The organism is Brevibacterium sp. CT2-23B, assembly GCF_013168765.1.
Taxonomy (GTDB): Bacteria; Actinomycetota; Actinomycetes; order Actinomycetales; family Brevibacteriaceae; genus Brevibacterium; species Brevibacterium sediminis.
In genome coordinates this window covers 114,248-171,918 of record NZ_JABBYK010000007.1, presented here as the reverse complement: position 1 = coordinate 171,918, position 57,671 = coordinate 114,248, and the positions used below count along the sequence as shown (strand labels likewise).

At 61.5% G+C, this 57,671-nt stretch carries 51 protein-coding genes (2 of these 51 running past the window's edge); 24 read left to right on the top strand and 27 right to left on the bottom strand.

The window, feature by feature from the left end:
• Positions 1-110 carry the 5' portion of a YccF domain-containing protein gene (locus tag HIM68_RS17480; protein WP_092012873.1) on the bottom strand. 292 nt of this gene lie to the left of the window's left edge, so the window shows 110 of its 402 coding nt (coding positions 1-110); its start codon is at positions 108-110; its stop codon lies beyond the left edge, outside the window.
• 314 nt (positions 111-424) lie between these two features.
• On the bottom strand, positions 425-1,711 hold the full coding sequence (tyrS, locus tag HIM68_RS17475; protein WP_172174683.1) for a tyrosine--tRNA ligase: 1,287 nt from the start codon (positions 1,709-1,711) through the stop codon (positions 425-427).
• A 255-nt stretch (positions 1,712-1,966) separates the two neighbouring features.
• Between tyrS and HIM68_RS17470 the strand changes: the two genes are divergently transcribed.
• A complete protein-coding gene (locus HIM68_RS17470) occupies positions 1,967-2,359 on the top strand; it encodes a YciI family protein (RefSeq protein ID WP_172174681.1) in 393 nt (130 codons plus the stop codon).
• A 2-nt stretch (positions 2,360-2,361) separates the two neighbouring features.
• Complete coding sequence (locus HIM68_RS17465) at positions 2,362-3,603, top strand: RNA polymerase sigma factor (protein ID WP_216657241.1); 1,242 nt, start codon at positions 2,362-2,364, stop codon at positions 3,601-3,603.
• Between the two features lie 55 nt (positions 3,604-3,658).
• Here the strand turns inward: HIM68_RS17465 and HIM68_RS17460 are convergent, their stop codons facing one another.
• The 8 genes from HIM68_RS17460 to argC form a co-directional block, all read right to left on the bottom strand.
• Entirely contained in the window at positions 3,659-4,498 is an 840-nt protein-coding gene (locus HIM68_RS17460; protein WP_172174675.1) for a GIY-YIG nuclease family protein, read from the bottom strand.
• A gap of 17 nt (positions 4,499-4,515) precedes the next feature.
• The gene (gene argH, locus HIM68_RS17455) at positions 4,516-5,937 is read right to left on the bottom strand and encodes an argininosuccinate lyase (RefSeq protein ID WP_172174672.1); all 1,422 of its coding nucleotides are present in this window, start codon (positions 5,935-5,937) and stop codon (positions 4,516-4,518) included.
• Positions 5,938-6,096: 159 nt separating this feature from the next.
• Entirely contained in the window at positions 6,097-6,618 is a 522-nt protein-coding gene (locus HIM68_RS17450; protein WP_172174669.1) for an arginine repressor, read from the bottom strand.
• Positions 6,618-7,538 carry an ornithine carbamoyltransferase gene (gene argF / locus HIM68_RS17445; RefSeq protein WP_172174666.1) on the bottom strand — a complete coding sequence of 307 codons (921 nt, stop codon included), beginning with the start codon at positions 7,536-7,538 and terminating at the stop codon, positions 6,618-6,620. The genes HIM68_RS17450 and argF overlap by 1 nt, the downstream gene beginning before the upstream one ends.
• Positions 7,539-7,568: 30 nt before the next feature.
• Positions 7,569-8,819: an acetylornithine transaminase gene (locus tag HIM68_RS17440; protein ID WP_172174663.1), complete on the bottom strand. Its 1,251-nt coding sequence runs from the start codon at positions 8,817-8,819 to the stop codon at positions 7,569-7,571.
• Positions 8,816-9,844, bottom strand: coding sequence for an acetylglutamate kinase (gene argB / locus HIM68_RS17435; protein ID WP_253904034.1), 1,029 nt, complete (start codon positions 9,842-9,844; stop codon positions 8,816-8,818). The genes HIM68_RS17440 and argB overlap by 4 nt, the downstream gene beginning before the upstream one ends.
• Positions 9,841-11,019, bottom strand: coding sequence for a bifunctional glutamate N-acetyltransferase/amino-acid acetyltransferase ArgJ (argJ, locus tag HIM68_RS17430; RefSeq protein ID WP_172174660.1), 1,179 nt, complete (start codon positions 11,017-11,019; stop codon positions 9,841-9,843). Before argJ ends, argB begins: the two co-directional genes overlap by 4 nt.
• The gene (argC, locus tag HIM68_RS17425; RefSeq protein WP_172174657.1) at positions 11,016-12,125 is read right to left on the bottom strand and encodes an N-acetyl-gamma-glutamyl-phosphate reductase; all 1,110 of its coding nucleotides are present in this window, start codon (positions 12,123-12,125) and stop codon (positions 11,016-11,018) included. The genes argJ and argC overlap by 4 nt, the downstream gene beginning before the upstream one ends.
• Positions 12,126-12,169: 44 nt before the next feature.
• Here argC and HIM68_RS17420 point away from each other — a divergent pair, with 44 nt between their 5' ends.
• From HIM68_RS17420 to HIM68_RS17405, 4 genes are all read left to right on the top strand, one after another.
• A complete protein-coding gene (locus HIM68_RS17420; protein WP_172174654.1) occupies positions 12,170-13,144 on the top strand; it encodes a quinone oxidoreductase in 975 nt (324 codons plus the stop codon).
• Between the two features lie 175 nt (positions 13,145-13,319).
• The gene (locus tag HIM68_RS17415) at positions 13,320-13,637 is read left to right on the top strand and encodes a nucleotide pyrophosphohydrolase (protein WP_172174651.1); all 318 of its coding nucleotides are present in this window, start codon (positions 13,320-13,322) and stop codon (positions 13,635-13,637) included.
• The gene (locus HIM68_RS17410) at positions 13,624-15,342 is read left to right on the top strand and encodes a DUF2075 domain-containing protein (protein WP_172174648.1); all 1,719 of its coding nucleotides are present in this window, start codon (positions 13,624-13,626) and stop codon (positions 15,340-15,342) included. Before HIM68_RS17415 ends, HIM68_RS17410 begins: the two co-directional genes overlap by 14 nt.
• Positions 15,343-15,665: 323 nt before the next feature.
• On the top strand, positions 15,666-16,844 hold the full coding sequence (locus tag HIM68_RS17405; protein WP_172174645.1) for a toll/interleukin-1 receptor domain-containing protein: 1,179 nt from the start codon (positions 15,666-15,668) through the stop codon (positions 16,842-16,844).
• Between the two features lie 335 nt (positions 16,845-17,179).
• Here HIM68_RS17405 and HIM68_RS17400 read toward each other — a convergent pair whose 3' ends face one another.
• The 4 genes from HIM68_RS17400 to HIM68_RS17385 are packed head-to-tail and all read right to left on the bottom strand — an operon-like array spanning position 17,180 to position 21,266.
• Positions 17,180-18,484 carry an MFS transporter gene (locus HIM68_RS17400; RefSeq protein WP_172174642.1) on the bottom strand — a complete coding sequence of 435 codons (1,305 nt, stop codon included), beginning with the start codon at positions 18,482-18,484 and terminating at the stop codon, positions 17,180-17,182.
• A gap of 10 nt (positions 18,485-18,494) precedes the next feature.
• Positions 18,495-19,643, bottom strand: a complete 1,149-nt coding sequence (gene dgoD, locus HIM68_RS17395; protein ID WP_172174639.1) for a galactonate dehydratase — start codon at positions 19,641-19,643, stop codon at positions 18,495-18,497.
• Between the two features lie 35 nt (positions 19,644-19,678).
• On the bottom strand, positions 19,679-20,293 hold the full coding sequence (locus HIM68_RS17390) for a 2-dehydro-3-deoxy-6-phosphogalactonate aldolase (RefSeq protein WP_172174636.1): 615 nt from the start codon (positions 20,291-20,293) through the stop codon (positions 19,679-19,681).
• Entirely contained in the window at positions 20,286-21,266 is a 981-nt protein-coding gene (locus HIM68_RS17385) for a 2-dehydro-3-deoxygalactonokinase (protein WP_172174633.1), read from the bottom strand. The genes HIM68_RS17390 and HIM68_RS17385 overlap by 8 nt, the downstream gene beginning before the upstream one ends.
• Positions 21,267-21,342: 76 nt before the next feature.
• On the opposite strand from HIM68_RS17385, the gene HIM68_RS17380 reads away from it, so the two are divergent.
• Complete coding sequence (locus tag HIM68_RS17380) at positions 21,343-22,119, top strand: IclR family transcriptional regulator (protein WP_172174630.1); 777 nt, start codon at positions 21,343-21,345, stop codon at positions 22,117-22,119.
• A 152-nt stretch (positions 22,120-22,271) separates the two neighbouring features.
• Here HIM68_RS17380 and HIM68_RS17375 read toward each other — a convergent pair whose 3' ends face one another.
• The 10 genes from HIM68_RS17375 to HIM68_RS17330 all read right to left on the bottom strand — a co-directional run bounded on the left by HIM68_RS17375 (position 22,272) and on the right by HIM68_RS17330 (position 32,488).
• Complete coding sequence (locus HIM68_RS17375) at positions 22,272-23,525, bottom strand: CdaR family transcriptional regulator (protein ID WP_172174627.1); 1,254 nt, start codon at positions 23,523-23,525, stop codon at positions 22,272-22,274.
• Between the two features lie 29 nt (positions 23,526-23,554).
• Entirely contained in the window at positions 23,555-24,688 is a 1,134-nt protein-coding gene (locus tag HIM68_RS17370) for an acetyl-CoA C-acyltransferase (protein WP_367647578.1), read from the bottom strand.
• 122 nt (positions 24,689-24,810) lie between these two features.
• Positions 24,811-25,221 (bottom strand): MaoC family dehydratase, encoded by a 411-nt coding sequence (locus HIM68_RS17365; protein WP_172174621.1) that lies wholly within the window; start codon positions 25,219-25,221, stop codon positions 24,811-24,813.
• Between the two features lie 14 nt (positions 25,222-25,235).
• Positions 25,236-26,501, bottom strand: coding sequence for an MFS transporter (locus HIM68_RS17360; protein ID WP_216657239.1), 1,266 nt, complete (start codon positions 26,499-26,501; stop codon positions 25,236-25,238).
• The gene (locus HIM68_RS17355; RefSeq protein ID WP_172174618.1) at positions 26,498-27,907 is read right to left on the bottom strand and encodes an MFS transporter; all 1,410 of its coding nucleotides are present in this window, start codon (positions 27,905-27,907) and stop codon (positions 26,498-26,500) included. The genes HIM68_RS17360 and HIM68_RS17355 overlap by 4 nt, the downstream gene beginning before the upstream one ends.
• A gap of 51 nt (positions 27,908-27,958) precedes the next feature.
• The gene (locus tag HIM68_RS19380; RefSeq protein WP_172174615.1) at positions 27,959-28,393 is read right to left on the bottom strand and encodes a Zn-ribbon domain-containing OB-fold protein; all 435 of its coding nucleotides are present in this window, start codon (positions 28,391-28,393) and stop codon (positions 27,959-27,961) included.
• Positions 28,393-29,352, bottom strand: coding sequence for a thiolase family protein (locus HIM68_RS17345; protein ID WP_216657237.1), 960 nt, complete (start codon positions 29,350-29,352; stop codon positions 28,393-28,395). The genes HIM68_RS19380 and HIM68_RS17345 overlap by 1 nt, the downstream gene beginning before the upstream one ends.
• Before the next feature lie 188 nt (positions 29,353-29,540).
• On the bottom strand, positions 29,541-30,245 hold the full coding sequence (locus tag HIM68_RS17340) for a CoA transferase subunit B (protein ID WP_172174609.1): 705 nt from the start codon (positions 30,243-30,245) through the stop codon (positions 29,541-29,543).
• A gap of 32 nt (positions 30,246-30,277) precedes the next feature.
• Positions 30,278-31,057, bottom strand: coding sequence for a CoA transferase subunit A (locus HIM68_RS17335; protein ID WP_172174606.1), 780 nt, complete (start codon positions 31,055-31,057; stop codon positions 30,278-30,280).
• 537 nt (positions 31,058-31,594) lie between these two features.
• The gene (locus HIM68_RS17330) at positions 31,595-32,488 is read right to left on the bottom strand and encodes a patatin family protein (RefSeq protein WP_253904032.1); all 894 of its coding nucleotides are present in this window, start codon (positions 32,486-32,488) and stop codon (positions 31,595-31,597) included.
• Between the two features lie 271 nt (positions 32,489-32,759).
• On the opposite strand from HIM68_RS17330, the gene HIM68_RS17325 reads away from it, so the two are divergent.
• The 8 genes from HIM68_RS17325 (at position 32,760) to HIM68_RS17290 (ending at position 42,987) form a co-directional block, all read left to right on the top strand.
• Positions 32,760-34,031: a hydroxyacid-oxoacid transhydrogenase gene (locus tag HIM68_RS17325; RefSeq protein ID WP_172174603.1), complete on the top strand. Its 1,272-nt coding sequence runs from the start codon at positions 32,760-32,762 to the stop codon at positions 34,029-34,031.
• On the top strand, positions 34,028-35,398 hold the full coding sequence (locus HIM68_RS17320; protein ID WP_172174600.1) for an MFS transporter: 1,371 nt from the start codon (positions 34,028-34,030) through the stop codon (positions 35,396-35,398). Before HIM68_RS17325 ends, HIM68_RS17320 begins: the two co-directional genes overlap by 4 nt.
• Positions 35,399-35,411: 13 nt before the next feature.
• The gene (locus HIM68_RS17315) at positions 35,412-36,194 is read left to right on the top strand and encodes an IclR family transcriptional regulator (protein WP_172174597.1); all 783 of its coding nucleotides are present in this window, start codon (positions 35,412-35,414) and stop codon (positions 36,192-36,194) included.
• A gap of 121 nt (positions 36,195-36,315) precedes the next feature.
• Positions 36,316-37,209, top strand: coding sequence for a universal stress protein (locus HIM68_RS17310; RefSeq protein ID WP_172174594.1), 894 nt, complete (start codon positions 36,316-36,318; stop codon positions 37,207-37,209).
• 12 nt (positions 37,210-37,221) lie between these two features.
• Positions 37,222-38,730: a PLP-dependent aminotransferase family protein gene (locus HIM68_RS17305; RefSeq protein ID WP_216657236.1), complete on the top strand. Its 1,509-nt coding sequence runs from the start codon at positions 37,222-37,224 to the stop codon at positions 38,728-38,730.
• Positions 38,731-38,888: 158 nt separating this feature from the next.
• Entirely contained in the window at positions 38,889-40,280 is a 1,392-nt protein-coding gene (locus HIM68_RS17300) for an aspartate aminotransferase family protein (protein ID WP_172174591.1), read from the top strand.
• A 10-nt stretch (positions 40,281-40,290) separates the two neighbouring features.
• A complete protein-coding gene (locus HIM68_RS17295) occupies positions 40,291-41,403 on the top strand; it encodes a phosphotransacetylase (protein ID WP_216657235.1) in 1,113 nt (370 codons plus the stop codon).
• 15 nt (positions 41,404-41,418) lie between these two features.
• The gene (locus HIM68_RS17290) at positions 41,419-42,987 is read left to right on the top strand and encodes an APC family permease (RefSeq protein ID WP_172174588.1); all 1,569 of its coding nucleotides are present in this window, start codon (positions 41,419-41,421) and stop codon (positions 42,985-42,987) included.
• 145 nt (positions 42,988-43,132) lie between these two features.
• Here the strand turns inward: HIM68_RS17290 and HIM68_RS17285 are convergent, their stop codons facing one another.
• The 3 genes from HIM68_RS17285 to HIM68_RS17275 are packed head-to-tail and all read right to left on the bottom strand — an operon-like array spanning position 43,133 to position 46,658.
• Positions 43,133-44,851, bottom strand: a complete 1,719-nt coding sequence (locus tag HIM68_RS17285; RefSeq protein WP_172174585.1) for a cobalt chelatase — start codon at positions 44,849-44,851, stop codon at positions 43,133-43,135.
• Complete coding sequence (locus HIM68_RS17280; RefSeq protein WP_172174582.1) at positions 44,851-45,801, bottom strand: AAA family ATPase; 951 nt, start codon at positions 45,799-45,801, stop codon at positions 44,851-44,853. Before HIM68_RS17280 ends, HIM68_RS17285 begins: the two co-directional genes overlap by 1 nt.
• A gap of 32 nt (positions 45,802-45,833) precedes the next feature.
• Positions 45,834-46,658 carry an IclR family transcriptional regulator gene (locus HIM68_RS17275; RefSeq protein ID WP_172174579.1) on the bottom strand — a complete coding sequence of 275 codons (825 nt, stop codon included), beginning with the start codon at positions 46,656-46,658 and terminating at the stop codon, positions 45,834-45,836.
• A 220-nt stretch (positions 46,659-46,878) separates the two neighbouring features.
• Between HIM68_RS17275 and xsc the strand changes: the two genes are divergently transcribed.
• From xsc to HIM68_RS17235, 9 genes are all read left to right on the top strand, one after another.
• Positions 46,879-48,699, top strand: coding sequence for a sulfoacetaldehyde acetyltransferase (xsc, locus tag HIM68_RS17270; protein ID WP_172174576.1), 1,821 nt, complete (start codon positions 46,879-46,881; stop codon positions 48,697-48,699).
• Between the two features lie 115 nt (positions 48,700-48,814).
• Positions 48,815-50,548: an amidohydrolase gene (locus tag HIM68_RS17265; RefSeq protein ID WP_253904031.1), complete on the top strand. Its 1,734-nt coding sequence runs from the start codon at positions 48,815-48,817 to the stop codon at positions 50,546-50,548.
• A gap of 4 nt (positions 50,549-50,552) precedes the next feature.
• A complete protein-coding gene (locus tag HIM68_RS17260) occupies positions 50,553-51,497 on the top strand; it encodes a GTP-binding protein (RefSeq protein ID WP_172174573.1) in 945 nt (314 codons plus the stop codon).
• Between the two features lie 27 nt (positions 51,498-51,524).
• The gene (locus HIM68_RS17255; protein ID WP_172174569.1) at positions 51,525-53,168 is read left to right on the top strand and encodes an ABC transporter substrate-binding protein; all 1,644 of its coding nucleotides are present in this window, start codon (positions 51,525-51,527) and stop codon (positions 53,166-53,168) included.
• Positions 53,169-53,170: 2 nt separating this feature from the next.
• Entirely contained in the window at positions 53,171-54,211 is a 1,041-nt protein-coding gene (locus HIM68_RS17250) for an ABC transporter permease (RefSeq protein WP_216657234.1), read from the top strand.
• Positions 54,208-55,122, top strand: coding sequence for an ABC transporter permease (locus tag HIM68_RS17245; RefSeq protein WP_216657233.1), 915 nt, complete (start codon positions 54,208-54,210; stop codon positions 55,120-55,122). Before HIM68_RS17250 ends, HIM68_RS17245 begins: the two co-directional genes overlap by 4 nt.
• Entirely contained in the window at positions 55,119-56,036 is a 918-nt protein-coding gene (locus tag HIM68_RS18855) for an ABC transporter ATP-binding protein (RefSeq protein WP_216657232.1), read from the top strand. The genes HIM68_RS17245 and HIM68_RS18855 overlap by 4 nt, the downstream gene beginning before the upstream one ends.
• Positions 56,033-56,929: an ABC transporter ATP-binding protein gene (locus HIM68_RS19225; RefSeq protein WP_216657231.1), complete on the top strand. Its 897-nt coding sequence runs from the start codon at positions 56,033-56,035 to the stop codon at positions 56,927-56,929. The genes HIM68_RS18855 and HIM68_RS19225 overlap by 4 nt, the downstream gene beginning before the upstream one ends.
• 231 nt (positions 56,930-57,160) lie before the next feature.
• Positions 57,161-57,671, top strand: the start of a protein-coding gene (locus HIM68_RS17235; RefSeq protein ID WP_172174566.1) for an amino acid permease. 1,016 nt of this gene lie beyond the right edge of the window; 511 of the gene's 1,527 nt are visible here — the first part of the coding sequence; its start codon is at positions 57,161-57,163; its stop codon lies off the right edge, out of view.

Here is a 57,671-nt window from a genome sequence, read left to right as displayed (position 1 = left end):
CACGGGATGGTGACGATGAAGATGCAGGCGATGATGCCGGCGGCCCAGTATCCGAGCGCCAGCCAGAGGCCGGAGAAGATGAACCAGATGATGTTGAGCAGAGTGCGCATGATCTCCTCGTGCGTTCGTCAGTCGGTATTCGTTCGGTTGTCCGTCATCTGCCAGTCTGCTCGATGACCGCATGCTTTTCCATGGTGATGGCCCCACATCGGCGATACGGTTGACCGCAGTCTGCCAGAGCGCACGCTGATTGATCGCATTTGCTTGGCCGCAGTGCTGCCGCCGAGGCCGCCTCGACAACTCGGCCTTTTGTATTCACGGATGACAAGGTTTCCCGTTGTCGGACCGATCCAACCGTCGTGAATACGACAATGCCGCGCCCTCCGAAAGCGGAGGACGCGGCATTGTCAGGGTCGGTGTTTGCTCAGCCAACGATGTCGACAGCACCCAGGGTCTTCTTGCCTCGGCGCAGGAGGACGACTCCTCCAGCTTCTGTCGAGAGCACATCACCGGAAGTCAGAGTCTGCTCCTGGTCGGCGACCTTGACGTTGTTGACGTACGCTCCCCCGTCTTTGATGGCACGGCGAGCCTCACCCTTGGACTTGACGATGCCGGAAGCGACGAACGCATCCGCAACAGGCAGGCCTTCGGCCAGCTGGGTCGTCGACACCTCACCGCGCGGCAGCTCGGAAGTTGCGGCACCCAGCGTCGAGGCATCGAGACCGGCGAGCTCTCCCCCGCCGAAGAGGGCAGAGGCCGCGGCGATGGCCTGTTCGTAAGCCTGGCGTCCGTGGACCAAGGTGGTGACATCCTCGGCGAGGGCCTTCTGCGCCACACGGGTGTGCGGGGCAGCTGTGAACTCGGCTTCGATGGCTTCGATCTCATCGAGCGGGCGCAGCGAGAACACCTTGAGGTACCTCACCACGTCGCGGTCATCGGCGTTGAGCCAGAACTGGCTGAACGCGTACGGGCTGGTCAGCGACGAATCGAGCCACACGGTGCCGGATTCGGTCTTGCCGAACTTCGTGCCATCGGCCTTCGTGATCAGCGGGGTGGCCAGGGCATGGACGGACTTCTGCTCGACGCGGCGGATGAGGTCGACGCCCGAGGTGAGGTTGCCCCACTGGTCGGAGCCGCCGGTCTGCAGGGAGCAGCCGTAGCGGCGGTTGAGCTCGAGGTAGTCGTTGCCCTGGAGAATCTGGTACGAGAACTCGGTGAAGGAGATGCCGGCTTCGCTGTTGAGGCGAGCGGAGACGGACTCCTTCGCGAGCATCCGGTTGACCGGGAAGTGCTTGCCGATGTCGCGGAGGAAGTCGATGGCCGACAGCTGCGAGGTCCAGTCGAGGTTGTTGACGATCTGCGCGGCATGGGGGCCATCGAAGTCGAGGAACTTCTCGACCTGAGCGCGGATCTTCGCCACCCACTCCTCGACGACCTCACGCGGGTTGAGCGTCCGCTCCCCCGACATGCGCGGGTCGCCGATGAGACCGGTGGCGCCGCCGACCAGGGCGAGCGGGTTGTGTCCGGCCTGCTGGAGGCGGGCGGCGGTGAGCAGCTGCACGAGGTTGCCCATGTGCAAGCTCGGGGCCGTCGGATCGAAACCGACATAATAGGTCAGCGACTCCTCGGCCAGGGCTTTCTGCAGGGCGGTCTCGTCAGTAGATACTGCGACGAGCCCGCGGGCCTTGAGTTCGCTGAAGATGTCGGTCACTTCGGTCCTTTCGAATCTGTGGTCTGTGCCGGCGCGGAGCCGACGGGGTCAATTCTACGTGGTCGCCGAGGCGGCCGTGCCCTTGGTCCGAGACCGCAGAGTTTCCCTCATCGATAGTTGCCGCGATGACATCACTGGAGCCATACCTTGAAAGCGGATGCCAGAAAAAGTATCGCCCAGCTGTCGAAATCTCCGACTCAGCCTCGATGTCACACTAGAAGGGCCGAGAGGCGGTCCTCGACGAAAGGCAGAACAATGAAGTACGTCATTCTCATCCACTCGAATCCGCAGCCTTGGGGTCACCCCACCGGCGACTATGTTGCCGAGGTGCAGGCCCTGCCCAAAGAAGAGCGGGAAAAGTTGGATGCTGACTTCGAGAAACTCCTGGGCGAACTTCAGGAGCGAGGCGAACTGGTCGGCGGCGAGGCTCTGGGCGACCCCGCAACCTCCACGCTTTACCGGTGGAAGGCCGGTGGGCCGACATCGAACGACGGCCCCTACGCGGAGTCGAAAGAGCACCTCGCTGGGTTCTTCAAGATCGACGTCGAATCGCAGGAACGCGCCGAGGAAATCGCCGCCCGATTCGCCGGCCCCGGGGAGACCGTCGAGCTGCGACCGATCATGGTCTTCGGTGACGACGGAGAATGACGATGACGACCAGTGAGGATGTGTGGCGCCGCGAGTCGCCGCACATCCTCGCTGCTCTGATGAGGCGATTCGGTGACTTCGCCGCGTGCGAGGACGCCGTTCAGGAAGCACTGTTCGAAGCATCCCAGCAGTGGCCGACGAAAGGTGTGCCGGACAAACCCCGAGGCTGGCTGCTGCGGGTCGCGTCCCGTCGGCTCATCGATGCCAAGCGTCAGGACGGCTCGCGACTCGAACGCGAGCGGAGGGTGTTCTCGCGTGATCGCCCCGATCAGATTGTCATCGCCGAGGCGGCCCTTGAGAACCGTGATTCCTCACTTCAGGTCCTCGCTCTGTGTTGTCATCCGTCGCTCAGTCCCGATGCTCAGGTGACCTTGACATTGCGGGCCGTCCTCGGCTTGAGCACGGACCAGATCGCCGCCCTGTATCTCATTCCGTCCGCCACCGCGGGACAGAGAATCAGCAGAGCCAAGTCCACGATCGATGAGAACGGTCGGCACTTCCCGCGTCCAGAGACTACGACCGAGCGGCTTCCCGCGATGCTCCATGCCCTCTACCTCATGTACACCGCCGGTCACAGTCGCCCGAACAGTGACGACCTATTCGACCAAGCGGTCACGGACGAGGCCATCAGGCTGGCTCGTCTGCTTCATGCAGCACTGCCCGATGAGACCGAGACTGCGGGATTGCTTGCGCTCATGCTGCTCAGCGAGGCACGCCGACCGGGCCGCAGGTCCCATGCCGGTGAGTTGGTGACTCTGCGCAATCAGGATCGCAAGCGGTGGAATTCGACGCTGGTCTCTGAAGGAGTCAGCCTTCTGGAGGCCGCACTCCCAACCGGACCGGTCGGGGCCTACCAGCTGCAGGCTGCCATCTCGGCGGTCCATTCAGAAGCAGCGACCTGGGAGGAGACTGACTGGCCTCAGATCGTCGAGCTCTACTCGATGCTCGCGCGCATTGCGCCGTCTCCGACGGTCACTTTGAATTACGCGGTCGCCGTCAGCGAGGTCCACGGACCCCGTGCGGCCCTGGAGATGCTCGAGCCACTCCTCGCTGACAAGCGCATGAGCCGAAGTCACCGGCTGCATGCCGTCCGAGCACCGATACTGGAGGCCCTCGGAGATTCCGCCGAGGCACTGACTGCCTACCGGACCGCCAGCAGACTGTGCACGAACGTCCCTGAGCAGAGATACATCAACGCTCAGATCACTCGGCTGAGCGACGAAGTCACTTCCGACAAGATCTGAAGGGGCAGGAGAGTTCTCATAATTCGACGTCACGCAACGCAGTCTCGTGGAGTCATCAGTTTCGGTTGAATCCAAATGGTCGAGAAAGAAGTGCCGATTTGAAGTGGGATTCCGCAGCATTGACCTGATCTGCCGGGACCTCTGGACCGAACACGCGGAGCAGACTGAACTGGAATCGGTCAGGAGCCACAGATTCGGAAGCGTAGGCATCGCGAAGACCGACGTTTCCACCGTGACCTGATTTCCAGTACTCTCGCCATCTGCCCAAAATTCGTTCTCGGCCGTCGGCCTTCCCCACATACTGTCGACCAGTATCTCTGTCGACGATCAGATACACCCCTTGTACTGCGGACAAGGCAGTTCGCCAGTCCCGGAATCGGGCGTCTTCAATCACCAGTCCCAGCGTTGGGTAGTCGATGAGCACGCTGTCGAATCCTGGAAAGGGCTTGATCTTCGGGTCAGCGATTTCAAGCACTCCGAATTTTTCAGCGAGCTCGCCACGTTTCGCCCAGTTGACGGGGTCACGTGACCACTCGATCGTCAGCCGACTGCGCAGACTCTCCAGGGCTTCCGATCGCCGAAGATCGAAATATCGATGGTCGCTAGTGGTTTCCGTCTCCAGCACTCCGTGGTTTTCATGAGCTGTGAGGAAACGAGAGCGAAGTCCCCCTTCAGCGATGAAGCTCAACCAAAGTTTGGGAGGACGTGCACCGATCTTGTTTCGGTGAGACTGTCGGCGCGTATAAGCCAAAATCTTTTCATCTGTCAGATCCGCTTCACTGGCCAAACCGTCGGAGTTATACGTATGACGAATAACGAGGGCATCTGAGTGCGCGATTCCGGCCGCGCTGAGAATATGCCCAAGCGTCAGATCGCCTTGAAAGGAATACGACACACCCACTCCTCAGCCTCTCACACGCTGCGAGCCGACCCCGCGAACTCGCGCAGGCGTGTGACCTCGGCCTTCGCATTCGCAATCTGCTGATCGACGGCCGAACGAGCCGTGCCACCCTTTGCCGACCGCGAATCGATCGACCCCAGCGTCGTGAGCACCTCACGAACCGCCGGAGTGAGGTGCGGCGAAATCCCCGCGAAGTCCTCGTCGGAGAGATCCCACAGCTCGACGTCCCGCGACTCGGCCAGCTGCACGCACGCGCCCGAGAGCTCATGAGCCACACGGAACGGCACACCCTCACGCACGAGCCACTCGGCGATGTCCGTGGCCAGCGCGAACCCGCGCGGAGCCAGATACGCCATCCGCTCGGTATCGAACTTCAGCGTCGCGACCATCCCGGTGAACGCCGGCAGCAGCAGCTCGAGCGTATCGGTGGCGTCGAAGACCGGCTCCTTGTCCTCCTGCAGATCCCGGTTGTACGCCAACGGCAGCGCCTTGAGCGTCGACAGCAGGCCGGTGAGATCACCGATGAGGCGACCAGACTTGCCGCGGGTGAGCTCGGCGACGTCGGGGTTCTTCTTCTGCGGCATGATCGACGATCCCGTCGAGTACGCATCATGCAGGGTGACGAACGAGAACTCCTTCGTCGCCCACGCGATGACCTCCTCGGACAGACGCGAAAGATCGATGCCGATCATCGTCGTGATGAACAGGTACTCGGCGAAGACATCGCGCGACGCGGTGCCGTCGATGGAGTTCTCCACCGAATCGTTGAACCCGAGGTCCGCGGCCACGGCCTGCGGATCGAGCCCCAACGACGAACCAGCCAGAGCACCCGAACCATACGCAGAGACCCCTGCTCGCGCATCGAAATCGACGAAGCGGGCGACATCGCGCAGCAGCGGCCACGCATGAGCAAGCAGGTGGTGAGCCAACAGCACCGGCTGAGCGTGCTGGAGGTGCGTGCGCCCGGGCATCGGCGCCTCGGGATGCTCTTCCGCCTGAGCGATGAGCACCTCGACGGTGTCGAGCACGAGGCCGGCGACCTCACGGGCATGGTCGCGAAGGTACATCCGACCCATCGTCGCGATCTGGTCGTTGCGGGACCGTCCGGCACGCAGCTTCCCGCCGAGCTCGGGCCCCGCGATCTCGATGAGCCCGCGCTCCAGCGACGAGTGCACATCCTCGTCGGACTCGGCGGCGACGTATTCGCCGGCTTCGACCCGACGCAGCAGCTCGTCGAGTGCCGAGTGCATCCCCGACAGCTCGTCATCGGTGAGCAGTCCCGCGTGGTGGAGGACCTTCGCGTGGGCCTTGGATCCCGCGATGTCGTACTTCGCCAGGCGCCAGTCGAAGTCCGTGGACTTGCTCAGCGCGGCCAGCGCATCGGCCGGACCGTCGGAGAATCGTCCGCCCCACAGGCTCAGTCGTTCGCTCACAGATCGTCCTTTCCCACCAGCACGGATGCGCCGGCCCGTTCATTGAAATGATGAAACTCAGTTGTCATTGTTCCAGTTTTCCTTCGCCGAGGCGGCCGTCCGTCCCGTGGGATTCCCACCGAGGCGGCGCGCCCAATTCCAGGGCCCGCCGACAGAGGCTCACCCCTCGGCCAATCCGCCCGCCGCGTATTCGAGGAAGGTCTCGGCCAGGGCCGCTCCCCCGACCGCGGCATCGGCGATGACGAGCACCGTGTCGTCGCCGGCGAGTGTGCCGAAGATCCCGACCATCGACGACCGGTCGATCGCCGACGCCAGATACTGTGCAGCTCCAGGCGGGGTGCGCAGCACGACCGTGTTGTCCTGGGAGACCGCGGAGACGAGCAGCTCCTCGAGGATCCGCGGGAGCTTCGCGTCGAGGGACTCCCCCGTCGACTGCTGCAGGGACCGGTCCCCGCCCTCACCGGGAACGGCGTACACGGATCCCGCGGTGGACCGGATCTTCACGGCCCCCACCTCGGCGAGGTCGCGCGACAGGGTCGCCTGGGTGACGGTGATGCCCTGCGTCGCGAGCGCCTCGGCGAGTTCGATCTGGGACCGCACGGACTGGCGTGTGATGAGATCGATGATCTTCTGCTGTCGGGCGGTCTTCGTCAGCGGTGCACTGTTATTCATCTCGGCCATCATCGCTCCAGGAGGAAGGTCATGAGCGCTTTCTGCGCGTGGAGGCGGTTCTCGGCTTCGTCGAAGACCACCGAGGCGGGGCCGTCGATGACTTCGGCCGTGACCTCCTTGCCGCGGTAGGCGGGCAGGCAGTGGAGGAAGATCGCGTCGTTGCCAAGGTTCATGAGTTCCTGGTTGACCTGGAACTTCGTGAACGGAGAGGCCTCGTCGTCACGTCCGGCGGAGTCCTGCCCCATGGACACCCAGGTGTCGGTGACGAGGACGTCGGCACCGGTGGTGGCGGCCACGGGATCGTCGGTGACGGTGAGCGATCCGCCGGTCTGAGCGGCGAGGGCTTCGGCTTCGGCGACGATCGCGGCGGCAGGCTGGAAGCCTTCGGGGGCGGCGATGCGCACGTGCATTCCGGCGTTGACTCCGCCGAGGGCATAGGAGTTGGCCATATTGTTCGCCCCGTCGCCGTAGTACGTCATGGTCTGGCCCTTGACGTCGCCGCGGTGTTCGCGGATGGTGAGCAGGTCGGCCAGGATCTGGCAGGGGTGGAAGTCATCGGACAGGGAGTTGATGACGGGCACGGAGGAGTGCTCGGCCATCTCTTCGAGGCCAGACTGGGCGTAGGTGCGCCAGATGATCGTCGAGACCATCCGGGACATCACCTGGGCGGTGTCGGCGATGGATTCCTTGTGCCCGAGCTGTGCCTCACCGGGGTTGATGATGAGGGGCTGCCCGCCGAGCGCGGCGATGCCGGCAGCGAACGAGACCCGAGTGCGTGTCGAGGTCTTGTCGAAGATGACGGCGGCGGTCTGCGGGCCGGCCAGCGGGGTCCGCGAGTAGGGGGCGGCCTTGAGTTCGACGGCGAGGTCGAGGACCTCGGCCTGCTCGGCCGGGGTGAGGTCGGTGTCCTTGAGGAAATGGCGAGTCATGGTGGGTCCTTTGGAAAGCGTGAGTGGGGATCAGCCGGCGATGAGGCCGGGCAGGGCCGCGACGAACGGGGCCAGTTCCTCTTCCGTGATGGTCAGCGGCGGGGCCAGACGCAGGCGTCCCGGTGCAACCGGGTTGATAATGAACCCGGCTTCGAGTGCGCGAGCCGCGACGGCCTTCGAATCCGGGATCTCGCCTGCGGCACTCGGCAGCAGTTCGATGCCGATGAGCAGGCCCTGTCCGGTGATCTCGCCGATGCCGTCGATGGCGGTGAGTTGTGGTGTCAGCCAATCGTTGATGTCGGCGGCATGATCGTGGAGACCCTCGGATTCGATGGTCTCGAGCACCGCCAAGGCGGCCGCGCAGGCGATCGGGTTGCCGCCGAAGGTTGTGCCGTGCTGACCGGCCTCGAGCAGCTTCGTGTTCGCGTCCCCGACGGTGATGGTGGCACCGATGGGCATGCCTCCACCGAGGCCCTTCGCCGAGGTGATGATGTCGGGCGTGATGCCCTCGCCGATCGACCAGTCCTGGTGGGCGAACCAGTATCCGGTGCGCCCGATGCCTGACTGCACCTCGTCGAGGACGAGAAGCGCCCCGACCTTCGTCGTCAGCTCGCGGGCGGCCTTGAGATAGCCTTCCGGGTGCTTGCGCACGCCGACCTCACCCTGGATGGGTTCGATGAATACGGCGGCGGTGTTGTCGTTGATCGCTGCGGCCAGTGCCTCGACGTCGCCGTAGGGGACGTGGACGACTCCGGGGACTCCCGGAGCGAAGGGTTCGCGGTAGGCTTCCTTCGCCGTCAGCGCCAGTGATCCCATGGTGCGGCCGTGGAAGGCGCCCTCGACGGCGATGATGAAGGGGCGTCCCCCTCCCCCGGCGCGGCGGCCCATCTTGAAGGCCGCCTCGTTGGCTTCGGTGCCGGAGTTCGAGAAGAACACGGCGGAGCCGGTCGGCAAGTTGAGGATCTCGTGGATCTTGTTCGCCAGGGCGATCTGGGGCGGCGAGGTGAAGAAGTTCGAGATGTGGCCGAGTGTCGACGCCTGCTCGGTGATGGCGTTGACCCACGCGGGATGGCAGTGGCCCAAGGCGTTGACGGCGATGCCGGCGAGCAGGTCGAGGTACTGCTTGCCCGAGGCATCCCACACATAGGATCCTTCACCGCGGACGATGTCGAGCTGCGGGGATCCGAACACCGGGGACAGCACACGGGAGAAATCGTCCCGCCACGTCTGGGCCTGATCGGAACCCTGCCCGGCCGAAGTCTGATCGGTCGTCTCGGTCATGAACGTCCTCCGTTGCTGTTCTCGCTTGTGTTCGTCTCGTCCGTCGGGGCCGCCTCGGCGGGGTTCGTTTGGTGCCCGTCGCCCAGCGGTGCGGGTTCGACGATGGTGTCCTCGACCATGGTGCCGATGCCCTCCGAGGTGAAGACCTCGAGGAGGAGAGAATGCGCCATCCGGCCGTCGATGATGTGGGCCTGCTTGACCCCGTGCTCGATCGCCTCGAGCGCCGCGGTCATCTTCGGGATCATTCCCGAGTCGAGCGAGGGCAGGAGTTCGCGCAGCTTGTCCGGGTCGATGCGGGAGATAAGCGAGGACGTATCCGGCCAGTTCGCGTAGAGGCCGGGCACATCGGTGAGCATGATGAGTTTGTGTGCCTTCAGCGCCTTCGCCACCGCCGAGGCGGCCAGATCCGCATTGATGTTGAGCGGCTTCCCAGCCTCTCCCCCGATCTCGGAGGCGATGGAGCAGATGACGGGGACCCGTCCGGCGTCGAGGAGCTCGGTGAGCACGGTGGTGTTGACCTGGTCGATCTCGCCCACCCGGCCGAGGTCGATGGTCTCGCCGTCCACCTCGGCGGTAGTTTTGTTCGCCAGCAGGAGGTCCGCGTCTTCACCGGACAGACCGATCGCGGCGTCACCGTTCTGGTTGATCCGGGACACGATGTCGCGGTTGACCTGGCCGGACAGCACCATGCGGATGACTTCGGCGGCTTCCTCCGTGGTCACGCGCTGTCCAGCCTTGAACTCGGATTCGATGCCCAGGCGTTTCAGCATGGCTGAGATCTGGGGGCCGCCGCCGTGGACGACGACGGGGCGGATGCCGGCGAAGCGGAGGAACGCGATGTCATCGGCGAAGGACTGCTGCAGCTCCGGGGAGACCATGGCGTTGCCGCCGTATTTGATGACGATCGTGGCTCCGGCGAAGGTCTTGATCCAGGGCAGCGCCTCGGTCAGGGCTTCGGCCTTGACCTGGGCGGCGGCGAGCCGGGCGGCCGTGGATTTCGTGGACATGTCTACGGGGGTGTTCATGAGGAGTAGGCGCTGTTCTCTTCGACGTAGTCGTGGGTGAGGTCCGAGGTCCACACGGTGGCGGTGTCGTCACCGGCGTGGAGGTCGATGGTGACGTCGACGGTGCGATCGAACGTCACGTTCGCGGGGTCTTCGTCGGGGCCGGAGGCCGTGCACACCTGGACGCCGTTGATGATCACGTCGATCGTGGTGGGATCGAAATCCGCCGAGGTGGTTCCCACCTGAGCGACGACGCGACCCCAGTTCGGGTCCTCCCCGAAGATCGCAGCCTTGAACAGGGCCGACCGTGCCACGGAGCGGGCGACCTCGACGGCGTCTTGTTCGCTGGCGGCTCCGCGGGTGGTGATGGCGATGTCGTGGTGGGCGCCTTCGGCGTCGACGTGGAGTTGGTGCATGAGGTCGAGGCAGAGTTCGCGCAGCAGGGTGGTGAACTCGTCCGCGTCGACGGCGGCGTCGTGGGCGCCGGAGGACATGAGGATGACGGTGTCGTTCGTCGACATGCAGCCGTCGGTGTCGAGGCGGTCGAACGATTGGCTCGTCGAGGCACGCAGTGCCTGGTCGAGAGTCGCTTGGTCGAGTTTGGCGTCGGTGGTGATGACGACGAGCATCGTCGCGAGTCCGGGTGCGAGCATGCCCGCGCCTTTGGCCATGCCGCCGATCGTGAACCCACTGGAGCCGGTGCGGCTGGCGACCTTCGCGACGGTGTCGGTCGTCATGATCGCCTCAGCTGCAGACTGTCCGGCTTCGACGCTCGTGTCGGCGGCGGCGACGAGCGGAGCGAGGTTGTTCACGATGGAGTCACGGAAGTCCTGGCCGCCGACACCGATGAGTCCGGTCGAGCAGACGAGCACGTCGTCGGCCTGGGTGTCGGTGCCGGCGTCGGTGAGGAGTTCGGCGGTGGTCTGCGCGGTCAGCGTGGTGGTCTCGTAGCCGAAGTCTCCGGTGTAGCAGTTTGCTCCCCCGGAGTTGAGGACGACGGCGCGCGCCTGCCCATTGGCCGAGGCCTTCTGGGACCACAGGACGGGGTTGGCCTTGCACCGGTTGGAGGTAAAGACGGCGGCGACGGCGGTGTCGGGTCCGTTGTTGATGACCAGGGAGAGGTCTTTGGTGCCGGAGGGTTTGAGTCCGGCGGTGAGTCCGGCGGCGGTGAAGCCGAGTGGGGCGGTGACGCTCATGGGGCGACTCCTTCGAGGGGAAGGGCGGTGGTCTCGTCGAGACCGAGGGCCAGGTGGATGGATTGGATGGCTTGTCCGGCCGTGCCGCGGACCAGGTTGTCCAGTGCAACGACGACGAGGATCTTTTCGGCGCGTTCGTCGACGGTGAACTGGATCTGTGCGACGTTCGATCCGGTGGTGGCTGCGGTCTGCGGCCACTGGCCGTCGGGAAGGACACGGACGAAGGGTTCGTCGGCGTACGCCTGGTCGAAGGCCGCGGCGAGCTGGTCCTTGAGTGCCGCGGTCTCGAGGAGGCCTTCGGCGGCGCGTGGTGCGGCCTCGCCGGCGTCGGCGGTGATGGTCGCGAGGATGCCTCGGGCCATGGGCACGAGTGTCGGGGTGAAGGAGATCCGGGTGGGGCCGTCGGCGGCGTCGGCGCCGAGGACGCCGTTGAGGTTCTGTTCGATCTCGGGCACGTGCCGGTGGGTGCCGCCGGTTCCGTAGGGCGAGGCATTGCCGAGGATCTCCGCGGCGGTGAGGTGGGGCTTGAGTGCCTTCCCTGCCCCGGAGACTCCGTTGGCGAGCACTGCGTTGAGCCCGGCGGGCGCGGCCAGTCCGGCCTGGATGAGCGGTGCGAGCCCAAGGGTCACGGCGGTGACATTGCAGCCGGGCACGGCAATGCGCTTGGTGGACTTGAGTGCTTCGCGCTGTTTCGTGCCATCAGAGGTGAGCAGTTCGGGCAGGCCATAGGTCCAGGTGCCCTGATGTTCGGAGCCGTAGAACTTTTCCCAGGCGGCGGCGCTGATGAGTCGGTGGTCGGCGGCGAGGTCGACGATGAGGGTGTCGGGGCTCGTCTGTTCGAGTTCGGCGGCGATCTGTCCGGACTGACCGTGCGGGAGTGCGAGGATGACGACATCGTGGCCGGCGAGCACCTCGGCGGTGGACTCCTGGACCACGAGGTCAGAGAATCGGGGAAGATGGGGTTGATGTCGGCCGAGCTTCTCACCCGCGGTGGAATGTCCGCACACTGTGGAGACGTTCAAGTGGGGGTGAGTGCTCAGCAGCCGGAGGACCTCTCCTCCGGCGTATCCGGTGGCACCGGAGACGGCAACCGTAAGATCGTTCATATGTATAACCATACCAGGCAATTAATTTATATGCAGGAGGCGTCATGACCCAGGCAGTTCGTGCGATGCAGGCTGGTGGACCCGAGGTCCTTGAGTTCGGTGAGATCGAGACTCCGAAGCCGGGCCCCGGTGAGGTGCTCGTCAACGTCGAGGCCGCGGGCGTGAATTTCATCGACACCTACCGTCGTTCGGGCGTGTATCCGATGGACTACCCGCACATCGTCGGCTCCGAGGGCACGGGTCGCATCACCGAGGTGGGCGAAGGCATCGAGAGCTGGCAGGTCGGCGATCGCGTGGCCTGGCACGAAGCTCCGGGCTCGTATGCGACGCAGGTCGTCGTCAACACGGACAACCTCCTGCGCGTAACAGAGGGCGTGAGCACCGAGGTGGCTGCCGCGATGCCGTTGCAGGGCCTGACAGCGCAGTACCTGGCGACGAGTTCGCATGAGATCAAGCCGGGTCAGACTGCTTTGGTTCATGCCGGCGCCGGTGGTGTGGGTCTGCTGCTCACGCAGATCATCAAGCATCTGGGTGGCAATGTCATTTCGACGGTGAGCACTGAGGAGAAGGCGGAGCTCTCGCGGAAGGCCGGTGCCGACGAGGCGTTCCTCTACGGTGAGGGCGTCGATATCACGGCGAAGGTCAAGGAGCTCACCGACGGAGAGGGCGTCGATGTCGCGTATGACGGCGTCGGCAAAGACACTTTCGATGCGTCACTGGCATCGATCAAGCCGTTGGGATCGATGGTGCTCTTCGGCGGGGCCTCGGGTCAGGTGCCGCCGTTCGACATTCAGCGTCTGAACTCTTCGGGCGGAATCTTCCTCTCCCGTCCGTCCCTGGCATGGTTCGTCCGTAGCTCGGAGGAGCTGGCGAAGCGTTCGGCAATGCTCTTCAACGGCATCGAACACGGCTGGCTCAACTTCCGCGTCGGTGCGACGTTCGGGTTGGCTGAAGCTGCTGATGCGCATCGTGCGCTCGAGGGCCGTAAGACTACCGGCAAGGTTGTCTTGACCGCCTGACTCAGCTACATGAGGTTGGGCCCGGAGTTGCTGAAAATGAACAGGAACTCCGGGCCCCATTTGTCGGGATAACGGCGTATGACTGAACCCACTCCGATCCCGCTTGGTTGATACATGAGATCCAATTTGCGTTTGGCTTCGCCCACTTGTCGCACGTCGCTGATACCTTGAAGTCATGTACGAAGATTCTGTTCGCGACACAATCCGTCAGTTCATGGCAGAACGCGATTGGCAGCAGTTCCACTCCCCCGAGAATCTCGCGAAGAGCGTTTCCATCGAAGCCGGAGAGCTACTCGAATGTTTCCAATGGGGAGATGCCGACCTCGAGTCCGCAAAGGACGAGTTGGCGGATGTGCTGACCTATTGCATGTTGCTCGCGGACAAGCTGGGCCTGGATCCCGACACCATCATTTTGGACAAGCTGGCCAAGACTCGCGAGAAGTATCCAGTGGAAAAGGCTCGAGGCACGAGCGTGAAATATGACCAGCTTTAAAGTCGAACGCTTCCCCTTCGACGCCGACAAGGTCAAAGCATGGGGATCCGTCGACCCTCGTCACAGTAACTGGCCCGTCGTGTATGTCATGAACAATACAGAAGAGGTCTATGTCGGCGAGTCCCTCAACGTAGAGGGCCGGATGAAGCAGCACCTCGAGTCTGACTCAAAGCGGAACCTTGAAACGGTCAGAGTCGTTCTCGACGACACGTTTAATAAGTCTGCGTGTTTAGATCTAGAGTCGTTTCTCATTCGAATGTTCCACGGCGACGCGAGTCGACAAGTCCTCAACCTCAACGCCGGAATCACGGATGCCGACTACTACGACCGGGACAACTACAACAAGACGTTCCGGCAGATCTTCGAAGAGTTGCGAACTCAGGAGGAACTCTTCAAACGCACCATTCCGCAGATCGTCAACAGCGACCTTTTCAAGCTTTCGCCATTCAAAGCGCTGAATCATGACCAGGCTGCCGCGGTGAATGACATACTCGAAGGCTTCTTCAATGACCTCGAGAGCGGCGTCGACAATACTGTGGTGGTCGAGGGCAACCCCGGTACGGGCAAAACTGTGGTGGCCATCTATCTGCTCAAACTGCTCGAGGACATCCGGCGGCATGATTCCGAGGAGCCCCTCGACATAGATTCCATCTTCAGCGACTACTTCACCCCTGGACATGCAGAGTTGCTCGAATCTCTGCGATTCGCCATCGTCGTCCCTCAACAGTCGTTGCGCGACTCGATCGCTAAGGTGTTCAGACAGACGCCCGGTCTGAGTAAAGGCATGGTGTTAACGCCGTTCCAGGTCGGCGAGAGCTCAGATCGATTCGATCTCCTTGTCGTAGACGAGGCACACAGGCTCAATCAGCGAGCGAATCAGGCCTCGGGACCACTCAACAAGAAGTTCATAGAGATCAACGAGAAACTGTTTGGCTGGGATGACCCGCTGAAGACTCAGTTGGATTGGATTCGGAAGCAAAGTCACCACTCGATTCTCATGCTCGACGTCGGCCAAACCGTCCGCCCCGCAGATCTGCCAGCAACCACGACTCGGGAGCTATCCTCTCGAGCCCGAGCCGCCAGCCGCTTCTACCGCCTTCAGACACAGATGCGGACCTCTGCTGACAAAGACTACGTCAAATACATACGTGAGGTACTCAGCGACAATCCACCAGCATCACGCGAAGACTTCGGAGAATACGACCTGCGGATGTTCACCGATCTAGGCGAAATGCGCCGGGAGCTTCAGAAACGCGAAGAAGAGCACGGATTGTCTCGTCTAGTTGCAGGCTATGCCTGGCCATGGAACAGCAAGAACGACAAGACTGCGTATGACATCGAACTCGACGGTCAACGGATGCGATGGAACACAACCACGACTGATTGGATCAACTCACCAAAATCGGTCGACGAGGTCGGTTCGATCCACACAGTACAGGGCTACGACCTCAACTACGTCGGAGTCATCGTCGGAAACGACCTTCGCTACGACCCTGTCGCGGGCAAGCTCACCTTCGACCGCTCGAACTATCACGACAAGAAAGGCAAGGAGAACAACCCGAAGCTAGGGATCCAATACTCCGACAAAGACTTGCTCGAGTACGTGAAGAACATCTACAGCGTCCTACTCACCCGAGGAATCCTTGGAACATACGTCCAAGTATGCGACACCGCTCTGCGAGACCGACTCCAAGGATTTTTCTGAGACACCGGTGACTCAACTGCTTGTCCCTGATCCGTAAACTATGGGTTTCGAAACACTTTCGGCATGAGACGCCCCTGATTGTCTCAAGCCAGATTTGCGTCACCAAACGCTGCGCCGGGCCCTTCCCGGCGAAAAACATTCTCTTGCAGAAGACGGAGTGAGCCGCCCAGAGGATCCGAAACTGAAAACTGCCAGTTGAGATTCCGGGTGTCGCATCTGGCGGGAAAAGGCATCTGCCAGCCACCCTCGATCGTTAACTCCGGAGAGCCGTGACATCATGCGTCCGACGAAAACTCGTCGGGTAGAGAGTATAATGTTTAATTATGACCCATCTAGTAGTTGACTTACCTCCCGTAAAGATATTCTTCAGCTACGTTAGAGCCGACGATAAAAGCTTCTCAATTGTCGCCCCTTTAAAGGAAAATTTAAAACAGCTGATTAAAGCACTTTCAGGAAGACCAGCAGACATATTTATCGATAGAGATGATATCGGACTCGGTGAAGACTGGGGCAATGCAATAACTACTGCGGTGCAGCAGGCTTACTTCTTTATTCCGATTTATACTGGCAGTTATCCCCAAAGTGATGCCTGCCGAGAGGAATTTCTGAAATTTCGAGAAACGGCAGCCCAGCGAAATGCGGATAAGCTAATCATTCCGATAGTATGGTTCGGAGTGGACACCCTTCTCCCCGAAGGCGAAGATGACATCTCTGATTACATCAGGGCCCATCAGGCCGCATCGTTCGAACAGGCATGGATACAAGGAATCGATTCGGCTCCGTACAAAGAGAACGTACTTAAGATTGCACGTCGCATTCTAGAGGTAGCCCCAGAAATCGATTCGGCGCTCGCTAGAGCCGAGCAGCTAGAGGCGGGCTCCCTTGGTGCAGCGAGGGACGCTGCGGTGGGAGCTCCGGAATATCGACCAAGTGGCGATGCGCTAAACTCCGATGACCTTGAGGATGAAGAGGGCGGAATTATTGAGCTGAGTCAAAATTTCGAAGCAGAACTTGCTGTTGTCACCGAGTCCGCAAACACGCTCGGCGAGGCGTTGTCTAACTTTTCCAATGTGCCGGAACCACCATCAGATAATAATAGTTCAGCAAATACTATATCAAAATACTTGATACGAGTCGCATCTGCTATGCAAGAGCCTGCTCAAACAATTGAAAAACAAGGTCAAAGACTCTTCTACGCTACACAGAACAGTGATTCCTTGTTACGGAGAATAATCAGACTAACTGAGAACTCGGAATCACCCGAGATGATCAGCACTCTTCACGCTTCATTGGCTACCGGCGTTGCGTCGCTCTCAGAAACCCAAGAGGTCGCGGGACAACTAGATGAGTTGCTCGGTTCGATGAAGACACCAGAAGCACTTAGCGCTTCAGTTCGACGGGCAATTAAGCCTGCGCGGCAAGGCATCGTCGCGGTTCAGGATGCAGTTCGGCTGATTGGTGAGTGGCCCGACCTGGTGGCTTCGTTGAGTTCTCGCCCGTAGGTGCATTCGCCACGAGCCTCCCCGGCATTGAGTCGGCTAGCCATTTTATCGCAGAGGTCGAGGCGGAGTGTCTCGGGTCCCTAGGAACATGCGACGTCTCGCGTGCAGAATAGGATGCTCTTCTGGTCCTGTTGACGTTTCTGCTCGTCGGCGGATATGACGATTCTCAATACTATGTCTTGTAACCGAGCGCGCATACAACGGTTCACATCGCTAGTTAGGAGACACCCGTATCGCCACTTCAGAAAGTAGGATAGTTGGCCACGTTAGGCGTCCGCGACAGGCCCAAAGATCACCTTGAGCTGTGACCCTCCACGTAAACAAGAGCTCCCCTTTTACTCCTCCACCCGCTCCACCTTCCCAACGAGGAACACATACGACAGCACGCCGACAATGGTGACCGCGGCCATATAGACAAACGCCGGGCCGAAGTCGATGTCCGTAACCAGGAAACCGATGACGATCGGGGTGGCGATCGAGGACAAATTGCCGATGAAGTTGAACATACCTCCGGTCAGACCGATCAATCGCTCAGGCGCAAGAGCTGAGACCAGCGACCACGTGATCGAAGCGAAGCCGTTGCCGAAGAATGCGATCGACATGAACACGATGACCCACGCGGACGAGTCCGTGTAGTTCGCACCGAGCATGAACACGGTCATTGCCAGTCCGATGATGATCGGCAGTTTTCGGGCCATCCCCAGCGACAAGCCTCGCTTGACCATGAGGTCCGAGACCGTACCGGAGAGCAGCACACCGACGAGTGCCGCAATGAACGGCAGCGATGCCATGAAGCCCGACTCGATGTAGTCCATGCCTCGGTAGTCGACGAGGTAGGTCGGGAACCACGTGAGGAAGAACCACAGGGTCGAGGTGAGGCAGAACTGTCCGAGGTAGATACCCCACAGCTTCCGGCGAGTCAGCACGACCTTGACGTCTGACCATTTGAGCTTCGGCTTCGCTTCCTTTTTCACGCCACTTTCGACGTCGACGAGTCCCCCACCCGAAGCGATGAGATCGATCTCGGCCTGGTTGACCCCAGACTTGTCGCGCGGCTCTCGGTAGACGAACCACCAGATTGCGGCCCAGATGATGCCGACGATACCGGTGAGGATGAACACCCAGTGCCAGGTGAGCACCGTCTGCAACCACGACAGCACTGGGGTGAGCAGGGCCAGGCCGATGAACTGTCCGGACGTGTAGAAGGCGATGACTCGACCGCGTTCACGCTCCGGGAACCATGCGGTCGCGACCTTGTTATTGATCGGATACGCGGGTGCTTCGAAGCCGCCGACCATGAGTCGCAGAATGATCAGCGCGATGAATCCGCCGGACATTCCCATGAACAATGTGGCCAATGACCACAGCACGAGGCACGAGGCGTAAAGCACGCGTGGTCGCACACGGTCAACGAGCCACCCACCGGGCAGCTGCATCGCGGCGTAGGTCCAGCCGAATGCCGAGAGCAGCAGACCCTGTTGTCCCGTGGTCAGATCGAATTCCTGAGACAGTGCCGGCATCGCTATGGACAGGTTCGCCCGGTCCATGTAGTTGATGACGACGGTGATGAAGAGCAGAACTGCGATGATGTAGCGGATTCGGGTCGGCTTGGTGAATGTGAGGTTGTCGAGCTTTGTCATTCGTCTCTCCTCACCATTCCGCGAAGGAGCCGTCGGCATGACGCCAGATCGGATTCCGCCACCTGTGGCCCTCAGACGAGCGCTCGATGACGTACTCCTCGTTGACTTCGATGCCCAGTCCGGGTCCGGTCGGGATCGTGATCATGCCGTCGTCGTAGTCGAAGACCGATGCGTCGGTGACATAATCGAGCAGATCATTGCTCGTGTTGTAGTGGATGCCCAGGCTCTGCTCCTGGATGAAGGCGTTGTAGCTGCCAGCGTCGACATGGAGGCAGGCAGCAAGCGCGATCGGGCCCAGCGGGCAATGCAGCGCGAGCGCCACGTCGTAGGCTTCGGCCATCATCGCGATCTTTCGCGTCTCGGTGATGCCACCGGCGTGGGAGACATCAGGCTGGATGATGTCCACGGCACCGGAAGCAATCACTTCACGGAAGTCCCAGCGGGAGAACAGACGCTCCCCCAACGCGATTGGCGTGGGTGTATTTGCCATGATGTCGCGCAGTGATCCGAAATGTTCGGAGAGCACCGGTTCTTCGATGAAGAGCAGACGATATGGCTCGAGTTCCTTGATGAGCACCTTGGCCATGGGCTTGTGCACGCGACCGTGGAAGTCGATGCCGATGCCGAAGTCAGCACCCGTGGCCTCGCGAACCGCCTGCACGTTCTCGAGGACCTGATCGACCTTAGTGTAGGAATCGATGAACTGCAGCTCCTCGGTGGCGTTCATCTTCACCGCTGTGAAGCCGCGGTTCTTCGTCTCCAGCGCAGCCGCCGCCGTATCGCCGGGACGATCACCGCCGATCCATGAATACGTGCGGATCCGGTCACGGACCTTTCCGCCGAGCAGCTGATGCACCGGCTGGCCGAGCGCCTTGCCTTTGATATCCCACAGCGCCTGATCGATGCCAGAGATCGCGCTCATGAGAATCGGCCCGCCACGGTAGAAGCCACCGCGGTACATGATCGTCCACAGGTCTTCGATGTTCGCGGGGTCCTCGCCGATGAGCAGATCGGAGAGCTCATCGACTGCGGCGGCCACGGTCGCGGCCTTGCCCTCGATGATCGGCTCACCCCAACCGACGATCCCCTCGTCGGTTTCGATCTTGAGGAAGAGCCACCTCGGCGGCACGGTAAACGTCGTCATCGACGTGATCTTCATTGTTCTTGCCTTTCGTTCGGTGATCGTCGTTGATGTCAGAAGGATTGAGCCCACGCCGAGGCGATCGCCTGGGCCCGGGTACGGACGTCGTCGGGGCGGTCGCCTCGGCGATAGAGGGAGGAGCCGAGGCCGAGGCCGGCTACGCCAGCCTTTCGCCATTCGGCCGCGTTGTCGGCACCGACTCCCCCGACGGGGAATAGTTCGGTGCCGCTGGGAAGAACTTCGCGCCAAGCTTTCATTCCGCTGATCCCCACCGCCGAGGATGGGAAGAGCTTGACGTTGGTGGCGCCGGCTTTGACTGCGGCGAACGCTTCGGTCGGGGTCGCTGCACCTGGGTATGGGGTGAGCCCAAGCTCGAGTGCGGTCGTGATGACGTCGCGGTCGGTGTCGGGGGCGACGACGATGCGGGCACCGGCCTGTCGGCATTTGTGGACCTGGTCGGCGGTGAGCACCGTGCCGGCTCCGATCTCCACTGTGTCTCCAAATTTCTCGACCAGTGCGGTGATCGAGGCGAGTGGGTCGGGCGAGTTGAGTGGCACCTCGATGGCGGAGAACCCGGCTTCGACGATGCCTTCGGCGATGTCGAGGACTTCGTCGGAGCGGACCCCGCGGAGGATGGCGATGAGGCCGGCGGGAACTGAGTCAGGCATGGGCGTTCTCCTTAATCGGCACGAGGCCGGAGTGTTCAGCAATGCGGAAGAGTCCGGTGGCGGCCGCGCGTGGATCCGCGACGACAGTTTCCCGGCCCAGTCGGTTGAGTGCGCGTGAGTAGCGTTGGGTGAGGCTTGTCGATCCGCAGATGATGATGAGCTCCGCGGATTCCGTGTTCGGTGTCAGCTGGCTGGCGACCTCCGAGCCGATGAGCATTCCTGACAGGTAGTCGTTGACCTCATCGGCGAGCAGGCGCCCGTCGAGGGCCCAGGTTCGGGCGGAGAAGAGCGACGAGGTGAGGGCGGCGGGGTCATCGGCTCCGATGCTTACTCCCCAGTCGAAGGCTTCGAGGTGGAAGTCTTTGGTGGGTTCGGCCAGTCGGGCGAGGATTGACGAGGTGCTCAGCAGGCCGAAGATTTCGCCACTCATTGAGGTGGAGAAGTCAGTGACACGGGTTCCTTCACAGGCCACCCATTTGGTGTGGGTACCAGGCAGGACCACCGTGCGCTGTTCTGTGAGTTCGGGAGTGAGCAGTCCGAGCAGCTGGGTCTCTTCACCGCGGATGACATCTGGGGCGTCTGTCTCGCTCGCGGCATTCTGCAGGCCGGGGACGATGCGGAGGTCGACGTTGTCGAGTTCGACCGTCGTCAGATGCTGGCCCAACTCTCTCAGGTCGGTCGGCAGATCGAGATAGCCCGCCTCGGCGATTCCTTGGGTTGAGCCGATCATGCCGCTGGCCAGGACCGGAAGTTGGCCGAATTCTGTGAGCCAGTGACCGATGGTGGATTGCGCGATGCGGGAGAAGTCGCCTAGCGGGTCGGTGGAGTCGGGACCGACGGCCATGATTCCATCCGGTCCGTTGCGTTCGGCGAGGATCTGTCCGCCGTTGCCCATGAGGAACGCTCGCAGTGAGCTTGTCCCCCAGTCGAGGCCGATCATCTGCGGGGCCTCGGGTGGTGCCAGTTTTGCCATAGAAGTCACTATGGTCACTGTGTTCATCATGTGCCATCCGTGTCCCTATATGTGGGATTGATGACATACTGGTGGAATGACCGAGAACCTTGACAGACGTTCGAGTGAACCCATCCCCCAGGGCACGCAAACCCTGGCCAGAGGACTGCAGATTATCAGCGCGGTGGCGCATGGTTCGACGACGTTGAAGGCCGTGGTCGATACGACGGGTCTCGGCAGGTCGAGTGTGCACCGCATGATTCAGCTGTTGGTGCAGATGGGCTATCTGCGTCATGGGTCGCCTGGGGAGTTTCGGCTGGGACCCACTCTCATCGAATATGGGTTTACCGCTCTCAACCAGGACCCACTGCCGGTAGTCGCCAGGGAGAATCTGGAGGCACTGGCCGGACGGACGCAGGACACCATTCATCTCTCGGTCGAAGATGGGCAGTCGGTGCTTTACCTCCACAAGATTCCGGGCACGCGTGGGGCGGAGATGCGGTCGCGCATCGGCCACCGGATGCCCTTGACCCGGACTGGCGTCGGGAAGGCGTTGTTGCTGGGACAGGAGGATCGGTGGGAGCGGCTGTTCATTGCGGAGAATCCTGAGGCAGATTCGTCTGCTGTGGAGTCGTTCGTCAAACGGATGAACGGCTATACGGGCGATGGGGCCTCGTTCGACCTGGAAGAGAATGAACCAGGCATCCGGTGCGTAGCTGCACCAATTCGGGACGGAAGCGGGGAGATCGTCGCCGGCATATCGCTGTCGGCGACGCGTCCGTTCATGCCGAAGGACCGGATGCAGGCGCTGGTTCCGGTGATGAAGTCTGCGGCGAGGGAGATCTCTGTGAAGTTGGGGTATCGGCAGGGGTAGAAAGACGCCCCAAACCTAAGAATGTCCTCTCGCCTCAACCGATGCGCAGTCCTGCGACGCAACTTGATTCAGGGTGCAACTGAACGCCAGAACCGTATTTGCTTCACTGCCTCGATTCCGTAGCCATGTTGGTGTTCGTCGTGTTGATAGGCCTAACGATCTGCGGCAACACCTCGGTTTGCAATCTTCGCCCCCAAGGCTAGGAGAATGAGGTCGTCGGGCCGGTCAGGGTCTCTATGCGAAACGTTGTGAATGCGCTCCAATCTGTAACGTACGGTGTTCGGCCTGACATTGAGGTCCTCGGCAGTACGTGTGAGGTTGAAACGATGGGCTATGTAGAGTTGCAGAGTCTCGACCAAGTTGGATCCGTGTTTGCCGTCGTATTCGGCAAGCGGATCGATAGTCTCGCCAAGGACCGCATCGCCTAGTCCAGATTTCTCGATAACAGTCTGCAACAGAACATCGGTGTAAAAGTAGGCCTGACAGCTGCGACTTACCTCCGACATCCGCGCAGCGTCGGCCGCCTCTCGATATGCCGCAGCTATGCCTGCTACACCATCATGGACCCGGCTAACACCAACGACGTATCCATAGAGTTCCGCCGCCAGGCTATTGGCGACCTCTCGAATCTGTGTCCCGTACGCCTCACCAAGATCGATGATGACGACTATCTCCTCCTCCCGCAATCCGACAAGGTGCCGCTGGGTCGAAGCGGCTGACAGCAGACGCCTAACCGCAGTCAAACTGTCCCGAGTCGAGTGGGGTTCCACGTCTGCACGATGGCGCCTCCGTAGGAGAATAACGTTGTGTTGTCGGCCCAACTCCATACCCAAGCGCGACAGGTAGCTATTCACTCGTTCTGACAGCGGAGTGCCTGAAATCAGCTCCTCGATCACATCCCTCTCTGCCAACTGACGGTCTTGAATGACGTTCTCGGATTCTTCGAGATACGAATTTGCTACAGCCAGTGAAACACTGTTGACGTAGCGCATTACTTCGCCTGCAACAGCGAACCCTGTCGCTGGAGACGCCTGGCATTCCGGCAATTCAGAGATCTCTCGCCAGACAACCTGGCCCCAGACGCGGTAGGCGTGGAGCAACGCCTGCACCGAAACACCTTGTCGGAACCTTCGCACCGCGCTGTTGCGAAATTCCTCGAGACTACGCTCTTCATCGACCTCGCCTTCAAGCCAACTCAGCAAAGTAAGAAGGTTCCGCCGGGCCATCTCGGCGACGTCGTGATCGATGAAGCCTTCTGGCAGAGAGCGGTAATCGACGATCTCTGCGGTGTAAGCCTCCACCAAACGCTGGCCGATCCCCTCAGCGTGTCTTCCAAGGTAGGCAATTACCGCAGCCATCAGCGGATCGGCCACGATCTGTCCCGACATCTCAGCGTCTTCGGTCATAAGGACATCGTCTCACTGAAAATGAGGACTCATTCCAGCCGCAGCAGAATCGCCTGTCCCTGCCCGCCGCCGCCGCACATTGCAGCAACTCCAAGGTCAATCCCGCGGCGTCGCATCTCAAACGCCAGGCTCATAGTGATGCGAAAGCCTGATGCGCCCAACGGGTGACCGATAGAGATCGCCCCTCCATTGACATTGACGATATCGAGATCCACTCCGAGTTCATTAGCGCTCGCCAGCGCCACCCCAGCGAAAGCCTCGTTAATTTCCCATAGACCGATGTCTTCAACGGCGAGTCCGGTCTTCTTCAGCAATTCGAACGCAGCCGCTGCCGGCTTGACATGAAGCGAAGCATCGGGACCCGCGACGGTAGCACTACCGCAGATTTCAACCATAGGTTCGAACCCATGCGACCGGGCAAGTGACGCGGTCATCAGCAACCCTGCAGACCCGGCGTCAGACATCTGCGAAGCGTTGCCAGCGGTGACTGTGCCCTCCGCAGTGAACGCGGGCCGAAGCTTTTCAAGACGGTCATAAGAGGAGTCGGCCCGTATACCTTCGTCGACGCCAAGGCCCGAAAGCTCAACGATCTCTTCACCGAGGCGACCAGCTTCGGTAGCGGCGTGCGCGCGCCGATGGCTTTCGACCGAGTACTCATCCTGGTCTGCACGGGAGATCCCCAAATCAGCGTTGGCTCGATCAGCGATCGGCCCCATGCCAGAATCGGAGACTGCGCACCAGAGCCCGTCTTTCATGAGCAGATCAATGGCGGGACCATCACCGACTGCAGTAGCCTGGCGGATTTGAAGCGCATGCGGCGCACGGCTCATCGAATCGAATCCGCCGACCACTGCGGAGTCCAGCTCTCCTGCCCGGATCATCGTAGCCGCCATACCCGTGGCGAACATGCTCGCCAGGCACACGTTGTTGAGAGTGATAGCGGGAACAGTTGTCGACACACCTCCTCGCAGAGCTGCCGAACGCGCCGGATTCTGGCCGTTTCCGGCTTGGACGACATTGGCGAGAATGACATGATCAGGCACGATGTCACCAGCGTTTCGCATCACCTCGGCGACTGCGGCCCCACCGAGGTCGAGCGGGTCGACCGTCTTCAACGCTCCGTTGAATCTCCCTACCGGAGTGCGTGAGGCGCTGACGAGCACAGGGGTTCGCTCTATTGTGGACAATGGGCATCTCCTTGAGTTGTGGTTGTTTCCGGTCTAGCTTCTGTCGGCCAGTTGAGGACGTTCTTGGTCTGGTCCGTCGAGGTGGATTCCCACGACAGTCAGTCGAACGCCATCGTGTAGCAGACCGCCGTGCCGTCGAGAGCGATTGTTCCGTCATCGCGCACAACCTGCGTTTTGAGCTTTGTCACTGGCTTATCAGTGCGTGCTTCGAGCACTTCGACGCGACCTGTAATTGCGTCACCGGGGCGGACCGGAGCTTTGAAGTCCCAGTTGACATTGAGGAATACGGTGCCAGGGCCGGGCAGTTTCTCGGCGACGACAGCGTTGAGGATGGCGCTGGTGATTCCGCCCTGGACAACGATCTCGCCGAACTTCGAGGAGACAGCAGCCGCCTGGTCGTAATGTAAGGGGTTCCTATCTCCGCTGATATCGGTGAACTTCACGATGTCTTCAGATGCAACGGTTCGCGTGAGTTCTGCAGTCTGTCCGACGGTCGGGGTGGTGGTCATCAGTATTTCTCCTTTTAATTGGTGATGGTGGTTCTATGGGTACCGGTGGCACCGGTCCCGGGCTGATGTGCAGATGGGTCTCCAGAATGGTCTCGGCGCCGCAGATACATGGCTATCGCTCCGGTCACAGGACCGGGTAGAAGAATGAGGAATGCGAACTGCCAGCTGGTGAGGTTCGCTGCCAGTGGTACTAGTTGGATGGTGAGAACGGTGATGAGGTAACCAACCGTGGTCTGAGCTGTCAGCGCCGTACCTACGTACCTCGCGTCGACGCTCTCACTCAACGCGGTGGAGAAGACTCCCGAGTCTGCGATAACCGAGGCACCCCAGATGATGAGGAATACGAGCATCAGTGGTCCGGCAACCGAGAACATGAACGGCGAACACAAACAACACAGGCCGCTGACAACAAGGGCAGACACCGCGGCCGTGCTGCGCCCGAACCGGTCAGCTAGCCATCCGCCGAGCAGGCAACCCAGCAGACCGGCCACACCAATCGCGATGAACGACCAGGTTCCAATCACATCGGGACCTGCCTCGCTATCAACGGAACGACGGCTGAAGAGGAGATAGGTTGGAAGCCACGTCCATAGTGCATAGAGCTCCCACATGTGTCCGAAATAGCCGAGGTTCGCAAGCAGCGGTGCTCGTGAGCGGAAACCCGCGACCGCGTATCGAGCTTTCGGACGGGCAGTCCGTTCTCTGCCTTTATCGTTTGGTCGGACCCAAGCCAGTGCAATTATTCCGGCGAGGATCGTGACCCCGGCAGCGATGAGCATGATCGACCGCCAAGGCAGTGACTGCGCGAGTCCGGAAATGAGATGCGGCATTCCCGAACCAAGGGTGAGCGCTCCGAGAAGTATGCCGAAGGCAATCCCCCGTTGACGGGGAGTGGTCCACGTCGCCATCACTTTCATACCGATCGGATAGACACCTGCGAGGCAGGCACCTGTGAAGAAGCGCAACATGATGGCCGTCCATAGGCCGTCAGCACACAGCGCGAGCAACATTGTGGCCACGCCGGCTCCGAAAGCAGAGACCCCCATGACCACCTGCGGACGGAACCGATCTCCGATGGTCAACAGCGCCGAGGTGATTCCTCCGGCCACGAACCCGAGCTGCACCGAAGCGGTGAGCCAGACTGCTGCTAGCGGACCGATCGCCCATTCGTCCTGCAGAGACGTGGACACTGCTGTGGCAGAAAACCAGACCGTCAAGCCCAAGACTTCGACTCCGGCCAGGAGCAGAATCTGCCGCCACTTCCTCACACTGGACTTCACTGTAGTTCGGTCACCTTAGGGGCTTCGCGTCCGGCAGCTCGGGTGCTAACGGTCGCATCGGCAGATGGCACACCGTCGCTTGTGTCGAGCACCACTGCCTTTCGGCGGTTTCCTCGGTGGGTCTCCGGTGCTGCTACCGTGGCAACGATGCTGACGATGCTCACACCGATCATGTAGAGCGCGACCAGCCAGGGGCGCCCGTCCGCGACCTGAAGCAGGTAGACCGCCAACACCGGGGATACGGCACCGGCGACGGTGGAGGCAAGCTGGTACCCCAACGAGGTCCCGGTGTAACGAACCTTGGTATCAAACATCTCTGACATGAAAGCTGCCTGCGGGCCATACATCGCGTCGTGGAAGACGAAACCGATGACAATTGCCAAGGCAATGAGGATGACGTTGCGTGTATCGAGCAGAGAGAACATCGGGAAGGCAAACAGACCCGAGGCAATGGCTCCGAACAGGTAGGTCCGCCGACGTCCGAATTGGTCGGAGAGCCAGCCGAAGAGCATCAGGGTGAACACGCTGACGACACATGCCACCATGACCCCGCCGAGGGCCACTTCATCGGACATACCCAAGGATTCGCCCACGTAGGTGAGAGTGAACACTGTGAGGATATAGAAGATCGCGTTCTGCGAGATTTTCACACCCGTGGCGACGAGCAGACGTTGCCACTGGGTGCGGAGCATATCCGCGACAGGGAACCTCGCAATGTCGTCATTTTCTTTGGCATGTGCGAAGTCCGGTGTCTCCTCCATCTTCAAGCGGATGATCAGACCAGTTGCGATCAATAGTGCCGAACCGAGGAAGCCGATGCGCCAACCCCAAGCGACGAAAGCTTCGTGGCCCAAAACGAAATTGGTGATCATGAAGACGGCGTTGGCCATGAACAGACCGACCGGCACGCCCACTTGGGGCCACGAACCGGCAAGGCCTTTCCTCGTTTCTGGCGCGTGTTCCACAGCGACGAGAACAGCGCCGCCCCACTCGCCTCCAACTCCGAAGCCCTGAATAACGCGCAAAGTGACAAGCAAGATGGGTGCCCATATCCCGATCGTCTCGAACGTCGGCAATACACCAATCAGAGTGGTTGCGCAGCCCATCATCATCAACGAGAGTACGAGCATCGACTTTCGCCCGATCCGGTCGCCGAAGTGCCCCATGACAATTCCTCCTAACGGGCGGGCAATGAAACCTGCGGAGAATGTCATTAGCGAAAGCAGTGTCCCTGTGGGGCCGTCGAAGTCTGTGAAGAACACCTGATTGAAGACGAGTGCCGCGGCGGTCCCATATAGATAGAAGTCGTACCACTCGATCGCGGTGCCGATGAAACTGCCCCATTTGGCGCGTCGGGCCATCTCTGGTGTCCGGGCGGATGGGGTTGTTGTTTTCGCAGTTGTCATATCCTGACCTCCTTGTCAGCCGGGCACTATTGGTCCCGGTTGGATGAGCTCCTAGTTGGAAGCGGGTGCGAAATTGAGAAGCATTTGTTTGAGCTGTTCGTCCCAAGTGGGACGAAGAGTGACTGGCAGCCCGACCCTTACGTCCGCAGGAGCGCAATCGAGGATCCTGGCCATCAACCGTGGTCCTTCCTCCAATTCGACGAGCGCGATGACATAGGGAACCTCTGCCGCCCACGCTGGATGCCCGGGCTTTTCGACAACGGTGAAAGTCCACACGACGCCCCTGCCAGACGCTGATATCCAGTTGAGGTCCTCCGACCAACAGGTGGTACATAGGTTGCGCGGATAGTGCTGCTGGTGACCACAGTCGCTGCAATGTTGGATGAGCATCTGCCCGTCATTGGCACTATCCCAAAACGGCTGAGTCAATGTCGTGGTCACTAGTCCTGGCCGTCGGGTCGCAGGGGTAGTGGTCTCAGTGGTCATTACTTCTCCCTTCCCAGAACGAGTGCAACTTCCTCACTGAGAGTCGCTCCGTTTCCGGTCACCAAGGCGAGTTTCGGATCAGCTATCTGACGGAGTTCGGCATCTCCACGCAATTGCAGGACCGCCTCGACCACGTGCCCCATGCCCCCGGCCAGATCGGCTTGCCCCGTCGATAGCTGTCCGCCATGCGGATTTATCGGCAGCGTGGAAGCGATAGAGAAGTCCGCTTCTTCCAACCACGGCCCGGCCTCACCTTTCCCACAGATACCTGCGTCCTCAATCGTCTCGGCAACGACGATCGAATAGCAGTCATAGATTGATAAGAAGTCAAGATCGGACGCAGTGATCGAAGCCATCCGATACGCATGGCCAATCGCGGATGCCAGCGGTGAGGTAGTCAACCTCGGCGCTTGAGACAGAGCACGATGCGTGATCATTTCACCGGCGCCAAGAAGCTGTACGGGATCGTGGGGCATGTCGAGTGCGCGTTCAGATGATGTGACAACGACGGCGGCTCCGCCGCCACAGGGCATGACCACCTCGAGGAGGTGTAGAGGTGACATCACCATCGGCGAAGCAAGCACATCGTCGATCGTGATCTCCTTACCGTGAAAAACCGCGTTCGGGTTGAGCATCGCGTTAGACCGTTGTTTGACCGGCACCTGTGCGAGTTGTTCTGCCGTGGTACCGAACTCGGCCATATGCGCTTGGGCGACCATCGCGTACGCCTGGTTCGCACCGCTGGCACCAAAAGGAACGTCGAACTCGCGAATCGGGTTACGATTCGGCGAGCGCGGCAAGCGCTCGGGATCCCGTGCATTACCAAGAACGCAAAGGACCGTGTCTGCCATGCCCGCTGAAATCGCCGCGGCCGCACGCCAGACCATCCCTGGCCCGCATGCTCCACCGAGATCCACGATGTCGGCGAAGCGCGGTTGAAGCCCGAGGTATTCAGCCACTGCTGCGGGAGCATGTTGGGGAGTCTCTCCGACCTGGGGACCGATCATCAAACCGTCGATACTATGAGGGGTCAGCCCTGCGTCGAGAACGGCAGCGCGGCCGGCCCTCGCGATCATCTCCAGACTTGTCACCCCTGGAGTTGTGCGCCGAGGCGGAAGTTCGTGGGCTCCAACGATCGCTGCGCCCTTCATGCGAATTCGCTTTCTCGGTTTTCTGCCAGCAAATGGGCACCTGGAACATTGGCCGTATTACGTAGTTCCGGTGCAATAGTCAGTGATGCTCCTGTAACTTTGATGACTTCGTCTACGCTGAGACCGTCGGCCACCTCACGGAGGACAAGCCCGTCATCGGTAACATCCATAACTCCGAAATTCGTGATCACCATGGAGACAACTCCGCATCCCGTCAGCGGCAATGTGCACTCTTCCAGGATCCGGTGGTCACCGTTCTTGGTTAGATGCTCCATGAGGACGATGACGCGCTTGGCGCCGTGGACGAGATCCATCGCTCCCCCGGGACCCTTGATCATCTTTCCGGGGACAGTCCAATTGGCCAGATCTCCTGTGGCCGAGACCTGCATACCACCGAGGACAGTGACATCCAGTTTGCCGCCACGGACCATGCCGAAACTCATTGCAGAGTCGAAATATGCCGCTCCTGGCAGCACGGTCACGGTTTCCTTACCAGCGTTGATGAGCTTGGGATCCGCTTCATCCTCATACGGGTATGGCCCGACACCGACGATCCCGTTTTCGGAATGCATGACGATCTCGAGACCATCAGGAAGGTAATTCGGTATGAGGGTTGGCAGACCGATACCGAGGTTGACATATCCGCCAGAGGGTAGTTCCTTCGCCGCACGTGCAGCCATATCATTACGAGTCCAGACCATGTTTCAAGCTCCTTAATGTGGTGGTTACAGGGTCAAACGGCCGCACGAGGGCGGGTTCTCAGCTTCTCGATCGGGAGTTCGTCGCGCACTTCTGCGGTCTGAGCGATAACCCGATGTACGTAGATTCCGGGTATGTCGACATCATCGGGGTCAATCTCTCCAGGCTCTACAAGCTCTTCAACCTCCGCTATCGTGATGCGACCACAGGTGGCGACAACCGGGCTGAACGCCCTCTCCGCCTTTTCGAAGACGAGATTTCCGTGCCGGTCACCTTTGGCTGCACGCACCAGTGCAAAGTCCGGAACAATCGCCTGTTCGAGTACGTAAGTCAATCCCTGACCGAAATGATCGAACTTGCGAGTTTCCTTCGCTGGCGACTCAACAATCACTTTGCCTGAGGAGTCGTAGCGCCAAGGCAGGCCACCGTCCGCTACGACGGTGCCGACCCCGGATGCCGTGTAGAAGCCGGGGATCCCCGCACCGCCGCACCGCATACGTTCTGCGAGAGTGCCTTGCGGGGCGAATTCCAGTTCGAGCTCACCGCTAAGATACCGCCGGGCGAACTCCTGGTTCTCTCCGACATACGAAGCAATCATCCGGGTGATCTGACCGGTTTTTAATAGCTCTCCCAGACCCCAATCGTCGACTCCGCAATTGTTCGAAATGATCTCGAGGTCACCAACCCCAAGGTCCCGAAGGGCGCGTATCAAAGTAATGGGCACTCCGACTAATCCGAACCCTCCGACTGCGACTGATGCACCGGCGGGAATGTCCGCGACGGTATCTGCAGCAGATGAGTGCACTTTGTCCATAACGTGTGGTCTCCTTCGACATCGTCATTGATCCGACTGAGGAAGACGCTACGAGTCACTAGCGTTTTCGGTCACTGCTTGGAAACGCAGACTTCGACTCAAGAGATTGAAGAATACGCAAAACTGCACTTCAGAGGGCTATATTTGTCTTGAGCTAACCATTTTGTCGCCGACATTCACGGTCGTTTCCACGTCCGCAGAATTTCCCGCAACCTTCACTCGGTTCGGGCGTACAGCCTTCACGACCGAGCAGGTCAAACCCTGGCCTGTCTGGCTTCATCACACAATGCGCGACTGAAATCGACACAAGGCAAATTCAACGAGCTCGTCTAATTCCGAGCGTCGGCAGAGGACGATGCCGCAGAAGGGCCCGGCCCGCGAGATACGAATTCGGCTCGCTTGCCGGCTTCAATCTTTCCGACACCTTCCGTTATCGAGGAATTCTGGTCGCTGACTTTGAAGCTCATACCGCTAGGATTGATCGCCACGATCACACGCGCTGGGATGAACGCACACCGGCGTATTAGGTTTCCTCGGCTATGCTCCAACGAACTCTCGGATCGTAGACAGTTCACGCCGGGCCTGCGACAACCCCATCCGGTGAGCGGCTGCGAGCCGAGAGAGTTCGCGGGTGCTGTTGTCGACTGGCATGCGGTCGGGGACGAAGACGTGGGCCTTGCCCTCCGCTTCCAACTCAAAGATGCGTTCACGGGTCTCGTTATAGCGCTTCCACCGTGTCAGCAGCGCATCAGCCAGGGCCGGATACTTTCGGAAGATGCCTCTGTAGACCGCAGGGAATCGCTGCGGCACCTTCTTGTACCCACGCTCCTGCGTGAGCACGATGACGAACTTCTCGAAGCCCTCGCGCTGCGCTTGGCTCAGGGCGATGCCGCCGTCCTCCCCCATCGCACCGTCGACATAGACGTGTCCGTCGAGGTGCACCGGTGGCATGACAATCGGCATTGTCGATGAAGCCTGCACGCGGATCATCAACTCGTCGATATTCGGGGTGTCCTTCTTCGACCAAACTGCCTCTTCGCCGGTCTCGGCGTCGAAGGCGATGATCCGCATATCGCCGGTGCTTGCCTCAAAGCTGTCCCAATCGAACGGCAATGCCTCGTCGGGTGCACCTGCTCGCTGGTAGATGTACTCGCCGTGGAACATGCCTTTGCCGCGAGCGAAGTACCGCCACCCGCCGAACTCTTCTTCTTTGGCGAACTCGACGAACGATCGACGCACTCGCCACTTGTCACCGGACAGGTAGTTCCCTGCAGTGGACGCTCCGGCACTGATGCCAGCGACCCAGTCAAACGACAAACCCTCGTTGAGCAGGACGACCGCCATGGCGCTGGTGAGTGAAGCTCGCATCCCACCGCCTTCGAAGATGAGTGCGGTATCGCTGATTCGCGTCGTGGTCGAAGGTTCCGTCATGCCCGTCATCTTAACGGTGATCATGCAATCGCATTCTTTTGCCTTTACGGCGGGCCACTTCGGTCTAATATGCATTTCGCCACGTTGTCCCTCGCCCCAACTACCGATATGCCTCCTGGTCAGAGAGCTACCGTCAACCATCACTCTCCTTAATGCAAACGGCGCACAAGCAAAAACTTTTGTGAAGTGCTTCACATTTGCGCTCTCAGCTTTTAGGGTCGAATCACAATGTGGGGAGCCTTCCCACATATGAATGCAAAGGAGCATCAGCATGGGCACATATCTGCAGAATGAATCCGTATTCACCTGGGCCGCACCGCCATTGAAATTCGGAAACGGATCCCTCAGCGAGCTCTACTCAGACATCAAGGCATTCGGCGCGCAGTCGTGCCTCATCATCACGGACACTAACGTGCGCGCCACAGGCATACCCGATGACGTTCTCCACGAACTCCAGAACGAAGACATCTCGACCGACATCTTCGACGAAGTGGGAATCGAACCGACCAACGAAAGCATCGACTATGCCGTGCAGTGGGCGCGACAGAAGGACTGGGACTGCTATGTCGCCATCGGCGGCGGATCCGTGATCGACACAGCGAAAGCCGTCAATCTGCTCACAACCCACCCTGGCGAACTCCTCGACTACGTGACGCCGCCTATCGGCGAAGGCACCGCTCCCTGGCTGCCGCTGAAGCCCCTCATCGCCGTGCCGACCACTGCAGGCACCGGCTCCGAATCAACGACGATCTGCGTCATCGACTTTCTGGACATGCACCTCAAAGCCGCGATCAGTCACGCCCGACTTCGCCCGTCCATGGCGATCGTCGATCCGCTGACCACCGTGTCCCTCCCCTCCCAGGTCACTGCGGCGAGCGGAATGGACGTCCTCTCACATGCGCTCGAAAGCTACACCAGCGTTGCCTTCGATGCGAAGCCGGCCCCCGACGATCCGACGAAACGCCCGGCCTTCTGCGGGTCCAACCCCATCAGCGACATCTGGTGCGAACAGGCACTTAAGCTGGTGGGCCGCAACCTGCGCAAAGCCGTGATGAATGGCCGCGATATCGATGCGAGAAGCCAGATGGCCCTGGCTTCGGCATCTGCCGGAACCGGGTTCGGCAACGCCGGCACCCACCTCCCCCACGCAAACGCCTACCCGATCGCCGGCGCGGTTGAGAACTACCAGGCCGAAGGCTATCCGGAGATGGTCATGGTCCCACACGGCCAAGCCGTCTCCTCAACCGCTCCCGCAGTCTTCCGCTGGACCTACCCGGCCGACCCCGACCGCCACCTCCGCGCCGCAGAGCTGCTGAGCGGTCAGACATTCACCCGCACCGACGGCGCCGAGGCGCTGGCCCATGTGCTCACGGAGCTGATGCACGACATCGATATGCCGAAGGGACTGCGCAGCTTCGGCTACACCGAAGACAACATCGACGAACTCGTCGATGGGACCCTCAAACAGACGCGACAGATGGCCGTCGTGCCCCGTCCGGTCACACGCGAGGCACTGACAGGAATCTTCCGGGAGTCATTATGAACTCGAACCCTCAGCCAACCGACGTCAGCTCTTTTACGAAGAAGGACATCCGCGTCGTCATGATGTCCTGCATCGTCGGGACCACAGTCGAATGGTACGACTTCTTCCTCTACGGAATGGCCGCCGGGCTTGTGTTCAACAAGCTCTACTTCCCCAGTGACGACCCCCTCATCGGCACCATTCTCGCCTTCGCCAGTTTCGCCGTCGGATTCGTCGCGCGACCCGTCGGCGGACTGGTCTTCGGCCATATCGGTGATCGGGTCGGACGGAAGAAGACTCTGGTCACCACCATGATGATCATGGGTATCGCCACATTCCTCATCGGCGTCATCCCCACCCACGCGATGATCGGATTCGCGGCTCCCCTCCTCCTCGTCATCTGCCGCATCGCTCAAGGTGTCGCCGTCGGCGGCGAATGGGGCGGAGCCGTGCTGATGGCGGTCGAGTACGCATCAAAAGGCAAACGCGGCCTCTATGGCAGCTTCCCTCAGATCGGCCTCGCGGTCGGTTTGGTCCTCGGCACAGGTGTCTTCGCGTTCCTCGGCAGGGTGATGTCCGATGCTTCATTCCTCAGCTGGGGTTGGCGAGTCGCCTTCATGTTCAGTGCTGTGCTCGTCGGCGTCGGCCTCTTCATCAGGCTGAAGGTGATGGAGACACCGGCCTTCGCCAAGCTCGAGAAGGCAGAAGCTCGCGCAGTCATCCCCGCCGTGGAACTGGCCAAGGACAGGCAGAGTCGACGCAACATCATTCTGGGAATGGGCGCGCGCTGGGCCGAAGGCGTCGCGTTCAACCTCTGGGCCGTATTCATCATCACCTATGCCACGTCGAGCCTGGACGTCAGCCAGGGAACGATCCTGACCGCGGTCATGGTCGGCGCGATCATCATGGTCGGAGTCATCCCGCTCATGGGTCGGCTGTCCGATCACTTCGACCGACGGCGCATGTACGCTCTCGGCGTCGTCGCGCTGGGCATCCTCACCTACCCGACGCTGCTGCTCATTGGCACCGGAAATCCGCTGCTGATCTTCATCAGCATCGGCCTCGTACTCGGTGTCGTCTACCCGGTCGTCTATGCCCCGGAAGCCTCGCTCTTCGCCGAGCTGTTCCCCACGTGGACCCGATACAGCGGAATCTCGGTCGTCTACCAGATCTCTGGAATCGTCGCCTCCGGGATGACGCCGCTCGTCCTCTCCTATCTTCTCCGGGAGAGTGACGGACATATCGGGTCGATCGTGGCCTATGTCCTCGCCGTTACGGTGATCAGCGGGGTGTCAGCTCTGCTGATCCGACGCACAGACATGTTCACCGAAGACACGGAAGACGACAAGCACCGTGAGCGGTCTCACAAGGCGCCTGTCGGCCCCTGATAAGCTCACCACCATGGCGAATGGGCATCCAGCAGGCACTCAGGCCGTCGGTCGTGCGCTGAACATCCTCAAGCTTCTGGCCGGCACCGAGGCGGATCTGCCCCTCTCCTCCATCGCTGAGGAGTTGGGGCTGTCCTCCGGAACGGTCTACCGCATTGCGAAGGCGCTTCTTGCTGAGGGCCTCATCGCCCAGAACCCGTGGAACGACGCGTATTACCTGGGCAGCGGCGCGGTGCTCCTCGGCCAGGCGGCGCAACGGAGCTTCGGTATCGATAAGATGATCCCGTTCTTGGAACGGCTCAACGAGATGACCGAAGAATCAGTCAATCTCGCCATCCGCGATGGCGGTGAATCGGTCGTCATGACCCGCGTCCAGTCCACCCTCCCCCTGCGCTTCGTGCAACGCGTCGGTGCACGATTCCCTCTGTACGCCACGGCCTCGGGCAAAGTGATCCTGGCATTCTCGGACAATGCAGACGAGTACTTCGACTCACTTCCCGATCGGCTCGAACCGGTCACAGCGAACACTCTGGGCACTCGCGACGATGCCCGGTCCGCCGTGCGTGCCACACGCGAACGAGGATTCAGCATCGACGATCAGGAGAACGTGGACGGAGTTCGCTGTGTCGGAGCGCCGGTCCTCGATGCGACTGGCCAAGCGCAGGCCGCCATCGTCATCCAGGGACCGACAGTGCGAATGGACGACGCCCGCCTCATCACATTGGGTGCCGATGCAGTCCGAGCGGCACAGGAGGTCTCTCGGTTCTTGCCCGTCGACCATCCGCTCTCCATGTGAGGAAGACTCCTCAGTCGACTGACCTGCGCTTTGTCGACGGTCAGAGGCCTCACCTATAGTCGACTTGGGGCACCGCAGAGCGCCCCACTCAGTTACAGAGCACCAGGTCAAAGGAGACTCAATGCGTTACGTCGTCGGAATCACTCTGGACAGACGCGACAGAGATGCCGTCTCTTTGGCCCTCACTCTGGCACGCTCCGTCGTTGCCCCGCACAGTGTCGCCATCGAACTCGTCCATGTTATTCGCGGGCCGCAGCCCGACCATGCTCAGTCAGCTCAGGAACGCGAGTTCCAACAGCTGCGCAAGGACTCAGCGCTGGAGGGTCTCGCCAAGGTCAGCGACCTCATTCCCAAGTCGATCAGGTCCACTGTCACCGTCCACTTCGCTGAATCGATGGCTGAAGGCCTGCTCGAAATCGCGTCCACCGCGCCTTGCGACCTCATCATCGTCGGCGCAGCCAGCCGCGGCCCGTTCCGCCGGTTCACGGTGGGGTCCGTCGCCAATGCCCTGCTCCACTCGGCCTCCGTGCCGGTGGCCCTCGCACCGTCGGGTTACCTCCCTCCGAGCAGACTGACACGACTCACCTGTGCGATGGGAACACGAGTCGGTGCCGACGCAGTCCTCGACGTGTCCGTCAGCTCATCGGTCCGACACGACGTCCCGCTGCGACTCATCTCACTCATCGGCTTGGACGCGTCCCCGAACACACCGGACGGACGGTCTCCCGCCGACCACGCGCGAGCGCTGCTGTTGAGCGCGTCCCAGCAGGTCGACGACGCGGTCGAAGTCATGGTCGATGTCGCCCACGGGCGGTCCGTCGACTCCGCGGTCGAAAGGCTGAGCTGGGACAACAGCGAGATCGTCATCATCGGTTCCAGCCGGCTGGCACAACCGAAGTCGCTGTTCCTCGGTGCCACGGCCAAGAAAATGCTCCGCAGCATTCCCGTCCCGATGGTCGTCGTCCCCCGCTACCCGGTCGGATACGACAAAAACTCGAACACATTGGCACTGTAGGCCCACACCGCAATGACTCCAGATCCCGACATGGACCACCACCGCGACCATGCGCAGCTCAGAGCCCCTATCGAAATCTCACCGAAGTCGAAAGAGCCGCTCTATCGGCAGCTCCGCAAGGCGCTCGAACACCAAATCCTCTCCGGCACGTACAGCCCCGATGTGCCGCTTCCGTCATCGCGGGATCTGTCGCACGAACTCGGACTCTCACGCAATACCGTCAACGCCGCTATCCAGGAGCTTGTCGCCACCGGACTCATCGAGGCCCGACCGCGCAGCGGGCACTTCGTCAACAGCAGACTGCTCGCCGATGCTGCTGCCGTCAGCGCCGGCACCCGCCGCATGACCGGCCCCATCGATTGGGAACAGAAGATCAGACCTGTCCGCGACATCCACCTCCCGGAGATCACGAAGACGAAGAACTGGCAGACCTACCCATATCCATTCGTCGCAGGTCAGGTCGATCCGGAAGAATTCCCCCGGCTCGCCTGGGCAAAAGCCCTTCGCACCGCCATGGAACCCGAGCATCTTCAGTACTCTGTCCGCGACGCCATCGACGAAGACGATCCGCTGCTGGTCAAGCTGCTGTGCCAGCGCGTTCTGCCGAGCCGCGGAATCCATGTCGATACCGAGAACGTCCTCATCACAGCGGGTTCCCAACAGGGGCTCGACCTCCTGGCACAGCTGCTCGTCGGCCCGGACACCACGGTCGGCGTCGAAGATCCCGGATACGTCGACGCCAAACATGCCTTCGCCCGCGTCGGCGGCCAGCTGTTCCCCCTGAAAGTCGACAATCGGGGCATGATCCCACCGTCCGACCAGCTTGACCTCGTCTACGTCACCCCCAGCCACCACAGCCCCACCAACGTCACTCTCGATTCGTCGCGTCGAACTCAGCTCCTGACACACATGCGTGACACGGACTCCCTCATCATCGAAGACGACTACGATTCGGAGTTCCGCTACCGAGGCAAACCCACCCCAGCCCTCAAAGCCCTGCCCGGTTCCGAGCACGTGATCTACCTGGGCTCCTTCTCCAAATTCCTCGCTCCAGGCCTGCGACTGGGCTACATCGTTGCGGAGCCCGAGCTGATCGAGCGTATGCGCCGCCACCGTCGCTATTCCATCCGCCACGTCCCCGGACACACCCAACGCGCCATGGCGCTGCTCATCGAATCCGGCCAGTACCATCGAACGATCTCGCGTCGCCGCACCCAGCTGCGCAAGAAATGGGAAACCCTCACGGCCGCCCTCGACGCCCACCTTCCCTGGTCCGTTCCCTTCCCTGCCGGCGGGGTCAGCGTCTGGATCCAAGCGCCCGCGCATCTCGACGCGAGCATCCTCGCTGACGAGTGCCTGCGTCGAGGCGTCGTGATCGAACGCGGCGATCCGTTCTTCCTCTCCCCCGACTCCCACCGGAACAACTTCAGACTCGGCTTCGCAGCCATCGACCTCGAATCCATCGAACCCGGCGTGCGAATCCTCGCCGAGGTGCTCGACTCGGTTCTCGGAGACCGCTGAACCGCCACTGACATCTGGCACCAAAGAAGTCGTATCGGACTGGGTCTTCATTGGGAACCAGATAGTAGCGATAGTGATGTCAGGCGCTCCAACGACGGAGTTGCCGGAGTCGGGACGTCTCGACGTGCCGACCCAGACAGTTCGAATGGAGGGTTCGCGTGACGATCTCGGATTATGCAAATCGTGCCCAGCAGCATCTTTTCCCCCACTTCACCACCGGCAGAGTGTGGAATGACGAAGATCTTCCGATCATCGTCGAAGGGCACGGAAGTTACCTCATCGACGAACGAGGCGACCGGTACCTCGATGGTCTGGCCGGCCTGTTCTGTGCGAACATCGGCCACGGGCGACAGGATATTCCCCGGGCCGCCTATGAGCAGATGAGCAAGCTCGCGTACTGGACGAACTGGGGTTCGGCCCATCCCGCAGCCGTGGATGCGGCGACCCGCATCGCCGGTCACGCCCCGGGCGACCTCGACACAGTGTTCTTCGTCAATTCGGGGTCCGAGGCCGTTGAGTCCGCTGTGAAGTTCGCCCGCCAGTACCATCGTTCCCAGGGACAGTCCCAGCGCACCAAGATCATCGCCAGGGACATGGCCTACCACGGCACCACCCTCGGCGCCCTCGCCGTCACGGGCATCCCCGCCTACAAGGAGCCTTTCGGCGAACTCATGCCCGGAGTCTTCCACGTGCCGAACACTTTGGGAGAAGAGGTCCCGGCCGGAGGCACCGCCGCCGACCTGCCCTCGATCCAGGCCATCAGAGAACTCATCGAACGGGAAGGCGGAGACACCTTCGCCGCGCTCTTCGCGGAGCCCGTCCAGAACTCGCGCGGAGCACTCGTACCGCCGGAGGGCTACTGGCAGGAGCTGCGGAAGATCTGCGACGAACACGGAATCCTCCTCGTCGCCGACGAAGTGATCACCGGGTTCGGGCGGCTGGGCGAATGGTTCGGTTCGATCAAATTCGACGTCGTGCCCGACCTCATCACCTTCGCCAAGGGGTCGACCTCGGGCTACATGCCCCTCGGCGGAGTCATCATCCGCAAGCCGCTCGCAGAGGCCCTTCTCGACTCGCCCGATGCCGGAACTTTCACCCACGGGGCCACCTGGGGTGGTCATCCGGTGGCCACCGCGGTCGCCACCGCCAACCTCATCGCGCTGGAAGAGGAGAATGTCCCCGGCAACGTCCGCAGCCTCGCACCCTACTTCCAGAACGGCCTCGATCGGATCACCGACTCCTATCGCTGCATCAGGGAATACCGTGGCACCGGGTTCTTCTACGCCATCGAGATGATGGCCGACCGAGACACGGGTGCCGAACTCACCCCCGATGCGTCGAAGAAGGTGCTCACCGAGGTCATCCCGAAGGCGATGAAGGAAGTCGGGCTCATCACCCGCCCCGACAACCGCGGTGCGACGATGCTCGTCCTCTCTCCGCCTCTCGTCGCTGACCAGGCCGTCCTCGATGACCTGCTCGACAAGGTCGACCACGTCATGGGGTCTGTCGACAAGCACCTCGGCGTCTCCACGCTGTCGGCTGCGGTCTGAGGATCGACCGATGTTGAAGACGCCGGCAGCTCGCGACCGCACTGCGGCCGAGACCACCGTCGAAGCCGAGCTCGAGTCCGTCTCGATCGACTCGATGCTCCTCGATCGGGTGCTCGACCTGTGCGGAGAGGGACCACGGCCGAGGATCGTCCTCGCCGAGTCTCACGACGAACGTGTCCTTCGCGCTGCCGGCGCCCTCGCCGAGGCGGGCGTCCAACCCGTCCTGATCGGCGACGCCCATGAGGTTCGCCACCGTGCGAAGCAACTGGGCATCGCCGCTGCCGACGGATGGTCCGTCGAAGACCCGGCGAACCTCGCGGCCGGTCCAGCCGGCGAACGAATCCGATCCAGCGCGCAGAGGAAGCATCCTGAACTGGCCGCGCAATGGCTGACCGACCCTGTCTTCCTCGCCGCTGCAGCCGTCAAAGAAGGATTGGCTGAAGCCGCCGTCGCCGGCGCGGATCGGCCCACCGCCGATGTCATCCGGGCGGGATTGGCCGTCGTCGGTCTCACTCCGGATGCGCCCCTGCTCAGCTCCTCGTTCCTCATGTGCCTGCGCGACGGACGTTACCTGGGATTCGGCGATTGCGCGGTCATCCCGGTCCCCGATGACCAGCAGCTCTCAGCGATCGCTGTCGCCACTGCACACACGTTCACAGCGATCACCGGCCGGGCACCCTCCGTGGCGATGCTGTCGTTCTCAACAGCGGGATCGGCTCAGCACTCCGACATCGATCGGGTCATAGCAGCGACCGAGCACATCCGTCGCAGCCACCCCGGCCTCGATGTCGACGGCGAGCTCCAATTCGACGCTGCCATCGTCGAATCCGTGGCGAAGTCGAAATGCCCAGAATCCGCTGTCGCCGGTCATGCGAACGTGCTCGTCTTCCCGAACCTCGCCGCCGGCAACATCGGATACAAGATCGCCGAACGCCTCGGCGGAGCACACGCCTACGGCCCGCTGCTCCAAGGACTCGCGGCCCCGATCAACGACCTCTCCCGGGGGGCGAGCGTATCCGACATCATCAACGTCGGCCTCATCACGTGCCTGCAGGCGCTCACTCCTGCGATCGGTGACCATCGCGGGACGAAATCCACTGCCCAAACCTTCACAGAGAAGTGACGAAAGTAAGGTGCCATGTCGAAGTCAATAGAGAATCCGACCGAGAACGTCGCCGCCGCGCCACCTGGAGCACACGGTGAACAGCCGGAGAGGATGGCCAAGACGCTCAAGCCTCGCTGGGTCTTCGCCATCGCTCTGGGCTCGGCGGTCGGATGGGGTGCGTTCATCCTTCCCACTGACTGGCTGGCGATGGGTGGCCCCTTAGGCACCCTCGTCGGCTTTGCCCTCGGCGCCGGCCTCATGCTCATCATCGCCGTCAGCTACGGCTTCCTCATCCGCACCTTCCCCGTATCCGGAGGTGAGTTGGCCTACGCGCTCATCGGCTACGGACGCGTCCATGCCTTCTTCGCCGGCTGGTTCCTCACACTCGGCTACGTCTGCATCGTCGCGCTCAACGCTTCGGCATTGGCTCTGCTGTTCCGCAAGATCATGCCTTCGGTCATGGAGCAGGGGTACCTGTACACCGTCGCCGGCTGGGATGTCTATCTGCCGGAGATCGGCGTCTCGATCACCGCGCTCGTCGTCTTCGCCATCCTCAATATCCGCGGCACCGCACTGTCGGGTCGGGTCCAATACTGGGCCTGTGTACTCATGATCATCGCAGTGTCTGCGATCATCATCTCCGTCATCGCGAGCCCGACGACCCATCTCTCGAATATGTCGCCGGCACTGCCAGATGGTGTCAGTCCGGTGGCCGCGATCATCGCCATCGTCGCCATCGCCCCGTGGGCATTCATCGGCTTCGACAATGTTCCCCAGGCTGCTGAGGAGTTCGACTTCTCTCCGGCCAAGGCGCTACGCCTCATCGTGCTCGCCATCCTCACAGCTGCCGCCCTCTACATGGCGATGATCGTCTCGGTCTCCATGGCCGAACCGTGGCAGGCACTGGCAACTTCCGGTTCCGCGTGGGGAACGGCAGAAGCGATCACCGGCGTCATCGGCGGTTCGGGCCTCCTGCTGCTGGCCATCGCCATCACGATGGGTGTGAGCACCGGCCTCAACGGCTTCTACGTCTCGGCCAGTCGCGTGCTCATGGCCATGGGCCGCGCACAGATGATCCCGCCGATCTTCGCCCGCCTACATGCGAAGCACAAGACCCCGCACATCGGGATCATCGCCGTCCTCATCGTCTGTCTCATCAGCCCTTGGTTCGGCAGGGCGGCTCTGACCTGGGTCGTCGACATGTCCTCGATCGGTGTGACCATCGCCTACCTCTACACCTGCCTGTGCGCCTTCCGGATCTTCCGCCCCACTCGTGAGGCTCAGGACCCAGAGGCTCTCCCGGGAATGTACTCGACGACGAAGAAGGTCCTGTCCGGTGTCGGAGCGGTCATTGCGATCATCTTCATGCTGCTCCTGCTCATCCCGGGCTCGCCCGGTGCGCTGGGACCGCAGTCGCTCATCGCCCTGGCCGTCTGGATCGTCATCGGTGTCGTGTTCTTCCTCTCCCGTATCCGGCACAACAGGAAGCTCACCGACCTGCAGGTCGATCGTCTCGTCCTCGGCGACGAGCGTCCCGCCGTCACTCGGTTCAGCGAAAGCGCTCAGCTGCGCCGCGAGGGACGCCTGACCAAGGTGGGCTGAGTATCGTCCGTGCCCCGCAACAGCATAGTGGTCGGCCCGCTGCCAGGATTCACGGCAGCGGGCCGACCGCCGTCATCTGACCGTTCGCCGAGGTGCGCGGGCAGACGAGCAGGATCGTTCGCGACGGCCGTGCCGGCATCGTCGTTCAGCGTTGGAGAACGGTGAGAAGTCCGTCGACGACCGCCCGCACAGACTCCCGGCCGCCCAGGGACTCGGCGTCGAGTTCGACGCTGGCGGGATAGAGGAGCCCCGGGTCTGTGCCGATGCCCACTCCGAGGACACCGATATCGCCGGAGCGACGCAGGTCGGCCACCGTGGTCTCGAGATCTTGGGCCAGGTAGTCCTCATCGTTGGCTGCGGCTGTCGCAGAATCAGCCGGGAGACCATCGCTGATGACGACCATGGCTGATTTCGCCGCCTGCTGGCGGCACAGCCGGCCGACCGCCCAGCGCAGGGCCTCAGCATCGATGCCCTCTCTGTACAGAGAGGTCTTGAGCAGACCGCCGAGGTTGTTGCGCGTCCGCCGCCACGAGGATTCTCCAGACTTGATCACGAGGTGATGGATTTCGTTGAGACGACCCGGCCGGTCCGGCGCCCCGGACTTCGCCCAATCGGCGCGGACGCGTCCGCCGTTCCAGGAGTTCGTGGTGAAACCGAGGATCTCGACGGTCACATCTACACGGTCGAGGGCGGTGCCGAGCACGTCGAGGAGGGCACCGAGCCCGAGCGCATGAGTCTTCATCGACCCCGAGAGGTCGAGCAGAAAGGTCACGGCACAGTCGGTCTCGGCACGGTGCGACCGTCCGCGGAAGACGCGCGGATCGCCAGGAGAGGTGACCAACCGCGTCAGGCGGGCGGAATCGAGGACACCATTCTCGGAATCGACGAGCTCGTGCGCCTCCTTCGCTGCTTCCACCACGGCCTGGAGCCGGGTGACCAAGGGGGCCAAAGGCACCTGCAGTCGTGCCGTCTCCGCGGCGATCGCGGCACGACCGCTGCGCAGGCTCGCATCCCTGACGTCCTCGGCGATCGTCGAAACCCGGTCGAACCGCTTCGTCCATACCTGATAGCCACGGGAGCGCCGGAGTCCGCTGCTGTCTGCCTGCTCCGCGGGGGCGAACAGGTCCTCGGATATGTCGAATACCAGAGGCAGGCTCGGGCTGAATCGACGGCGCCGCGCTCCCGAACCTCGACCTTCTTCGCCTTCGATGTCCGCAATGCGGTCAGCGAGCGTGCGCGCGAGCTCGAGCGCCACCTCGGTGAATACGCGTTGGCTGTGTCGCGCGTTGCGCAGCTGGATGAGGAAGGGACCCAATTCGGGTGCGAGCTCGAACCGGGATTCTTCGATGAGGTCGGAGTCCGCGGGGCTGATGGCCTCCCTGGTGATCACGGAGTGGGTGACGAGGACGACCGTGAACAACAGCATGCCCAGGCGAGTCTCGTGCAGACGGCTGCGAAGGTATTCACTGCGCCAGTGTGCCTGTCGAGCGGATAGATTGGCCCGGACGCCGGCCTGTCCAGCCAAGGATTCACACCGCTGCTGTTCGAGGATTTCCACGATGAGGCGCTCTTCCTGTGATTCCGGCAGCATCTGCCTGTGCAGATGAGGATCGCTCCACTTCCGGCGCATGGCCATGGCATCTGTGGCACCGCGCAGAGAATTGAGGCTCGACGTTCCGGGATCGGGGTAGAGATGGGGTGCATTCATGGGCAGCAGCCCGTCTCCATCGGCGGGTCGGTGAGCCCACAGGTCGACCGTCGGATCGCCGCTGAGCGCCCTGAACACCGAAGCCAGGCGTCGTTCCCGGGCGTGGATCTCACGATCCGATCGACTGATGCCGGGCCGTGCTCTGTGTACAGCCATCAGCTGGCCGTCGCCGCGTCATCGACGCTGAGTTCACCGCCGAAGCAGCGTTGATAGTACTCTGCGACGACAGGATGTTCGGTCACGTCGCAGCGGTTGAGAAATGAGAACTTGAAGGCCAGCTCGACATCCCCGAAGATCACCGAGTTCTGAGCCCAGGAGATCACCGTGCGCGGTGACATGAGCGCTGATACGTCGCCGGCGGCGAAACCCGTGCGCGTCAGCTGAGCGACGTCGATCATCTTTGCAACGGTCTCCTCCCCCATGGCTGCGGCGACCTCTGGGACCTGACCGGTGACGACGAGTCGTTCTTCGGATGGGTCGAGGTAGTTGAGTGAGGCGATGATATTCCAACGATCGAGCTGCGCCTGATTGAGACGATGGACTCCATGGTAGAGACCGTTGACATTGCCCAGTCCCACGGTGTTCGCCGTGGCGAAGAGTCGGAAGTGCGGGTGCGGACGGATCACCCGATTCTGTTCGGTCAGGGTGAACAGACCGTCGCGTTCGAGCAGGCGTTGGATGATGAACATGACCTCCGGACGGCCGGCATCGTATTCGTCGAAGACCAACGCCATCGGTCTGGTCAAGGCATACGGGATCACTCCCTCTTCGAATGCCGTGCGAGGCTGGCCGTCCTCGATGACGACCTGGTCCTTGCCGACGAGATCGCTGCGAGAGATCTGTCCGTCCAGATTGACGCGCATCAGCGGCCAGTTCAGGCGTGCCGCGATCTGCTCGATATGCGTGGATTTCCCCGTCCCGTGCAGTCCCTGGACGAGCACACGTGAACCGTGGGAGAACCCCGCGAGTATCGCTCGCGTCACCTGCGGATCGAAACGGTAGTTCTCGTCAATGGTCGGAACCAGGTCGCTGTTGCCTTCAAGCCTCGGAACCGGCGTATCGGCATCGATTCCGAAAAGCTCCCGGATCCCTGATGGAGTGCTCATATGGACAGTCCTCTCGCAGTCGGTCGATGTGGTCAGGCAGTCGAAGCAGTGGGATCCGAGCGGTCGATCTCGTCGAGCACCGCCATGCGCTGGGCAGCGGCGCGCACCACCGGAAGCAGCTCGATGAGGTCGTCGATCGATTTCCGCAGCACCGGTGCCTGAATGGCCAATGCCAGGTTCGATCGACCGACGTCGGTGGGGATGAGCACCGCCAAGCAGACGAGCCCTTCAAGGTACTCCTGCCGGTCGAGGGCATAGCCGCACTCGCGGACAGATCGCAGTTCCGCCTCCAGCTGTTCAGGGTCCGTGACCGTGTTCGGGGTGAAGGCTCTCAGCTCGGTACTGGTGAGCAGACGGCGGCGGGGAGTGTCTCCATACTGTGAGGTGATCATTTTCCCACTCGCGGAGGCGTGGATCGGCACACGGCTGCCCGCTTCGAGATGCACTCTCAGCGGGTGCGCCGTCTCCACGCGGTCGAGATATATGACGTCATTGCCCGAGACCGCGGTGAGGTTGCAGCTCTCCCCGATCTCTTCGGACAGTTGGGACAGGATCATCCGCCGCGCTCCCTGCCTGGAGTCGTTGAGCAGCACATCTTCGGCCATACGGCGCAGGCGCGCTCCCGTGCCGTAATGGCGTCCGTCGCTGTGGCGGGTGAGCAGGTCGGCACCCTCCAACTGCTGGAGCATCCGGTGCAATGTGGGCTTGGGCAGCCCGGTCTGAACGACGAGGGACTGCAGAGTGAAGATCTGGTCGCGGGTGGAGATGAACTCCAACAGCGACACCAGCCGCAGTGCCGGTGTCTCGCCCGCGAGAGAGACCTGTTCATCCCCCGCCGGTTCCGTCAGATCGTCCATGCTCGTCCTCTCCACCTCGTCCTCACCGGACTCGACGTTGTTGCCATCGGCCAGAATTGCCGAGTTCCGTTTTATCGTACCAAATGAAATCTTTTCCGGAACTTCGTTGACACCGAGGAAGGCGATCACCTAATGTCACAGATGTTCCGCTTTTCGAAGTGAAATGAACAGAAAACCGAGACCACAGAGCTGTGGTCCCCGACGAACAGGAGACGTTACGATGACGGAACTGGCCGATCGAACCGAAAAGGCGACACTGAGTGAAGCCGTGAAGACCCAGAAGATCACATCGTCCGAAGCCTTCGTCGAAACGATGGTCGCCAACGGCGTCACCGACATCTTCGGCATCATGGGTTCGGCGTTCATGGACGCCATGGACATCTTCGCCCCCGCGGGCATCGACTTCATCCCCGTGGTCCACGAACAGGGCGCTGCCCACATGGCCGACGGCTACGCCCGCGCCTCGGGCCGTCACGGTGTTGTCACAGGGCAGAACGGTCCGGGCATCTCGAACTGCGTCACCGCGATCGCGGCCGCCTACTGGGCCCATTCCCCCGTCGTCATCGTCACCCCGGAGGCCGGCACGAATTCGATCGGCCTCGGCGGATTCCAGGAAGCCAATCAGCTGCCGATGTTCCAGGAGTTCACGAAGTACCAGGGGCATGTCAGCAACCCGACCCGCATGGCCGAGTTCACCGCCCGCTGCTTCGATCGCGCGAAGTCGGAGATGGGACCGACACAGCTGAATATTCCCCGTGACTACTTCTACGGCGAATGTGCACCGGAGATCCCCCAGCCGCAGAAGATCGATCGCGGACCCGGTGGAGCCGAAAGCCTCGAAGAGGCCGCCGCGCTGCTCGCCGCGGCGAAGAACCCAGTCATCGTCTCCGGCGGCGGAGTCGTCATGGCCGATGGCGTCGATGAGTGCATCACGCTGGCCGAGCGCCTCGGTTCGCCGGTGGTCAACAGCTACCAGCACAACGACTCCTTCCCCGCCAGCCACCCGCTGTGGGCAGGCCCCCTCGGCTACCAGGGTTCGAAAGCTGGAATGACCCTGATCAACCAGGCCGATGTGGTGTTGGCACTCGGAACTCGCCTCGGCCCCTTCGGCACGCTGCCGCAGTACGAATTCGACTACTGGCCCACCAACGCAAAGATCATCCAGGTCGATGCCGACCAGAAGATGCTCGGGCTGGTCAAGAAGATCGACGTCGGCATCTGCGGCGATGCCAAGGCCGTCGCCGAGGATCTCCTCGCCCGCCTCAACGATCGCAAGGTCGCCTGTGATGCCACGAAGGACCAGCGAGCAGAGCTCATCCGCGCTGAGAAGGAGGCGTGGGAGGCCGAGCTGGATTCGTGGACCCATGAGAAGGACGAGTTCTCCCTCGACGCCATCGAAGAGGCCGAGAAGGAGGACGGCAACTGGCTGCACCCACGTCAGGTGCTGCGGGAGCTCGAGAAGGCGATGCCGGCCGACGTCATGGTCTCCACCGACATCGGCAACATCAACTCCGTCGCGCACAGCTACCTGCGCTTCGAACGTCCCCGCAGCTTCTTCGCTCCGATGAGCTTCGGCAACTGCGGCTATGCGCTTCCGACGATCATCGGCGCCAAGCGCGCAGCCCCTGATCGCCCGGCCATCGCCTATGCCGGCGACGGCGCCTGGGCGATGAGCATGGTCGAGGTCCTCACTGCCGTCCGCCACGACATTCCGGTCACTGCCGTCGTCTTCCGCAACCGTCAGTGGGGTGCGGAGAAGAAGAACCAGGTCGAGTTCTACGGACACCGCTTCATCGCCGGCGAGCTCGACAACGGTGAGAGCTTCGCAGCGATGGCCGAGTCGATGGGCGCAGACGGCATCGTCGTCGACCAGCTCGACGAGGTCGGCCCTGCTCTGCAGAGAGCCGTCGAGGCGCAGATGAACGAAGGCAAGACCACGGTCATCGAGGTCATGTGCACAAAGGAGCTCGGCGATCCGTTCCGTCGCGACGCACTGCGCAAGCCGGTGCGGACCCTGGACAAGTACAAGGACTTCGTGTGAGTCGATGACCCTCCGGGCTCTTCTCGCCTGGTGGTGTTCGGGTGCCGACCTCGTCTCGGTGCCCGAACACCATCGTCCCTGGTGACGTCGACGCAATACTGTAGCGCTGGCGTCATTGCCGACACCACTGCACCACCTCAATACTTCCGATCCGCGGTTCGACGACGTTGCCGAGACCGCAGAAAGCTGGCTCCCAGAGATGGAATTCTCCGAGCAAGTCATCTACCCCGCAAAACTCGTGAGAACTCTGGACCCGGCGCGGCCCAGTGCCGAAGCGATCATGGTCCGCGGCTCCCGCATCCGCGCCATCGGCTCGCTGGACGAGCTCAGGGCCTACGGTCCCTCACGCATCGACGATCGCTATGCGGACTCGGTGATCTTCCCCGGAATGGTCGAAGCCCACGCGCATGCGAAAAGCGGCGGAATGTGGGAACAGACCTACATCGGCTACTACACGCGGAAGGGACCGGACGGCAAGGTCTGGACCGGCTGCAAGAGCATCGAAGAGGTCCAGGACAGGCTGAGGGAAGCCGACTCGAAACTCGCCGACGGTGAGATCCTGAGAGCCTGGGGGCTCGACCCGATCTTTTTCCCCGGTGATCGACTCGACCGCACTCACCTCGACGAGGTCTCGAACACCCGCCCGATCTTCGTCATGCACCAAAGCGGTCACCTCGCCACAATCAATTCCGAGATGCTCAGTCAGGAAGGCATCGACCGGGACTGCCCTGTCGAGGGAGTTGTCAAAGACTCAGCCGGTGAGCCCACAGGTGAACTGCAGGAACCGCCCGCGATCGCTCTCGTCAAGAGCGCAACGTCCGTTCTGGGTGGAGAATTCAGCGCATCGGCCCTACAGAATTTCGGTGCCGACGCCTGCAACCACGGCGTCACGACAGCCGCCGACCTGGGCAACCCGTACCTCTTCACCGACGACCTCGAAGCACACCGCGAGATCATCGACGATGAGTCGTACCCGGTTCGACTCTCCTTGTTCCACCGTGGGAGTGGGATGGGCGGCAACGGTGATGCGGCCGACGAAGCCGCTCGTCTTGCCGATCTGACGAGCACCAGCAGCGACAAGGTCCACCTCGGCGGGGTCAAACTCTTCCTCGACGGATCCATCCAGGGCTTCACCGCCCGACTCCAGGATCCCGGCTACATCGCCGGTGACGACAACGGCATCTGGCTGTCCTCGCCCGAACAGTTCTACACTGCGTTTCGCGCGTATCACGCGGCCGGTGCCCTCGTTCACGTCCACTGCAACGGCGACGAGGCTACCGAGCTCTACCTCGACACCGTGGAACAGGTGCTGCAGGAGGTTCCCCGCTGGGACCACCGCCACACGGTCACACACAGTCAGCTGTCCACACCGGCGCAGTATCGCCGGATGAAGGCTCTGGGAATGTGCGCGAACATCTTCTCCAATCACATCTGGTATTGGGGCGATCAGCATCGTGATCTCATTCTCGGACCAGATCGTGCCGAACGGATGGATGCCGCAGCCACCGCGTTGCGCATCGGAGTGCCGATCTCGTTCCACTGCGATACGCCGATCACTCCGCTCGATCCCTTGGCGACGGCGTCCTATGCCGCCGAACGTGCCACACCCAGCGGCAGGATCCTCGGCGAACACGAACGGATCAGCGTCCCTGACGCGCTTGACGCGGTGACGATCGGAGCGGCCTATATGCTCAAGCTCGACCATCTCGTCGGCTCGCTGGAGTCCGGCAAATTCGCGGACTTCGCGATTCTCGACCGGGACCCATACGAATGCGAGCCTGCGGAATTGCGTGAGATCACAGTTCGCGGCACCGTTGTGGCCGGTCGACATTTCTCGGCGGTCGGGTGAACCCATGATCGAGCTGACAGTGATCGGCGGCTATCTCGGTTCGGGGAAGACCACCCTGCTCAACGAGATCCTCGATCGTCAGGACGGCGAGCGCATCGCCGTCATCGTCAATGATTTCGGAACTGTCAACATCGATGCTGAGATCATCGGCTCCAGAGACGGCCGGACGATGGAGATCGCCAACGGATGCATCTGCTGCGATCTCTCAGACGGGATGGCCGCAGCCGTTGCAGCTATGCGTCGTGCCGAACCCCCAGTCTCACGGGTCTACGTCGAGGTCAGCGGAGTGGGTCAACCCGATATCGTCGCCCGCTGGGGCGATCATCCCGGCTTCTCCAGGGGCGGTGCCGTCGTCTGCGCGGATGTCACGACGATTCGCCGGGACGTCAATCGCAAGTGGGTGGGCGAAACAGTGCTTTCGCAATTGCGCGGCGCCGACAGGCTGCTGCTGACAAAAACCGACCTGGTCGATGACCAGACGGTGCACACGGTCGCGGACTGGCTGATCTCTCGTTCGGGCATCAATGCGGAGGTTGTCGACCGCAGCGAGATCCTGTCCGGGGAGCCGCCTCGGCGGTGGGATGTCCCGGCGGAGGATCCGACTCGTCCCCAGCAGGATTCTGTCTCTGACCAAGTCTCACAGGTCCACAGCTCGTGGACGATCACGACATCCTCGGCGATCGACCCGGACGGGCTCCGTGCACTGGTGCAGAGACTTCCGGAAACGTTCGTCCGCGCCAAGGGAACCTTCCCCGACAGACGGCACCCCGGACGGCGGTTCCTCATCCAATACGACGGAACGAGATGCGCGACCGACCAGGTCGCCTCGGTCGGCACTAACTCGACGGAACCCGGGCACCTCGTCCTCATCGCCGTCGGCAGCCATACCGAAACTCCCGCGCCAGTGAGCGAATTGGCACGAGCACTTCACGGACAGGTCGGCGGCTAGCCGCCGACAACCGTGAGAAAGGGAACAATGAAGTTCATCCGGAGAAAGAACGACGCGGACAGACCGCGACGGCGTTCGTCGGCCCGCTGGATCACGCCAGCCGTGGCGATCGCTGCAGCACTGACAGTCGCGGCGAGCGGCTGCGCCGCACCGTCAGCGCTGGTCGGCACCACCGATGACACCTTCATCTTCGGCACCCGGTCGGCACCACGTGTCCTCAATCCTGCTGTCCAATCCGGGCTGGCGACAGCCACCCCTGGTACCCAGCTGTTCGCCAGCCCGATTCGGCTCAACGACAAGCTCGAACCCGAGCCGTATCTCGCGAAGTCCTGGAAGGAAACAGCTGACGGGAAGACGATGACCCTCCATCTGGTCGAGAATGCGAAATTCCACGATGGACAGCCCATCACCTCCGAGGATGTGGCGTTCTCTCTCGGTGTGGTGAAGAGGGAACACCCGTTCGGTGCCAACCTCTTCGGACCTGTCACAAAGGTCGAGACCCCGGATGACCACACCGTGGTGATCAAGATGTCCCGACGGCATCCCGCGCTGATGACGGCGATGAGTCCGCCGTTCCTTCCCGTCATCCCCAAGCACGTCTACGGCAGCGATGACACGGTGGCCGACCATCCGCAGAACTCGCACGATGTCGTCGGCTCCGGCCCCTACCGGTTGGCCAGCAATATCGAAGGCAAACGCATCGTGCTCGACAAGGTCGACAACTTCTTCCTTCCCAATGACGATGCGCCGAAGCAGGTGCTCTTCGAGATCATCGGCGATGAGAACACCCTTGCCCTGGCAACGGAGAAGGGCGAGGTCGACATGATGGTCACGAACACCCCATCTGTTCTCTCCCGCCTGGGAAAAGTCGATGACATCACGGTCGCGGACAAGGGGTATGAGGGCATCGGCTCGATCTCCTGGCTCGGGTTCAATGTGAAGAGCAAGAATGTCACCGACAAGCGGGTGAGGCAGGCGATCGCCTATGCCATCGATCGTGACTATCTCACCAACAAACTCCACCGCGGACAGTTCGAGCCTGCAACGAGTCCGATCGCCAGCGGCAGCCCCTACTTCGATGAGTCGATGCCGCACTATGACCGTGACCTCGACAAGGCCGCGGACCTGCTGGACGACGCCGGATACCCGATCGGCGAAGACGGCACACGGTTCACCATCCAACTCGACTACCTCCCCGGAAGCGCCGAGATGGCGTCGAGTGTGGCCGAGACCATCAAAGCCAACCTCAAAGAGGTCGGAATCATCGTCCGGATCCGCAGTTCCGCAGACGAACCGACCTGGGGCAGTCGTGTGTCCAACTACGACTACGACATGACGCTCGACAATGTCTGGAACTGGGGCGACCCAGCGGTCGGAGTCGAACGCACTTACCTGTGCAGCAACATCAAGAAGGGTGTTCTGTGGGCGAACATGTCCCAGTACTGCAATAAGGACGTCGACCGACTATTCAAGAAGGCCGCCGCCGCACCTGACGAAAAGACACGCAAGGACGACTATTCGAAGGTTCAGAAGATTCTCACCGATGAGCTCCCCGTGCTTCCACTTGAGAATCAGACATACCGCAACATCTATTCGAACGCTGTGATGAATCCGCCCAATGGCCCGTTCGGCATCATGTCGCCGCTGCTCGACACCTCGATAGAAGGTTGACCATGTCATTGACCGCCCCACCGAAGATCAAGCTCAAGGGACGCAGGAGCATGGCGCTGGCAAGAGGCCGCTCGATTGCCTCCCGCATCGCCCAGGCTGTGCTCCTCCTGCTCGCAGTCATCATCTTCAACTTCATCCTCATTCACCTCGCTCCCGGCGATCCTGCCACCGTCATCGCCGGTGAATCCGGCGGCACGACCCCCGAGCAGCTCGAATCGATCAGAGAAGCCTACGGGCTCAACGATCCGATCATCGTTCAGCTCTGGCACTACCTGGTCCAGATCGCCCATTTCGACCTCGGCTATTCGTTCTACTTCGGCCAGGATGTCACGGCACTCATCGGTGAGCGGCTGTACCCCACGGTTCTCCTCGCCGGAACCGGAATGCTCGCCGGACTCATCATCGGCACGCTGCTCGGAGTCGTTGCCGCGATCAAACCGCAAGGGATCCTCAGCTATTTTGTCACGGTCATCGCCCTCGTCGGCTTCGCCGCTCCGGTGTTCTGGACGTCCGTGCTGCTGCTCCTGGCATTGTCGATCGCTATTCCGATCTTCCCGATCCAGGGAATGAACTCGATCATCGTCTCCCCGCATGCCCTACCTCAGATGTGGGACACGACGATGCATCTCATCCTCCCCGCCACCGCTCTGGCACTCATCTATGTGGCGCTCTACAGCCGCACGGCGCGCACGAGCATGCTCGAGGTCCTCGACTCCGACTACATCCGCACAGCCTGGGCAAAAGGGTTGGGCGGCAAAGTCGTCATCTTCAAGCATGCGCTGCGCAACGCGGTCCTGCCCGTCGTCACACTGCTCGGACTCCACGTCGGTGCGCTCCTGTCGAGTGTGGTGCTCATCGAGGTCGTCTTCAACTGGCCGGGACTCGGTTCGCTTCTGCTCGAATCGATCCTCCGCAGAGACACACCAGTGATTCTCGGGATCCTGCTGTCCAGTTCCGTACTCGTCATCATCGCCAATCTGGTCACAGACGTGGCCTACCGCATCATCGATCCCAGGATCGCCATCTCAGGAGGGCCACAATGACCGACATCATGGCGGTGCCGGGCACCGGACAGGACCAACCCGAACAATCGCCCGCCGCAGCGGTGCAGACGAGGAAACGTCCCACGACGGCGTGGACATTGTTCCGACGCAACCGGGTGGCCCTCGTGGGCCTTTCGCTGCTCGCATTCATCCTGCTCGCCATCACCTTCGGGCCGATGGTCTATCCGAACAATCCGTTCGAAATCGTCGGCATCCCGATGGAAGCCCCGGGAGAATCCGATGTGCTGCTGGGAACAGACGCCTTGGGACGTGATCTCTTCGCCGAGCTCCTCTACGGCGGACGCGCCACGATGCTCGTCGGTGTGGTCGCCGCGATCCTTTCGACGACCATCGGAATCATCCTCGGCGGCTTCGCCGGCTACCATCGCGGTTGGGCAGACTCCGTCGCTGTGCGCATCACCGAGTTCTTCCAGGTCTTGCCGCCGCTGCTGCTCGCCATGGTCCTTGTCACTCTGTTCAGTCCGAGCCTTCTGACCATCACGATCGCTATCGGCGTCGTCAGTTGGCCTGCCACGATGCGCATCACTCGAGCGGAATTCCTGCGCATTCGCGAACTCGACTATGTCAGGAATGATCGGGCGGCAGGCGCCGGCGACTTCTGGATCATCATGAAGACGATCCTGCCCAACGCTCTGCCGCCGATCGTCGTCATGTCCACCCTCGTCATCGGTCAGGCAATGCTCTTTGAAGCAGGGTTGAGCTTCCTCGGCCTCGGTGATCCGAACACGATGAGTTGGGGACTGATCCTCGGTAACAACCGCGAACAGATGCTCACTGCGTGGTGGCCGGTGGCGTTCCCAGGTTTGGCAATCTTCCTCGCTGTCCTCAGTGTCAGCCTCTCCGGAGACGGTCTCAACGACGCCCTCAATCCCAAAGGACGTGAACGATGAACGCCACAGCGCTCACCGCCGATCCCACCAGTGGTCCCACGGCAGCCGGTGGAGATGAGTCACCGATTCTGTCGGTGAAGAATCTGTCCGTGAAGTTCCAAGACAACGTTGCTGTCAATGACGTGTCCTTCGATGTCAGTCCCGGAGAGGTCTTGGCGATCGTCGGGGAATCAGGTTCGGGAAAGTCTGTGACTTCCCTTGCCATCATGCGGCTCGTTGAACTCTCCTCCTCAGGGAAAGTCACCGACGGTCAGATGACTTTCTCTCGGGCAAGCGGTGACGTCGTGGACCTGCGCACCGCCTCGGAAGCGACAATGCGCACGATTCGCGGCAATGACATTTCGATGATCTTCCAAGAACCGCTGACGTCACTCAACCCGGTCTATTCGGTGGGCAACCAGCTCGCCGAGGTGCTGCGGGTGCACAAGGGGATGTCTCGCCGAGAAGCGAAGAAGGGCGTCATCGAGATCATGGAAAGGGTGCGGATTCCCGAACCGCATAGGCGTGCCCGCCAGTATCCGCATCAGATGTCGGGCGGAATGAGGCAACGTGTCGTCATCGCCATGGCACTGGCATGCCAACCACGGGTCCTGATTGCTGATGAGCCGACGACGGCTCTGGACGTGACGATCCAGGCGCAGATCCTCGCCCTACTGCGAGAACTCAAGAACGACCTCGACGCGGGGATCATCTTCATCACCCATGATATGGGGGTGGTGGCCGAGGTCGCCGACCGAGTGCTTGTCATGCGGAAGTCCTATGCCATCGAAACCGGCAGTGTGGAGACGATCTTCCACCGTCCCCAGCATCCCTATACGAAGAAGCTCTTGAGCGCTGTTCCGACTCTGGGGTCGATGAACGGCACTGACTCCCCCGCGCTGTTCCGGCTCGATCAGGAAGAGGTCTCCCAATGACGAGAATTCTCGAAGTCGATAATCTGGTCAAGAGCTTCTCGATCTCGGGCGGAATGCGCGTCCATGCGGTCGAGGACGTGAGTTTTCATGTCGACAAGGCAGAGACTTTGGCGCTCGTGGGTGAGAGCGGTTGCGGAAAGACCACATTGGCGAACTTGGCTATGCGCCTGCAGAAACCCGACAGCGGGTCGATCAGACTGCTCGACACGGATATCACAGACCTGGGGACGAAGGAACTGCGACCGCACCGCCGGCATCTGCAGATGATCTTCCAGGATCCCTTCGCCAGTCTCAATCCGCGCAAGCCGGTGGGCAGGATCGTCGGCGATCCGATGCGTCTCAACCGAACGGCGTCGAATGCTGAAGCGGAGTCTCGTGTTGCCGAGCTGTTCGAACTCGTGGGACTGACTGCGGACGATATGCGAAAGTACCCGCATCAGTTCTCCGGAGGTCAGCGCCAACGAATCTGCATCGCTCGAGCACTCACCCTCAATCCGAGTCTCATTGTCGCCGACGAGGCAGTGTCTGCGCTCGATGTCTCTGTGCGAGCCACCGTGCTCAACCTCATGATCAAACTCCAGAAGGAGTTCGACCTGTCGTATCTCTTCGTCAGCCACGACCTGGCTGTCGTCGAACGCATCGCCCACCGCGTTGCCGTCATGTACCTCGGGCAGATCGTCGAGATGGGCCCACGGCGACAGGTATTCGAGAACCCTCAGCATTCGTATACTCAGCGGCTCATGGAAGCGGCTCCGATCGCCGATCCGGGGCAGAGGCGCGAACGCGCGCTCATCGCCGGCGAAATTCCGAGCCCAGTGTGGCCAGAGGGTCAAGGGCCGGAAAAGGTGACGCTTAAGGATCTCGGAGGGGGCCACCTCGTGGCTATCGACTGAGCACTCTCACACGCGCACGCCCTGCTCCGAGGCGTCCCTGGGCTCAGGAGCAAGGCGTGCGTCGGCGTGCGCTGCACCCTGCACATTCGGACACCCGAATCGCGATCAGATCTGGTACCGAATAAGTGATCTGGATTGGGTCTTCAGGTGGCACCATCACGCGAGGACAGTGAAGAGGGTCACACATTGGCCATCTCCCACCGACACGGGCACCGCCGCCCAGGAGGACACATGACGCAGCTCAACGACGAGCCTATGGATCCGCAGGTATGGCATTCAGAGCACGATCCCGGCACCGATGCACAGCCAACTGAACTCAAACGGACGCTGAAGAATCGGCACACCTCGATGATCGCCCTCGGCGGGGTCATCGGCGCGGGCCTCTTCATCGGCTCCGGCAACCTCATCGTCTCCACTGGCCCCATCGTGATCTTCTCCTTCCTGCTGGCGGGGCTGCTGGCGGCCCTGGTCCTGCGGATGCTGGCCGAAATGGCGATCAACAAACCGATCACCGGCTCGTTCTACGAATACGCTCGCGTCGTCCTCGGCGATCGGGCGGGTTTCATCACGGGATGGACGTATTGGTACTTCTGGGTCGTCGTCATCGCTTTCGAGGTCTCCGCCTCCACGGCTCTGCTCAAGGGGATGATCCCAGGTGTTCCCTCGTGGATCATCGGTCTGGCCATCCTAATCGCACTGACCGTGACGAACCTGTTCTCGACGAAGTCGTTCGCCGAGTTCG

Bases quoted from the DNA above. Each gene is read 5' to 3' on its own strand.
- HIM68_RS17470 (WP_172174681.1), top strand. From the start codon at position 1,967: ATGAAGTACGTCATTCTCATCCACTCGAATCCGCAGCCTTGGGGTCAC.
- HIM68_RS17465 (WP_216657241.1), top strand. From the start codon at position 2,362: ATGACGACCAGTGAGGATGTGTGGCGCCGCGAGTCGCCGCACATCCTC.
- HIM68_RS17450 (WP_172174669.1), bottom strand. From the start codon at position 6,618: ATGGCCGAGATGAATAACAGTGCACCGCTGACGAAGACCGCCCGACAG.
- argF (WP_172174666.1), bottom strand. From the start codon at position 7,538: ATGACTCGCCATTTCCTCAAGGACACCGACCTCACCCCGGCCGAGCAG.
- HIM68_RS17440 (WP_172174663.1), bottom strand. From the start codon at position 8,819: ATGACCGAGACGACCGATCAGACTTCGGCCGGGCAGGGTTCCGATCAG.
- argB (WP_253904034.1), bottom strand. From the start codon at position 9,844: ATGAACACCCCCGTAGACATGTCCACGAAATCCACGGCCGCCCGGCTC.
- argJ (WP_172174660.1), bottom strand. From the start codon at position 11,019: ATGAGCGTCACCGCCCCACTCGGCTTCACCGCCGCCGGACTCACCGCC.
- argC (WP_172174657.1), bottom strand. From the start codon at position 12,125: ATGAACGATCTTACGGTTGCCGTCTCCGGTGCCACCGGATACGCCGGA.
- HIM68_RS17420 (WP_172174654.1), top strand. From the start codon at position 12,170: ATGACCCAGGCAGTTCGTGCGATGCAGGCTGGTGGACCCGAGGTCCTT.
- HIM68_RS17415 (WP_172174651.1), top strand. From the start codon at position 13,320: ATGTACGAAGATTCTGTTCGCGACACAATCCGTCAGTTCATGGCAGAA.
- HIM68_RS17410 (WP_172174648.1), top strand. From the start codon at position 13,624: ATGACCAGCTTTAAAGTCGAACGCTTCCCCTTCGACGCCGACAAGGTC.
- HIM68_RS17405 (WP_172174645.1), top strand. From the start codon at position 15,666: ATGACCCATCTAGTAGTTGACTTACCTCCCGTAAAGATATTCTTCAGC.
- HIM68_RS17400 (WP_172174642.1), bottom strand. From the start codon at position 18,484: ATGACAAAGCTCGACAACCTCACATTCACCAAGCCGACCCGAATCCGC.
- dgoD (WP_172174639.1), bottom strand. From the start codon at position 19,643: ATGAAGATCACGTCGATGACGACGTTTACCGTGCCGCCGAGGTGGCTC.
- HIM68_RS17390 (WP_172174636.1), bottom strand. From the start codon at position 20,293: ATGCCTGACTCAGTTCCCGCCGGCCTCATCGCCATCCTCCGCGGGGTC.
- HIM68_RS17385 (WP_172174633.1), bottom strand. From the start codon at position 21,266: ATGGCAAAACTGGCACCACCCGAGGCCCCGCAGATGATCGGCCTCGAC.
- HIM68_RS17380 (WP_172174630.1), top strand. From the start codon at position 21,343: ATGACCGAGAACCTTGACAGACGTTCGAGTGAACCCATCCCCCAGGGC.
- HIM68_RS17375 (WP_172174627.1), bottom strand. From the start codon at position 23,525: ATGACCGAAGACGCTGAGATGTCGGGACAGATCGTGGCCGATCCGCTG.
- HIM68_RS17365 (WP_172174621.1), bottom strand. From the start codon at position 25,221: ATGACCACCACCCCGACCGTCGGACAGACTGCAGAACTCACGCGAACC.
- HIM68_RS17355 (WP_172174618.1), bottom strand. From the start codon at position 27,907: ATGACAACTGCGAAAACAACAACCCCATCCGCCCGGACACCAGAGATG.
- HIM68_RS19380 (WP_172174615.1), bottom strand. From the start codon at position 28,393: ATGACCACTGAGACCACTACCCCTGCGACCCGACGGCCAGGACTAGTG.
- HIM68_RS17340 (WP_172174609.1), bottom strand. From the start codon at position 30,245: ATGGTCTGGACTCGTAATGATATGGCTGCACGTGCGGCGAAGGAACTA.
- HIM68_RS17335 (WP_172174606.1), bottom strand. From the start codon at position 31,057: ATGGACAAAGTGCACTCATCTGCTGCAGATACCGTCGCGGACATTCCC.
- HIM68_RS17330 (WP_253904032.1), bottom strand. From the start codon at position 32,488: ATGACGGAACCTTCGACCACGACGCGAATCAGCGATACCGCACTCATC.
- HIM68_RS17325 (WP_172174603.1), top strand. From the start codon at position 32,760: ATGGGCACATATCTGCAGAATGAATCCGTATTCACCTGGGCCGCACCG.
- HIM68_RS17320 (WP_172174600.1), top strand. From the start codon at position 34,028: ATGAACTCGAACCCTCAGCCAACCGACGTCAGCTCTTTTACGAAGAAG.
- HIM68_RS17315 (WP_172174597.1), top strand. From the start codon at position 35,412: ATGGCGAATGGGCATCCAGCAGGCACTCAGGCCGTCGGTCGTGCGCTG.
- HIM68_RS17310 (WP_172174594.1), top strand. From the start codon at position 36,316: ATGCGTTACGTCGTCGGAATCACTCTGGACAGACGCGACAGAGATGCC.
- HIM68_RS17305 (WP_216657236.1), top strand. From the start codon at position 37,222: ATGACTCCAGATCCCGACATGGACCACCACCGCGACCATGCGCAGCTC.
- HIM68_RS17295 (WP_216657235.1), top strand. From the start codon at position 40,291: ATGTTGAAGACGCCGGCAGCTCGCGACCGCACTGCGGCCGAGACCACC.
- HIM68_RS17290 (WP_172174588.1), top strand. From the start codon at position 41,419: ATGTCGAAGTCAATAGAGAATCCGACCGAGAACGTCGCCGCCGCGCCA.
- HIM68_RS17285 (WP_172174585.1), bottom strand. From the start codon at position 44,851: ATGGCTGTACACAGAGCACGGCCCGGCATCAGTCGATCGGATCGTGAG.
- HIM68_RS17280 (WP_172174582.1), bottom strand. From the start codon at position 45,801: ATGAGCACTCCATCAGGGATCCGGGAGCTTTTCGGAATCGATGCCGAT.
- HIM68_RS17275 (WP_172174579.1), bottom strand. From the start codon at position 46,658: ATGGACGATCTGACGGAACCGGCGGGGGATGAACAGGTCTCTCTCGCG.
- xsc (WP_172174576.1), top strand. From the start codon at position 46,879: ATGACGGAACTGGCCGATCGAACCGAAAAGGCGACACTGAGTGAAGCC.
- HIM68_RS17260 (WP_172174573.1), top strand. From the start codon at position 50,553: ATGATCGAGCTGACAGTGATCGGCGGCTATCTCGGTTCGGGGAAGACC.
- HIM68_RS17255 (WP_172174569.1), top strand. From the start codon at position 51,525: ATGAAGTTCATCCGGAGAAAGAACGACGCGGACAGACCGCGACGGCGT.
- HIM68_RS17250 (WP_216657234.1), top strand. From the start codon at position 53,171: ATGTCATTGACCGCCCCACCGAAGATCAAGCTCAAGGGACGCAGGAGC.
- HIM68_RS17245 (WP_216657233.1), top strand. From the start codon at position 54,208: ATGACCGACATCATGGCGGTGCCGGGCACCGGACAGGACCAACCCGAA.
- HIM68_RS18855 (WP_216657232.1), top strand. From the start codon at position 55,119: ATGAACGCCACAGCGCTCACCGCCGATCCCACCAGTGGTCCCACGGCA.
- HIM68_RS19225 (WP_216657231.1), top strand. From the start codon at position 56,033: ATGACGAGAATTCTCGAAGTCGATAATCTGGTCAAGAGCTTCTCGATC.